The organism is Pseudoalteromonas sp. Z9A4 (genome assembly GCF_011378845.1).
GTDB lineage: Bacteria > Pseudomonadota > Gammaproteobacteria > Enterobacterales > Alteromonadaceae > Pseudoalteromonas > Pseudoalteromonas arctica.
Genome location: NZ_WTLA01000007.1, coordinates 115,344 through 169,382 on the forward strand (window position 1 = coordinate 115,344; position 54,039 = coordinate 169,382).

Genomic DNA, 54,039 nt, shown 5'->3' on the forward strand with positions numbered 1-54,039 from the left:
ACGAAAAACCAGTACCAAAGTCATCAATAGCAACTTCCATTCCGAGTTCTTTTAGCTCGCTTAGCGTACTAATAACCGTTTCCAGCTCATCCATTACTACGCTCTCGGTGATTTCTAATTCTATGTTTTTTGGCTTAACACCATATTTTAACAATGTATTTTTAACAGTTTGCGCATAACCTTTTACTTTAAACTGTGGAACAGACACATTAACTGCAATACAAATTTCTGTGCCCATATTTTCTAGGCGCTTTTGCTGTTGGCAAGCTTGTTCTAATACCCACTGCCCTATATCAACAATTAAGCCCGCATCCTCTGCAAGTGGCACAAACACAGCCGGCGATATATACACGCCATCACTTGCCGGCCAGCGTAATAATGCCTCACATCCAATTAGTGATAAGTCATCTAGTGCAAGTTGAGGTTGGTACCATACCTCTAATTTATTTCGAGCAAAGTCATGACGTAACTGCCTAATAATCCCTATCCGCCAAGCCATCTTATCTTGCATATCAATATTGTAATAAACGCCTTCTTTATGCTTTGCTTTTTTAGCTTGGTCAAGTGCAATATAAGCAACTTTCAGTGTATCAATACCGCTACTTTGAAAGTCTTGTTGTTGGCATAAGCCCACTCTAAAATCGATAGGGAGTAAATGTTCTTCTGCGTAAAATGAAATACCTAATTGCTCATTCAACTTTTTTAAGTCAAATTCGTCTTGGCGAATAATAAAACCAAAAACATCAGCGCCAATACGTGATAGTAATTTAGCTGTTGGGTAATTTTCTTTTAACCTTTGCACAATGCCAATTAATACTTTATTGCCGACCTCTTGCCCTAAGCCGTTATTAATATCTGCAAAATTAACTACATCAAGTAATACAAATACATGATCGTTCACGTGTGGCTTTTGATAACTCACCACACGCTCAATAAAATTAGTACGATTTGAAATACCAGTAAGCACATCTTTATAAGCAGCATCTCTTAACTTTACAAATAACCTTATGTTATCAAGTGCTACACTTACATTAGTTAAGAAAATTTCAGCAAATTGCAGCTGTGCTTGTAAGGGAATGTGGTCGCACTCTATATATAAAGCCGCTTTTCGATGCTTACTTTTTAATATAAATGTTGAACTTGAGTCTATGTGTTGGTGCTTTGACAAACCAAAACACGACTCAACTTGTTCAAATACTTTGCTATCAACATTAATTAATTTTTTGCCAAAATAGCTTTCGTAATGCCCGCAACCACCTAAGACCTGAATAAAGTCATCGCCATCTAACTTACTGCAAACAAGCCCTCTAGGTGAACATTTTAAAATAATACTCATGTGCTTGATGATTTCTTTGCATAATTGCTTAACATCAGTAAGTCCTAAAATAGACTTTGATGCTGAAACAATCGTGTTCATTGCATCACTTTGATATTCAAGCTGACATACCTGCTCGTATGAGCGAATAGCGGTTATAAGCGAAGTTACTAACTTAGAACGAGTCAGCTCTGTTTTCGTTTTATAGTCATTTATGTCGTATTCTCGTATTACTTTTTCTTCTGGTGTAATACCTGCTTGCCCTGTTCTTAAAATAATTCTTACATGTTGATTATTTAATTCGTCACGCACCCTTTTTACAACCTGCAAACCGGCATCGTCAGTTTCCATAACAACGTCTAAAAAAATAACCGAAATATTTTTATTTTTAGCTAGCACTTCTATTGCTTCTGCACCCGAATAAGCATCGTGAAATCGCAAGCTAGCCCCTAAAAACTCAACGCCAGACAAAGCTAATTTTGTTACAGAATGAATCTCAGGTTCGTCATCAACAATTAAAATATCCCAAAACTTAGTCTGCTCAACAACAGCATCGTCTTCAAAATCTTGTTCAAAAAATAAAAAATCGTTTTGATCTGACGACATTCGCTCTCCTAAGTAGCAATCAATAAATTATTTTTGGTTTATAATCTAATTCATACTATAGTCGATTAAGAAAAAGTTGTTGTATTTCAACTTGAAAAACTAATAAAAGGTGTGCTTATTAAACCATTAAAAATATTAATCAAATGCGTACTGTTATTACTATTAGTATTGGCACTGGTAGGGCTAATACTGCCTCAAAGTTATAGTGTAAATAAAACAATCGAAATTAATGCCAATCTTAAAGTAATAAAGCCGCTTATCACCGACTTTAGCCAATGGCAAAAATGGTCTCCATGGGAAAAAGTAGACCCCAGCATACATTTTACTTTGGGCGAACCCAGTTCTGGCCTAGGGGCTCATCAGTCTTGGGAAGGAAAATGGGGGTATGGTGAAATGATCATAACTTCGGTAAGCCAAAATAAAGTCAACTTCAACATACTTTTAAATGCTGAACATATTATTAGAGGCACTTTTAACCTTAGCGAGCAAAACGGTATAGTTACGTTAATATGTAATATTAAAGGTCAAACAACTGCTCCTTTAATATCTGGTTACACTGCAATTTTGAGCGAGTACGTACTCAGTAATACAGTTTCACTGGGTTTAAATAACCTTCAAACTGTTGCACAGCTTAGTGATCCACAAAGGATAATGCATAGTCATGACAGTCAAAACAGCACAGGCGAGAATTAATCTTGCCAACATCATCGAATCCTTACTTGGTTACCCTATAACAAAAGTAGGTAATAACGGTGTACTACCTACTAACGAGCAAAGTTACGATATTAAGGGCAAAATTAAGCCGCTTTATCATATCAACAGTGAAAACTCTGTTTTAGCTCGCGCTCAAAAGCGCCAAGATTTATTACTCATTAAACAACAACAAAATATAGAATCAATTTTAGCAGTGGCTATGGGGGTTTGCCCTGATGTAGCAAGTAGTAAACAGCCCGATGTTGATTGGGTAGAGCATTTTATAGCACTGTGTGAAGATACTTCAAATGCGTCAATGCAAACTTTGTGGGCCAAAATTTTAACGGGAGAAACACTCAATCCTGGTACGTTTTCAATTAAAAGCCTTCAAACTTTAAAACATATGACACAGCGAGAAGCAGACTCTTTGCAAAAATGTGTGTCGCTCTCAGGTTATAACGAAAAAGACGACAGCCACTTTATTCTACTCGGTTTTTACAAGAAACCATCTTTGTTTGATTTACTACGAAAAGGAAACAAAGTGTCTCTAAATTTAGGAAAAACAGGTATTAGCTTTCCTGATATTTTAACGCTCATGGATCTTAATTTACTGTATAGAAAAGAAATTGAATCTGCAGTGCTTAAAGCGGGGCAAGAACTTACCCTTTCATTTTTATCGCAAAAGGTAACATTAAAAGCAAAAAGTAGTGATTTGGTATTGAGCTACTACAAATTTACACAAACAGGTGATGAACTATCTAAACTCATTAATTTCCCTATAAATAAAGTGTATAAGCAGTTGATTAATAATGCGTTGGACGGAGAGTTTGATTTAGCGTGGCACGCTATAAAGTAATATGCCACGCTTTGTTTAATTAGAAGGTACTAATTAAAAATGAACCTGAATACCCGCAAATGGGCCAGATGCATCGATATCAGTAGTAATATCATCCACATCATCAAGTTCTAATATCATAGAGCGGTATCCTGCTTTAACAGCAACATCTACTGCTAGATTGTCGATAAGTTCCCACGCTACACCTACTTGGTAATCTTGTACTTTGCTATCGTCAATAGCCAAAAAGCTCCCCTCAAAAAACACACTTAAACCAGTAAATGGTAAGCCAGCTTCGGCACGGCCGTATGCAAGAGGAACAAAACCAGAGAAGTCTTTGGTTTCGGTAAAGTCAGCTCCACCTTGTTGAGAAGTACCATTTACAACAATATCACCATCAAACTGCTTAACGTTTAAACCCAAATCAATTGAGATTAAATCGTTATCAAAAATCTCATAATAAAAAATGTAATCAATGTGCGTTAAATCACTTACTGTATTTACAGTAGAGCCCACAATATAATCAGAGCCATTAAAACTAAATGTATCTGTAAGCCGCGCAGAACCATTTAACTCAAGCTCTGTATACTTTAATTTAATGTTTGGAACTAGTGGCACTGGGTGCTCAAGCGCTGCGTAGTAACTTACAAATGTTTCATCCTCAAAATCAAAATCTTGAGATGATTTATCTTTATAAGAAAATTGACCATCGTTATCTGACTTCCACCCATCAACACCTACATATAAACCTAGTAGGGTGTCAGCTTGCGCTGCTGGTGCTAAACATGCCATTGAAAGGGCTGCTGCTAAACAATATTTTTTCATTTTTTATCCTTGAGCTAATAGCTCGCTAAGTTCGATTAAAGCCGCATTGGCTCTAGAAATATAATTTGCCATAACTAAAGAGTGGTTAGCAACATAGCCAAAACCATTCCCGTTTAAAATAAGTGGGCTCCATACTGTTTCTTGAGTTGCCTCAAGTTCACGTATGATTTGTTGAACGCTTACACGTGCATTTTTCTTTTCAAGTACATCATTAAAGTCATACTCTATCGCTTGTAAAAAGTGTAGTAACGCCCAAGTAGCACCGCGCGACTCGTAAAATACATCGTCAATTTCTAACCACGGTGTTCTTACTTGCTGCTGCAGTGGAGCAAGAGTTGCTTGTTTATTAGATGAATTACCCGCTAAATCGGTGTTCACTTTTTCTTGGCCTACGCTTGCACTTAAACGCTGGCTTAAGCTACCTAAACGTTTTTCAGCTTCTTTAAGCCAACTACGTAGGTTATCTGCTCGTGCGTAAAATTGGCTATCGCGCTCATGCTCATTGGCAATTTGTCCACGATATACCATTAAGTAGTCAATACCTTTTTGGTATTCACCTTCAGCACTTGGCCATGCCCATGCTTCAGAGCTTATATTAAACTGTGGCTGCGCCTTTTTAAGTGCTTCATGCTCAGTAGACTGTGATTGCGAACGGCTAAAATCTTTTCGCATAGAAAGCGATAAATCACGCACCATTTCTAGCGCGCCATATTCCCACGCCGGCATATCATCCATAATAATACTTGGTGGTATTACATCATTTGATAAGTAGCCACCGGGTTTATCTAGTAAGGTATTTGCTACTGTAATTAATGTAGAAGTGGTTACGTAACCCGTAACTATTTTTTCATTACGAAGCTGCGCTTGCTCTTTGGCGTTTGCAACAACATCAAAGCGTGAAGGCTCAGTGCTCCAGTAAACAGCAATTGCGTAAAATATGATAAGCAGTAAAACAACTATTCCTGCTATTTTTCCTTTGTGTTGCGACATGTGTACTCCTAATGATGAGCGTGTTGAGTAGATGGTTTTGACTGCTTAGCTTGCGCTTCAAGCGACACGACTTGAGCATTAGTAAATAAGCGATTACCGTCACTAAAATATAGTGTGAGTTTGCGCTCTTGTCCTACTTTTAATGACTCTTGTGGTTCAAATGCCATTAAATGATAACCCCCAGGTTGAAAGCTGACACTTTCGTGCGCCTTAATTTCAACCGATTCAACTTGTTGCATTTTCATCATGCCGTCTACATGTGAATGCTCGTGTATTTCAACACGCCCTAAGCCATCAATAGTTGCCTTAGTTAAAGTTGCTGCGGCTCCACTGTGATTTATTAGCGTTAAATAACCTACAGTTGAAGTACTGCCAGGTAAAAACTCTCTAACTTGCGCGTTAGTTACTTCGAGCACAGCCACATCAGAACCATGTTCGTGCCCTGAGTGCGCCGCCAACGATGACGAAAAAAAACTAAATATTAATGCAGAAGCCATCGAAAAACATAGTTTCGTCATCATTCTTATCCTTATGAAAACTTTAAATTACAGGCTAAATTTAACATAGTTAACCTATAATAGTCAGTCAAATTAAGGATTAAGAGGCTACTTTTTTGTTATCGGCAACAAGCCAACACAACACTGCAACAAATAGTAACGGCCATGCAATCATTATAGATCCGAATAAAAGCGCTAAAACAGTCCCTGCTAATGCCACTACACCCGCACCAACTAATCCCATAGTAATTAAAGCCACTACAGCAACTACAGCAACAATTGCGGCCAAAGCACCTACAAGCTCAAGCCCAGCCCAGCTAATATCAGCAATCCATAACGGCAACTGCCAAGAATCAATCTGCACAAACGTTATTAAATCAGTAAACAGTAATAAATAGATAATTACACATACTGCCAAAGCTTTCATAGTAATTCTCCTTATACCAACCGGCTTATATATGAGGTCTATTTAACGATAAGAAAATTGCGCTATAACTAGGCAAGAATTTTTATATCTAGTTGTTCTACATAAAATTTTCAACAACGTTATAGAGTGATTTAATTTGTTAAATTGTTCAAATATTTATGCCTGTTGGTATTAATACTCTTTATTTTCAAGGCAGCAATGCGCTATAAAATAACCAAGTGCAATTGCAAACGGAAAACTCAAAAACAACAAGATAGTAACTACGCGTGTTGCCCATACAGGAAAATCCAATCTACGAGCTAAACCACTACAAACACCCGATATTTTTTTATTTAGAGTATCTTTATACCAACCTCGTTGACGATTAAAGCTGTTCATAGCAATCTCCTAAGCAGTTTGTTTTAAATTAGTATTTAAGTTCGCTTTTAAGCGAGCCAGTTCAGCATCAATTTTTTCATTTTTAACTAACGACTCAATTTGGGCACTCGTAGAGCTTACTGTATCAGTCAGCTCATAAGCCTCTACTTTAGCTTCAATATCTTCAACACGCTGCTCTATTTGTTCAAAACGAGACAACGCATGAGCTACTTTATCGCTTTGTAGTTGCGTACTGATCCGCCCTCTAGCAATAGCAACATTATGACGCTGCATTAATTGAGCTTGCTTAGTTTTAGCCATAGCCATTTTTTGCTGCAGACGCTCACAATCAACCTTAATTTTTGCAATAGACTCTTGCAGTGTTTCTAGTTGAGTTTGCTTATTTTCGATACTTTCGTTAACGCGCTGCTTTTCAAGTAAGGCAGACTTAGCAAGGTCATCACTGCCCTTCTCAACCGCACGTTCTGCTTTAATTTGCCAAGCTGCTAATTCTGTTTTTTTAGTATCAATTTGGCGATTAATTATTTTCTCTTCACACAATAAAGCGGCTGCTGTACTACGGCACTCATTCAACGCATCTTGCATCTCGGTAAGCATCAAGTTTAAAAGTTTTTCTGGGTCTTCAGCTTTATCAAGCATAGCGACAATGTTTGATTGAATTACATCATTTACGCGGTTAAATATTCCCATGGTATTCTCCTGTTGATTTTTAATTAATTTCAACAAGAAGATTCCAAGAGTTGTGCCAAGTTCATCAAAACAAAAATAAAACATTTAAAATCATAGTGATAAACAACAAGCACTCTAGTTTTTAGTGACTTCCAGCTGAACAGCATAGAGTGTAATTGGCCAATAAATTATGCTTTTGACTAATATTTAGGATCAAAAAAGCCACTCGAAAGTGGCTTAAATTTAAAACTTTTAAAGCTTAGCTTTATTCTGGTACAAAGCTTAATGCTTTATCCATTACCGATAAATCAGCTTGCTTACCATGACCACTTTCAGAAAGGTGGCGTCTAAAACCTCGTGCACCAGGCTGCCCCTGAAAAATACCGAGCATGTGACGTGCAATATGCCAAAAATTAGCACCCAAACGCATTTCTTCTTCAATGTAGCTGTACATTGAGCGCACTACGTCGTGGCGTGATTGTGTGTTTGCAGCATCACCATAAATTTTCTCATCAACGTCATTGAGCATAAATGGGTTACTGTAAGCTTCACGCCCAATCATTACACCATCAATATGTTGTAGATGTTCTAGGCTCTGCTCAATTGTTTTAACGCCGCCATTTAGGCTTAAGTCTAGCTGCGGATAATCTTTTTTAAGCTGGTAAACACGTAGGTAATCAAGCGGTGGGACTTCACGATTTTCTTTCGGGCTTAAACCATTAAGCCATGCTTTACGAGCATGAATAATAAAATCATCACACCCTACTTTATGAGACGCTTCAATAAGCGCACATAAAAACTCATACGAATCTTGCTCATCAATACCAATACGCGTTTTAACAGTTACAGGAATACTTACTTCGTTTTTCATTGCTGCAACACACTCTGCAACTAATTGCGGTTCAGCCATTAAGCATGCGCCAAATCGACCATTTTGAACTCGGTCTGACGGGCAACCTACATTTAAATTTATTTCGTCATAGCCACGCTCACCTGCCAGTTTTGCACATTGCGCAAGCGCTTTAGGGTCAGAGCCACCAAGTTGCAGTGCAACTGGGCCTTCGTGTTTATTAAAATGTAAGTAGTCGCCTCGACCAAATAAAATAGCCCCTGTGGTTATCATTTCAGTATAAAGCACGGTATGTTTAGTCATTTTGCGATGAAAAGTACGACAATGGCGATCAGTCCAATCAAGCATTGGAGCCACAGAAAAGCGTCTATTCAAAGTACATTTATTCAAAGCAAACCTCAGGGTATTAAAGTTATTAAGCACAGCCTAAAAGGCGCTGCATTTTACACAAAAGCTTGGCGGGCATCAATGTTAAGAGAACACCTGCAAGCCAAAATAATGGGCTATACCGTTTAAAATATTAGTCACTGCAACTGAACTTAAAATAAGCCCCATTATTCTACTTATTATACTTGCGCCACTGTCACCAATTAATTTATGTACGTGCGTTGCAAGCAGTAACAAAACCAGTACAACTGCTAATACAGCAAGCATCATTGAAGACGTTAGTAACTGCTCAACCCAGGTATACTCTTCATTACGAGTCATTAATACGGCGCCTAACATAGCGCCAGGGCTCGCGATAGACGGAATCGCAAGCGGAAAAATAGCGGTTTCAGTGCTGTCCCGTACACTTTTAATTTCGGCTTCTGGTTTACTTTCACCAAATATCATTGAAAGTGCAAAAATAAGTAATATGATACCGCCGGCTATTTGAAAAGCGGAAAGCGGAATTTCAATTGCGTTAAGTAATTGCTCACCTGCGAGTACAAAAAATAAAAGCACTAATGCAGATACACCTACCGCTTTAAATATAACTTTACGTTTAAATTTCTCATCATCACCACGTGTGACTGCAATAAATACAGGTACAGTGCCAATGGGGTCAATAACCGCAAAAAAGAAAATAAATATAGCCAATAGTTCGTGCATTACTGGGTTTCCTAGGTAAAAAGCGCTTAATAAAAACGCTGCAACTACAACACAGTATGTTAGTATATCACGGTAGCATAAGGATAAGAGTAATGATGAATATAGAATCACTCGTAAGTAAAGCAAAACAAGTTTGTGACAACCGTGGTGCGCGTTTTACGCCTATCCGCGAGAAAGTATTTCGTCTATTAGCCAGTGCACAAGGTGGTGTTGGTGCATACGATTTGCTTGAGCAATTAAAAGTAACTGAAACAGGTGCTAAACCTGCGACAATTTATCGTGCATTAGACTTTTTAGCTGAACTAGGCTTTATTCATAAGATTGAAAGCACAAATGCATTTATGCTGTGCCATCATTTTGATCATATTCACCCAGTACAGTTATTAATTTGTGATACCTGTGGTTTTGTTAAGGAACTACATTCGACTGTTATATCACATGAGCTAAATAGTTTAGCGGCCGAAGGCGGTTTTGTTGTATCAGGGCAAACAATAGAAGCACATGGTAAATGTGAGCCTTGCAGAGCATCATAATCCTCCAAAATCACTTTAGTGGCTATATTCAAATTTCGCACTATATAGCCATTTCACAGTACTAACTTAAGAGTAATCACTATGAATGTAGAGTTCATCAATCCTTTTTTATCTTCTTTAATTAATGTTTTAAGCACTATGGCTCAAACTCAATTAAAACCAGGTAAGCCACGTATTAAAACTGACGAGATAGCCTGTGGTGATGTTTCAGGCCTCATTGGTATGGTTGGGCCGCAAACGCGTGGATCATTTTCAATTACATTCGACGAAGAACTAGCACTCACCATCATGGAGCGCATGCTTGGCGAACGCCCTGACACTATAGATGAAGAAGTTACAGATATGGTTGGCGAAATAACCAACATGGTAACTGGTGGTGCTAAAAACTTACTTGGCGAGAAAGGTTTCGACTTTGATATGGCAACGCCTATTGTGGTGTCGGGTAAAGATCATACAATTACTCATAAAAGCCAAGGTAAAAAAATCATCATGCCATTTAGTTGTGATGCGGGAAATGCAAACATTGAAGTTAGCTTCGATAAACTATGAGTTGGCAGCAAAAGCAAATTACATTAAAACCTCGCCCGCGAGGTTTTCATATAATTGATGGCGAAATATTATCTCAACTTCCTGAACTGGCGAGTTACAAAATAGGCTTGTTACATTTATTTATTCAGCATACCTCAGCGAGCCTTACAATAAACGAAAATGCAGATCCCACTGTTCGTATGGACATGGAAAGCCATTTCAATAAATTCGTTCCTGAGCGTCAATCTTATTATCGCCACGATTATGAAGGTGACGACGACATGCCCGCACATATTAAAACCAGTACGTTAGGCTGCGAGTTAAGTATCCCTATTTCAAATGGTTATTTAGCGCTAGGTACATGGCAAGGCATTTATTTAGGTGAACATCGTGATTCTGGTGGCTCTAGACGAATTATAGCGACTATTCAGGGGGAGCTGTTTTAACAAAAGCTTCAGGTTTCAAAGTATTAACTCTTCCTACCTCACTCATACCTTCAAAGTACAACATCTTTCTTGTAGGCGCAAAGCTTGCTCGCGCGAGAAGCGATAGCTTCTAATAACCAAAACTTCAATGCTGAATGTTACATATAGAATAAAGTAGATAAGAGAGATTTTAAATTATAATTTTATTTATGATTTTTAATACAGAAAATTTTGAAAGGATATAAAAAGATTGGAGCGGTACACGAGGCTCGAACTCGTGACCTCGACCTTGGCAAGGTCGCGCTCTACCAACTGAGCTAGTACCGCATTTTTATTTCTTTAGTTATTTTACGTTGGTGCGCGACAGGTCGCGTTCAACATTCTAGCAACTGAGCTAGTACCGCATTATATTTTCATTCAACACTACAATTTCTTTTGGTTAGAAATTGGAGCGGTACACGAGGCTCGAACTCGTGACCTCGACCTTGGCAAGGTCGCGCTCTACCAACTGAGCTAGTACCGCATTTTCACTTCTTCAGTTATTTTACGTTGGTGCGCGACGGGTCGCGTTCAACATTCTAGCAACTGAGCTAGTACCGCATTTTCACTTCTTCAGTTATTTTACGCTGGTGCGCGACAGGTCGCGTTCAACATTCTAGCAACTGAGCTAGTACCGCATTATACTTTCATTCAACACTACAATTTCTTTTGGTTAGAAATTGGAGCGGTACACGAGGCTCGAACTCGTGACCTCGACCTTGGCAAGGTCGCGCTCTACCAACTGAGCTAGTACCGCATTTTCACTTCTTCAGTTATTTTACGTTGGTGCGCGACAGATCGCGTTCAACATTCTAGCAACTGAGCTAGTACCGCATTTATTGATGGTAATTCAATCACTCAAACACACTAACCCCGCGTGGGTTATCGTCTTGAGCGGGGCAGGATTCTACAATAATACAGTCTGTTTGCAAGTGTTTTTTACAAATTAAAGAAATTTTCTCTATAGACTTTTAATTCCATAATCGAATCTTTAATGTCATCCAAAGCAAGGTGTGAGCCTTTTTTGTTCACTTTTGCAAGCACTTCTGGTTTCCAGCGACGTGCTAATTCTTTAATAGTACTCACATCAAGATTTCTGTAATGAAAGAAGTCTTCAAGCTCGCGCATATATTTATTCATAAAGCGGCGGTCTTGACCAATTGAATTACCACACATTGGCGAAGTGCCTGCTGGTACCCACTGCTTTAAAAACGCTAAAGTTTGCTCTACAGCATAGGCCTCATCAAAGGTACTTGCTTTGCAGCGTGCTGTTAAACCCGACTTACCATGTTGAGTAGTACACCACTCGTCCATGCCATTTAGTAATTTATCACTTTGATGAATAGCTATAGTTGGCCCTTCGGCTAATATATTCAGGTCTGCGTCAGTGACAACCGTCGCAATTTCGAGTATTTTATCGGTCTCTGGTTCGAGCCCTGTCATTTCAAGATCGAGCCAAATTAAATTTGATTTATTAATAGTCATAATTACCTAAGCGGTGCTTTCCTTTAGATCCAACGCATTTCGATATATCATATTAGCATCAACCGTCGAGCTAAAGCTTTTTTTAGGAAAAGCGACATTTAACTAAGGTTATAGGCCTCCAGTGGCAAAACAAAAAAAATTAAGTAAAGGCCAATCGCGTCAGATCAAGGCCAATCACCAAAAGCGCATTAATAGCGCAGACTCAAGACCGGCTAAGAAAGGGGCGCAAGAATGGCAAACCGATAACTTAGGTCAGGTCGAGAGCGCAATTGTGATCAGTCGTTTTGGCCAACACGCCGATGTCGAAACTGAAAATGGCGATGTACTTCGCTGTAATATACGCCGTACTGTGTCTAATTTAGTATGTGGTGATGAAGTATTGTTTCGCCGTGCCAAAGTAAGTGAAGGTGATTTAGCCGGTGTAATTGAAGCCACGCAAGAGCGTCGTTCGCAACTTACCCGCCCTGACTTTTACGACGGTGTTAAAGTTATTGCAGCCAACATTGACCAAATACTCATGGTATCGGCTGTATTACCCGAGTTTACCCCTAGTATTATCGACCGTTATTTAATAGCCTGTGAAGATATGGGCATTGAGCCAATTTTAGTGCTCAATAAAACCGATTTAATTGACGAAGCAGGCCTTAACGAAATACAAAAAGTTCTCGATATCTATCGTAAACTTGATTACCAAGTACTCCTTGTTAGTAATATATCAGGCGATGGTATTGATAAATTAAAAGAAGTACTTGTTGATAAAAATAATATTTTTGTTGGCCAAAGTGGTGTGGGCAAATCAACCCTCGTTAATACTGTATTGCCTAACGCTGAAATATTAACTAAAGAAGTATCTGAAAACAGCGGCTTAGGCCAGCACACAACAACTGTTTCACGCCTTCACCATTTGCCAAGTGGCGGTAACCTAATTGACTCGCCAGGTATTCGTGAGTTTGGTTTGTGGCATTTAGATGTTGAGCGTGTAACGTGGTGTTTTAAAGAATTTAGAGAATTTATAGGCGGGTGCCGCTTTAGAGACTGTAAACATTTAAACGATCCGGGTTGCATCGTTAAAGAAGCAGTAGCCGATGGAAGAATTTCTCAATTGCGCTTTGACAGCTACCACCGAATTTTAGAAACAATGGCCGATGGCCGTGCAGGCGCCCGTGCGCCTCGCGTATAATTTAGGAAAAATACTGTGAGTTTAGACAAATTTAAAATCGCAATGCAGTACGCAATGCCAAAACATTTTATTTCACGCGTAGTCGGCAAATTAGCTGCTGCAAAAGCGGGTGCTTTAACAACCACATTAATTAAACTATTTATTAAGCAATACAAAGTAGATATGAGCGAAGCCCAATACCCAGATCCGGCTCATTATAAAAGCTTTAATGAATTTTTTACTCGCCCTCTAAAAGAAGGCATGCGCCCAATGGTAGATGGTAGCGATATCATCATTCATCCAGTGGATGGCGCAATCAGCCAGCTAGGTGATATTGTTGACGGACAGCTAATACAAGCTAAAGGTCACGATTACAGCTTACAAGCGCTACTAGGCGGCTCACAAGATGATACAACACCATTTTTAGGCGGTAAGTTTGCCACTATTTATTTAGCGCCTAAAGATTACCACCGTATTCATATGCCTATAGATGGCACACTAAGCAAAATGATTTACGTGCCAGGTGATTTATTTTCAGTAAACCCACTTACAGCGCAAAACGTGCCTAACTTGTTTGCACGTAACGAACGGGTAGTAGCAATTTTTGAAACTGAGATTGGTCCGCTTGCTATGGTACTTGTTGGTGCAACAATTGTAGCCAGTATAGAAACTATTTGGGCAGGTACTGTCACGCCACCAGCAGGTAGCGATGTATTTAGTTGGAATTACCCAACCACTGGCGATAACGCTATCACGCTTAAAAAGGGTGAAGAGATGGGTCGCTTTAAATTAGGCTCTACTGTGGTACTAGCATGGGGTGCTGATAAAGCTGAAATACTGGAAGATCAACTACCAGAAGTGGTTACTCGCTTAGGTACTGCGTTTGCAAAAATTAACGATTAAAATAAATCGTTAATTAGAAATAAAAAAACCGCGTCATTTAAACGCGGTTTTTTATTTTTGTAGGCGCAAAGCCTGCTTACGCGAAAAGGGCAGCGCCCTCTTAACCTCTTTGTGAATAAATCACTTAAGATCTTATTGCACAAAGAGAAGCAAAGGAGATGTAAATGAGAAGACACCAAAACATAATAATTACGAGTTTTGCTCGTCACGCCAGCAAGCTGTGCGTATACAAGCTTGGTGTAAGAGTTTTGATGTACTGTAGGCGTGAAGCTTGCTCACGCGAAAAGCGCAGCTTTTAGTTTGTTAACGCCATATGTAATAATAGGAACAGGCTCCTTTCAAACCTATTTTCCACACTCTTTACACTCTGAATCTTTAATCACTTTAAAGTGCTGCTGCTTTAAAGTAAGCGCATCAAACGTTATAAATACACTGCCACTTAAATGACCTAGTAATAAGTTGAGCGTAAGTTGCGCCTGCATAGAGCCTATTACACCAAGTAGCGGGCTAATCACTCCTGCGTTACTGCAATTGATAACGGGTGTAGCTTCGCTTTGTGGAAAAACACAGCCATAACATGGGCTATCACTTTGCCTAAAATCAAAGCCCATTAACTGCCCTTTGGTTGCCAATGCAGCACCCGAAATTAACGGTGTTTTATTAGCAATACAATAACGATTAACGCTATAGCGAGTGCTAAAGTTATCAGAGCAATCAAGTACGATGTCAGCACCTTTTAGCATGTTAACTGCATTATTCTCATCTAACTTTTGGCAATGCGTTACTATGTCTATTTGATTATTAAGACTCGCTAATACTTTACCCGCTGCAACGACCTTGTTTTGCCCTAAGTGGTTTATTTTATAAAGCACTTGGCGCTGTAAATTTGAAAGCTCAACTTCGTCATCGTCAATTAAAATAAGCGTTCCAATGCCCGCCGCAGCTAAATACAAAAGTGCTGGGCTACCCAACCCGCCAGCACCCACAACTGCAACCGTTGAGGATTTAAGCGTTAACTGCCCTTCAAGCCCAACTTTTTCAAGCAATAAATGGCGACTGTAACGCAGGGTTTCTTTATCGCTTAGCTCATTCACGTTTACCGGCCTTGTTAGTATTAATTTGCACTGCTTATGGCTACTTGCAGAGCGCTTATAGCCTCTACGTAATTATCAGCTTCGGTAATAGCACGCACTACAGCAACACTGCCCACGCCAGTTTTCGCTACCTGCTCAGCACGGCTTAAATCAATACCACCTATTGCTACCGTTGGGTAGCTTTGCATAAGTGGTACAAATTTAATGAGCTTTTCAAGGCCTTGTATTTGACCTGTCATGTCTTTTGTTGTGGTTGGGTAAATAGCACCAAATGCCATGTAACTAGGGCGATAATTATGCGCACGCAGCATTTCATAAAAACCATGAGTAGAAAGCCCAAGCCTTAACCCAGCGTCTTTAATTGCTGCCAAATTAGCAATCTCTAAATCCTCTTGTCCTAAATGCACGCCATATGCACCGTGCTTAATAGCTAACTGCCAGTAGTCGTTTATAAATACCTGTGCGTTGTATTGCTTGCCCAGCTCAACAGCTTGCTTAATGAGCGCATCAAGCTCGTCTTGCGTTTTATTTTTAACGCGTAACTGCGCTGTTTTAATGCCTTGTTGTAAGCACTTTTCTAACCAATCGGTGCTATCAACAACCGCATATAAGCCCAGCGATTTACTTTCACAAGCCGCAAAATCTGCCGCCATATTAAAATCAAGCGGCACATCAAAATCTAGTTCATCACCCAGCCAGCTGCCTGGCTCAATTACTTGTGGGTAGTCAGCTAAATTAGTGGGAAACGAGGTCTGAGCAACCGGTCCAATCCCCTCGCCGTATCGAATAGACTGTTTTAGCCCTTGGTTTATATATGCCTTAGCTAAAATAAAGGCATCTTTTAATGGGTAGTCTTTAGCTAAACACGCAGCAATTACCGAAGCCATGCTACACCCGGTGCCGTGGTTATGTGGTGTTTGTATTTTTTGATTTCCTAACCAGTATTCTTCACCATTTTGCGTATTACTATCAATACAATAATCAATGCAGTAGCCACTTGGGTAATCCCAATGTCCGCCTTTAATAACAACGGCTTTTGCACCCCAACTTAATAGCTTATTAGCCGCTTCTTTTATTGCAGCTGGGCCAATTAAATACACACCGGTTAATAACTGTGTTTCGTGGGTGTTTGGGGTTATTACATCCACCAGCGGCAGTAAACATTCTTTTATTGCGCTGACGGTGTCCTCTTCTGTTAGTAAGTCACCGCTTGAGGCAATAGCGACAGGGTCATATACAATAACGGGAGGCACAGGCCACTTAGCTTTATAGTGACTTATATGTTCGCTGATCAACTGAATTTGCTGCACATTGGCTAACATGCCAATTTTTATCACTTTGGCTTTCATGTCTTTTTCAAGCGCTAGTAACTGCGATTCAATAATATCGGTAGACACTGCATTAATAGCCTCTACACCTAAACTATTTTGTGCAGTAAGCGCCGTAATTGCCGTGCAGCCATGTACATCAAAACTTTGCATTGCTTTTATATCAGCTTGAATACCGGCACCGCCGCCAGAATCAGATCCGGCAATTGTCCACACTACGTTATTCATATTCTTTCCTTCACTGCTGATGCCAAAATGGCATACCCATTGTTGGGGTTGATGGGGCTGCAACGTCTTTTTCCGGCATCGCTTTTGCTTTGTATGCAAAGCGCCCTGCTTCTACTGAAGCTTTAAATGCACGGCTCATAGTAATTGGGCAACCCGCCCCTGCAATGGCTGAATTTAATAATACCGCATCATACCCCATTTCGAGTGCTTGGCATGCATGCGATGGCAAACCTAAACCGGCATCTACTATTAATGTGGTATCGGGTAAGCGCTCTCGAATAGTTTTTAAATTATAGCTATTTAACAATCCCTTACCGGTGCCTATTGGTGCCCCCCATGGCATAAGCACCTCACACCCTAGCTCATTTAAACGCTGGCAAAGTACTAAGTCATCGGTGCAATAAGGCAATACTTTAAAGCCATCATCAATCAATATTTTTGTCGCTTCAAGTAGCGCAAAAGGGTCTGGTTGTAAATTGTAATCATCGCCAATCAGTTCTAACTTTATCCAATCGGTAGAAAATACCTCTCGGCACATTTTTGCAAGCGTTATCGCTTCTTTAACACTGTGGCACCCTGCGGTATTAGGGAGTATTTTTAAACCGGTATTTTTTATTAACTGCCAAAAGCCATCACCGGCTGCTGCACTTTGTTGGCGCCTAAGCGAGACGGTTACAATTTCAGCCCCAGAGGCGACTATCGATTGGGTCATAATGTCGGGCGACGGATAAAGCGCAGAGCCTATTAATAAACGACTCTTTATTTGCTCTCCATAAATAGTTAAACAGTCTTTAGTTTGCATGAGCTTTATCCGCCTTGAATGGGTGACAGCAACTCAACACTGTCGCCTTCATTAAGTACATAGTTACCGTGCTGACTTTGCGCAATAAATTCGCCATTAACAGCCACAGCAAAAGGCGCGACTGCACCAAAATGCTGAAGTACCTCAACGAGTGCTTTGCTATTAACATTAAGTAGCTCGCCATTAATTGTAATGTTCATTTTTTCTCATTCTATTCGTGAAACTGCTTGCGCCACTAATGCCGGCGCCAACATATAACCATGGCGATACAAGCCGTTAATACTAATTACATTGCCAACTTGTGATACTTCTGGGCGATTATCGCTAAATGCGGGGCGTAATCCGGTTTGAATACTAAGTAGCCGTGCTTCGGCAAACCCGCTGTGTACGGTATAAGCTGCTGAAAGTAACTCAAGAGTTGAGCGCACTGTTGCCGCGCCGCTGTCTTGCGATTCGATTTCAGTCGCACCAATTACATATTCACTGTTAGGTTTAGGCGCTATATAAATTGGATAACGCGGGTGCATTAAACGCACGGGCCTGATTAAACTTACCTCTGGTGCGTATAACCTTGCTACTTCGCCGCGCACACCTCTAAGCGGTTTATCATCTTGAGTATTTTTAGCACCAAGCCCACGGCAATCAATAATATAATCGAATGGTCGATTGTTTATTTTGTTGTCGCCAATGGTTACGCGCTGATTAAATACAAACTTTACTTTGCGTTTGTTGAGCTGTGCAAAGCTGGCTTTATAAAATGCTTGGTTATCTATTTGCCCCTCGCAGGGTAAAAATAGACCTTGGTTAAAACGCCCTGCAAGTTCAGGTTCAAGCATTGCAATTTGTTGAGCATTTATATGCTCGGCAGTGTGATCAGCTAGCGGTTTTATACGCTGTGCAAAGCTTTGTAAATCGCCTTTGTCCTGCTGGTGCGCAATGATCAAAGTGCCTTGCTGCTGAAAGAAAACTTCACTTTCAAGCTCCGCAATAATGCCCGGCCAACGCTTCATTGAATCAAGACCCATTAAAGCTAAATCAGCCTCGCACAATACTGACTCTGCAAGCGGGGCAAGCATTGCTGCTGCCACTTTACCTGCGCTATTTTGAGTATGCTCGTCATCTGCTTCAAAAACAGTGACATGGTGCTGTTTACTCAGCGTAAGGGCAGCTAACCTGCCCGCTAAACCAAACCCAACCACCGCAATGTTATAAGACATAAAAACCTCCAAAGCAGTTATTAGTAGGTGCGAATTCACTCGCACTTCTTCAATTTTTAAAGAAGCGAGGTATAAAACCTCACCTACGTCTGCATCTAACTTTTAGCGATAATTACTTTATACCGCTTTGTGGTAAATCTCTGAGCCTGTTTGCTTAAACTCAGCTGACTTAGCTTTCATTTCGGCTTCTACATCAATCATTTTTATTTCAATAGCGTCGCCAGCGTTGTTTGGATCAATACCGCGTGATTCTAGATCTTTAGCGTAATCGCGTACCTCTTGGCTAATTTTCATCGAACAAAATTTAGGACCACACATAGAGCAAAAGTGAGCAACTTTACCTGATTCTTGCGGAAGGGTTTCGTCGTGGTATTCGCGAGCTCGGTCTGGATCTAAACCAATATTAAATTGGTCGTACCATCTAAACTCAAAGCGCGCTTTAGACAAGGCGTTGTCACGCTCTTGCGCGCCTGGGTGCCCTTTTGCTAGATCGGCGGCATGTGCAGCTATTTTATAGGTAATTAAGCCTTCTTTAACATCTTCTTTATTTGGCAGACCTAAATGCTCTTTAGGTGTTACATAGCAAAGCATTGCACAGCCGTACCATGCTATTTGAGCGGCACCAATACCAGAAGTAATATGGTCATACCCTGGTGCAATATCGGTCGTTAACGGGCCTAAAGTATAAAATGGCGCTTCGTCGCAATGTTTTAATTGCTCGTCCATATTGGCTTTAATCATGTGCATTGGCACATGTCCAGGGCCTTCAATAAATACTTGAACGTCGTGCTTCCACGCAATTTTAGTCAGTTCACCTAATGTGCGAAGCTCACTAAACTGTGCTTCATCGTTGGCATCAGCAATAGAGCCTGGGCGAAGTCCATCACCGAGTGAAAAACACACATCGTATTGTTTTAAAATTTCGCAAATGTCTTCAAAGTGTGTGTATAAAAAGTTTTCTTTATGATGCGCTAAACACCATTTAGCCATAATTGAGCCACCACGCGACACAATACCGGTTACACGTTTAGCGGTCATTGGTACGTAACGAAGCAGTACACCGGCATGAATAGTAAAGTAATCAACACCCTGCTCGGCTTGTTCAATAAGCGTATCGCGGAAAATTTCCCACGTTAAATCCTCAGCCACACCATTTACTTTTTCAAGTGCTTGATAAATCGGTACTGTGCCAATAGGTACAGGCGAGTTACGTACAACCCATTCACGCGTTTCGTGAATGTAACGTCCCGTTGATAAGTCCATCACGGTGTCTGCGCCCCAGCGGGTAGACCACACCATTTTTTCTACTTCTTCTTCAATCGATGAGCTAACCGATGAGTTACCAATATTGGCGTTAACTTTTACTAAAAAGTTACGCCCTACAATCATAGGTTCTGTTTCTGGATGATTTATATTATTTGGTAAAATAGCGCGACCACGGGCTATTTCATCGCGTACAAATTCTGGGGTAATAAATTCAGGAATACTCGCGCCAAACGACTCGCCTTTATGCTGCGCGGCTAGTAATTCTTTACGAATTTCTGCACGTCCCATATTTTCGCGAACGGCTACGTATTCCATTTCAGGAGTAATAATCCCTTGGCGTGCGTAGTGCATTTGCGTTACGTTTTTACCTGTTTTACCACGGCGAATTTTTGGTAGGTGATCAAAGCGAATATGATCCAACCCTTCGTCTGCCATGCGTTGCTGCGAAAACTGCGACGTAACAGATTCAAGAACTTCGGTGTCACCACGACTTTCAATCCACTGCTCACGAAATTTTGGTAAACCTTTGCGTACATCTAGTTCAAAATTAGGATCGGTATACGGACCCGACGTATCGTAAACACGTAGCGGATCGTTTGACTCATAAACAGGGTTTTCATCTGTGCCACCAATAAACGTATCACTTAATGTGATTTCACGCATACCAACACGCACACCAGGTTGAGTACCTTCAACGTATACTTTATGAGAGTTTGGGAACGGTTGACCCGTTAAGTTATAAATATATTCAGACGCGGCAGCACGAGTTTCTCGGCGTGACGCTTTATTTGTAGTATTTGACATGACTTGCCTCATTGCTTAAGGGTTGTCTTGTCAGATATTCCGAGGAATAGAGAAAGATCGTAAAGTAGCGTACATGCTACTTTGCAGCCTAAAAAATAAATCACTTTATTGTGCGCATAAAAAAAGACGCACAAGCGTCCCATTTTAGGCAGCTTGTTCCCTACGCAGGTATTAACCTGATCAGGTTCACGGATCCCGCTTTCGCGATCTCAGCCAAAAACTAATTACTTAGCTTTGGCACTCCGACAAGTATTGATATATAAATTCTGTTCGTTAATTTGAAGGTGTTATCCATCAAATCTCCGCTGAGTGTACGTCAGTTAAAAACTGCCCGCAAGGGGCTGTTTTTCAAAAACTTAAAATTATTTAGGGATAAACACAAATGTTTGCTCGCCTTGCATGACTAATTGCTGGTCTTGCATTTTAAGCTCGGCACCTTGCTTTAAGGCTTGTAATAACTGCTGCTCAAACTCATCAAGGTCTTCGCCGCACGACTTGCGCGTCATTCCTAATTTACTGATGGTAAGGTTACTTTCTTCAAGCGAGCCTTCACCAAAAAATTTGTTACAGCCAGCAAAGCCGTTTACTTGCAGCGCTTCAATAAAGCTCATTGATGCGTTAAACGAAGGTGGAATTGCTAAACCATCAACACGTGATAATTGCCATTGGGTGTATTTAAGCTGCTCACTGGTAACCGTCCCTGTTGATGCGCAACCAACACATAAACCGACTATAAGCATCGGTATTGCTGCTAATTTCATACTACTACTAACTAATTGTCTAATTAATGTAATTGTAACAATATTTATGCCCTTTATCCGTTAAAAATGCATGTTTTAAATGTAAATTTTTGTTCTATGATAGTTCAAAAGTTATGCGATTAAGTACTAAGTTGTAGTTTTGAATACGTTATCTATTTGCTCTGGTAAAAACGGCCTACCTTTTTCATTAATAGACGTTCCTATAACCAGTGCATTGAGCATTACTTTTTCATCCCTTTTACGTATAACCGTTTGCTTAAACGCAAATTTTAAACGACTAATACGCTGCGGCTCCACAGCCACATAAAATTCATCACCTGGTAATAGTGAATGTTTATAGTCCATTTCGCTGCGCATCACGACTAGGTTAATTTTATCTTTCGCTAATTGAGCAAAATCAATACCGTGTGCGTACAAAAATTCATGGCGAGCATGCTCTAAATAATTAAAATAAACACTGTTATTTACGATACCTTGTAAGTCACATTCGTAATCACGTACTTTGAAGTCAACTTTAAAGGTCATATTAGTAATCCTGATTATTTAACGTATAATTGCCGCGTTTATAGCACATGTGTTTAAATAATTGCTACCATACGAGTCCCTAAAATGGAGTTAAGTAACCCAATGAACTTACGTTTGTCTTTAATTACTGCCGCACTTTTACCGCTGCTTGGTGCACCAATTGCAGCTAACGCTGATGATAGCGACCTAGAAAGAATTGTTGTAACAGGCGATTTTCAGCGCGAAAGCATTCAAACTTTAAGCGCGAGTGCGAGCTTATTCAGCGAAGATGAAATTAATCAACGTGGTGCAAGTTACTTAAACGAAATGTTAGGCAGTGCCGCCAATGTAAATTTTGCATCTGGTGCGTCGCGTGGTCGTTACATCCAAATTCGTGGCGTGGGACTTCGCTCACAATTTGTAGACCCTATTAATCCATCTGTAGGCTTAGTTATTGATGGTATTAACTATTCTGGTCTTGGTGGCAGCTCATTATTATTTGATATAGACCAAGTAGAAATTTATCGTGGCCCACAAGGTACACGCTTTGGCGCAGACGGTATGGCCGGTATGATCCAAATGGGTTCAGCTAAAGCCACAAGCGATCCAAGTTTAAAATTACAAGTAGGTGCTGGCACGTACAACACCCGCGAAGCAGGTATTGCAGCAAGCACTGGTTTAACAGATGACACTAGCGCACGCGTTAGCTACTTTCGCAGAAAGTCAGACGGTTACGTAGATAACTTATACTTAAATGACGAAACACAAAATCAAGACGAACAAGTAGCCCGCTTTAAAATAAACAGTCAGCTTACAAAGCATTTAAATACTGAGTTAAACCTTCACTATATTGACATAAACAATGGTTACGATGCGTTCACACTCGATAACAGCCGCAATAGTGTTGCCGATGAACCAGGCCAAGATAATCAAGAAAGCTACGCAATTGGTCTCGCTAATACCTACACCGGTTTTGACGCTTTTGATTTAAATCTAAACCTATCGGCTATTGATACCGAATTACTTTACAGCTTTGACGAAGACTGGGTATGTAACGATACAAGTGAGCCAAAGTTATGTGCTGCTGGCTTACATCCTGATGGATACAGCTCAACCGATCTTTACAGCCGCGATCGCGATGACCAATCTGTAGATTTACAATTTAATTCTAAAACAGGTAACTGGGTTGCGGGTATTTATTACCAAAACCGTGACGTTGATTTAGAGCGCCAATACACATGGTTAGCAAGCCCGTTTTCTTCAACTTACGAAACGAGTAACGTTGCAGTATATGGTCAAGTAGCGACTCCAATTGGCCCTAAAACAACATTAATTACAGGTTTACGTGTAGAGCAATACCAAGGCGACTACACCGATAGCAATGGCTTTATACAAGACACCGACGACGTAATGGTTGGCGGTAAAATAGCACTTGAATATCAAGTGATTGATCGCACTATGATCTACACCAGCATTACGCGTGGCTACAAAGCTGGCGGTATTAACTCCGAAGCGCTTGCTAAAGCCAAAGATGAAGGCTTAAACCTAAGCGCTGATTTTTTCCAGCAACACACCAGTTTCGACCCTGAATATTTATGGAGTGGCGAGTTTGGTGTTAAAGGCTCATCGCTTGATGACAAATTTACGCTTCGCTTAGCTGCATTTTACATGCACCGCGACGATATTCAGTTAAAAGCATGGCAAGTAGAAGGTCAGCAATTTACCGGTTATGTTGATAACGCAAGTTCTGGTAGCAACTACGGATTAGAAGTTGAAGGTAGTTACCAACTAACTGATAATCTATTTTTAACGGGTAGTGCTGGTTACTTAAACACTGAAATAGATGACTTTGTAACGCAGTCTGGCTTAAACCAAGACGGTCGTGAGCAAGCACAGTCACCTAAATACCAGTATGCGTTTACTGCTCGCTATAACTTTACAAGTGAGCTTTACGGTATGATTGGTGTTGAAGGTAAGGACGACTACTACTTCTCAGATAGTCATAACTCACAGGCACCAAGCAGCAACTTAGTTAACTTAAGCTTTGGCTACGAAGCAGACATGTGGGCAGTTCGCGCATGGGCTCGTAACGTGTTTGACGAGACAGTCCCTACACGTGGTTTTGAGTTTGGTAACGATCCACAAGATGGTTACGCAACGCATACCTACACACAATTAGGTGAGCCTCGTGTTGCAGGTGTTACGTTTACACTTAATCTGTAAAGCACAGCCGTTGGCTTTCAAATGAAAGCTTTCTGCAAGCAAATAAAAACACCGCGTTTAAATTAAACGCGGTGTTTTTATTTGTAAGTGAGGTTTTATACCTCACTTTTTATAAAGTTAAATTACATGAGCGCGAAATAAATTCGCACCTACAGGTATTCCAGCTACGCCTACAAGCCAAGCATTACGCTCTTTGCATATCAGACATAAATAATAATAAAATGTGTTGTGGACGTAGAGCTTGCTCACGTGAGAAGCGAAGCTTCTAATTACTTTAAACTAACCAAATAAAAAGAGCTTAAAGCTTCGCTTTAACGCGTCAGCAAGCTGCACGCCTACAGGTCAAGCATCACGCTCTTTGCATATCAATGAGAGATACAAGACGTCGAGCTTGCTCACGTGAGAAGCGCTGCTTCTAATTACTTTAAACTAAGCATAACCGGCATATAATCGAACAACTTTTTTAAAGCTTCGCTTTAACGCGCCAGCAAGCTGTGCGCCTACAGGCCAAGCATCACGCTCTTTGCACATCAAACGCTATTACGTCTTTAATTTTTTCTTTATTTGTTGCGAGCATTACCAGCCTATCAATCCCCAAAGCAACCCCTGCGCATTGTGGTAATCCATGCTCCAGCGCTTTAATTAAACGCGTATCCATTGGTACTTGCTTTAAACCGTTGTTAGCGCGGTATGTGTTATCTTCATTAAAACGTTTAGCTTGCTCACTAGCATTTGTGAGTTCGTTAAAGCCGTTAGCCAATTCCATATTTTTGTAATAAAGCTCAAAGCGCCCAGCTACGCGTGCATCATGTTCACAAATTTGTGCAAGTGCCGCTTGAGAAGCTGGAAAATGATAAACAAAACACGGTTTATCTTGTCCTATTGTAGGCTCCACTTTCATACAAAATAATAATTGTAGTAAGGTATCTTTATGCGTTTCATTTTGGGCTATATCAGCAAACCCCTGCTCACAAGCAAGCTGCTTTAATTGCTCTATATTTGCTGTTAATGGGTCAAGGCCGAGTGCTTTTTCAAATGCTTGCTGATAGGTAAGTCTAGTTGCAGGCTCGACGCCTAAAACAAGCTGCATTAGCTCATCCATTTCATCCATAAGTGCAAATTCATCAAAGCCTGGGCGATACCATTCCAGCATAGTAAATTCAGGATTATGATGGCTACCCGCTTCTTCATTTCTAAATGCTTTACAAAGCTGAAAAATAGCGCCTGAGCCTGCTGCTAACAAGCGTTTCATGGCAAACTCTGGAGATGTTTGTAAAAATAGAGGAAGCCCACCAGCATGCCCTGGGCCTACAAATGTGGTATTAAAACTGGCTAAGTGCACATCAGTTACACTGGCAGCACTTAAGCTTGGCGTTTCTACTTCTAAAACGTTACGTACATAAAAAAACTCACGGATGCTACGTAATATCGCTGCGCGTTGTTTTAGTGTTTCAATGCTTGCGCTTGGGGCCCAAAGATCTGCTGACATATTTTCTCCAAAAAAAATCCCAGCGTAAGCTGGGATTTTATAAACAATGTTAAAGCTTACTTAACACGGCTTACGTATTCACCGTTACGAGTGTCTACTTTAATTACTTCGCCAATTTGTACGAATAATGGAACTCGTACCACAGCGCCTGTGCTAAGCGTTGCTGGTTTACCACCAGTACCCGCTGTATCGCCTTTAAGGCCAGGATCTGTTTCAGTGATCTCAAGCTCAACAAAGTTAGGTGGTGTAACAGCAATAGGGCTGCCGTTCCATAATGTAATTGTGCATAAATCATTTTCAACTAACCATTTTACTGAATCGCCTAGTGCTTTTTCGTCAGCAGCAATTTGCTCAAATGTTTCGTTGTTCATGAAATGCCAAAATTCGCCGTCTGTGTATAGATACGCTAAATCAGTATCCATTACATCAGCACCTTCAACTGATTCACCCGATTTAAAGGTTTTTTCAAGCACCTTACCAGAGATAAGTTTACGGATACGAACACGGTTAAACGCCTGGCCTTTACCAGGTTTTACCATTTCATTTTCTAAGATACTGCAAGGCTCGCCGTCCATCATAATTTTTAGGCCGCCCTTGAACTCGTTGGTGCTATAATTCGCCATCGTTTCCTCTATTTATATTTTTTCGAGTAATCTACATGCCAATGATACAAAGAAATGAAGCAAATTTGCATAAAAACTGGCAAAAAGAATTAGCAAATGTAGTTACCTGCCCAAAAACCTTGCTTGAAATGGTCGGTTTATCGAGCCAAGTCCATGAAAACGACCTAAAAGCCCGTAGTTTATTTCCGGTACGTGTGCCTATCCCTTTTATAAAAAAAATACGCAAAGGCGATCCAAACGATCCTCTTTTGCTACAAGTTATGCCACGCCATCAAGAATTTTTGACTAAATCGGGTTTTAATAAAGATCCCCTACTTGAGCAAGATAACGACCAACCAGGCCTTTTACATAAGTACAAATCGCGTGTTTTAGTGATGTTTAAAACCGGCTGTGCTGTAAATTGTCGTTACTGCTTTAGAAGGCATTTTCCGTATCAAGAAAACCAACTCAATAAAAAAAGTCTGCTAGAAACACTGAGCTATATAAAATCAGATAGCAATATAAACGAAGTGATTTTAAGTGGTGGCGATCCACTGATGGCCAAAGACGATGCAATAAGCTGGTTTTTGGATGAGCTTGAGCAATTACCACAAATAAAACGAATGCGAATTCATAGCCGTTTGCCAGTAGTTATACCGGCGCGAGTTACCGATGAGTTATGTGAGAGATTAGCAAAATCGCCATTAAAAATTATTTTTATTAATCACATAAACCACGCCAACGAAATAGACGCTGATTTTAAAGCAGCTATGCAAAAGCTTAAACAAGCAAACGTAACGCTTTTAAACCAAGCTGTAATTTTAAAAGATGTGAACGATACGCTCGATGCGCAAATAAATTTAAGCGAAGCGTTATTTGACGCAGACGTATTACCGTATTATTTGTATTTGCTCGATAAAGTTGAAGGGGCCAGCCACTTTGATATTAACGAAGAAGACGCTATAAAAATAATGGCAGAGCTATTAAAAGCTCTGCCTGGATTTTTAGTGCCTAAATTAGTAAGAGAAATCGGTGGTCAAAAAAGCAAAACACCTATCGATCTTAAGCTAATTTAAAACAGTATTTAAACGTATATATTTACGTTGTTACCCAATGATGCTGTTACCGATTTAGCCGGTGTTTGCGCACTTGACGATTGTGCAGCACCTTCAATAAGTGCAAGAGCCGCCGCGCCATCTGCTAACTGCTGCTTTTTAGATAAAGCAGCGCTGTAAAGCTCACTGCCTTGGCCTGAGCCAGAAACAGCGGGTAAACTTGTGCCTGATATATTCATATAACAAACCTGACTTTTAAATGTAATCCAAGTATTATGTCGGCAATGCAGTGCAAAGCTTTAGGAAAACCATGGATTCTATTATTGAACAACTCAATGCCAACTTAAAAATTGTTTACCGTCAGGCACTTGATGCTGACAAAAAACTCGACGAGCTTCAACAGCAAGGTCACGGTAAGTTTAAAGCCTTATTTACTGCCGATTCTGGCTTTAGCTTTGAAGCTAAACGTTTTAAGCCTTACGTACTTGACGTAGCCGCTGATGTTGAAAGCTTATCTAACGATGGTTTTGAAGAAGAAAAACTGAAAACAACCGTTATTAAGTTACAACAAATGCTCACGTTGTTAGCTACTTTTAAGTAAAGCTTAAAAATAAAAATGCCGCTATTTAGCGGCATTTTTATTTTCAGTTAATCTAAACTTGGTAATATTTGTTCACCAAACCACTCTGTTAATAAGCGCTTTTCGTAATAAAATGATTCGTCGCGGCCCATTTTAATTTTATCCATAAAGCCCATATCTTTAAGCTCCACATCAGTATCTTTACTTAGCACTGTACCGTCGTTATCGGTTAACGAATAATTTAACTTAATGCGTGGAAAATAAATTGGTTTTACTACACGAATTTCGTCCATACCACCATAACGCACATCACCTGCTAAATCTAAATCTGTAAACTCTACGTTTAATTTATAGTCTTTTGGCAATTGCTCGGCTAGTTTAGCCATATGCTTTTCGAAACTTGCTGCCACACTTTTGTGATATGAGCTCTTTGTTTGGTTTGACGCTCGCACATCACGATAATCATTAAAGTCATGCCATTTAACAACAGACTCACCAGCATGGGCAAGCGCAGGTAATGCGATATACATTGTTGTTGCTATTTTTTTAACTAAATTCATATCTTTCTCCAAAGAGGTAGACCAATCACAAAAGTGTAGATTGGAGTAAACCTAGCATTAGCTATTACTAGACTCATTTTAGCACTTGTTTATTAACTATAACTTAATCTTACGTATAAAGTGTTACTTGTACTGAGTAAAATGTAATCAAAAGTACTTAATTTACCGTTATTAAAAAAAGATGTTATTTAAACTATAGAAATTACAGATAAAGCATGTAAATCACCTCTATTTATGGTGAAATTAACTCAATTGATAAAAGGTACCCACGGAGCTTTCATGACTATTTTAGTAACCGGTGGCGCTGGCTATATTGGCTCGCACACTGTTTTAGAACTTTTACAGCAAGGTAACGATGTTGTTGTTATTGATAATTTAAGTAACTCATCACAAGAATCACTTGCGCGCGTAAAGAATATTACAGGCAAAGAGGCCACTTTTTACCAAGGCGATATTCTCGATAAATTCTTTTTAGATTCAGTATTTGCAAAACACACAGTTGATAGTGTTATACATTTTGCGGGCTTAAAATCAGTGGGCGAGTCGGTTGCAAAGCCCATTGAGTACTATCAAAACAATGTACAAGGTACGCTTACGCTTGTTGATGCAATGCGCGACGCTGGTGTATTTAAATTAGTATTTAGCTCGTCAGCCACGGTATACGGCGACCCTGCAAGCTTACCAATTAAAGAAGACTTCCCTGTAGGCGGTACTACTAACCCGTACGGCACATCTAAGCTGATGGTTGAGATGATGCTACAAGATATCGCTAAATCAGATGAGCGCTTTGCGTTTGCTATTTTGCGTTACTTTAACCCAGTGGGTGCACATGAGTCGGGCTTAATTGGTGAAGATCCTAATGGTATTCCAAATAACCTTTTACCGTTTATCGCACAAGTAGCGGTAGGTAAATTAAAACAACTCGCTGTATTTGGTGATGACTACGACACAGTTGATGGCACAGGTGTACGCGACTATATACACGTTGTAGATTTAGCTATTGGTCATTTAAAAGCGCTTGATAAAATTGCCAGCAGCACGGGGGCATTAGTTTATAACCTAGGTACTGGTAACGGTTACTCTGTACTACAAATGGTTAATGCATTTATTAAAGCAAGCGATCAGGCTGTACCCTATCAGGTTTCACTTCGCCGCCCTGGTGATATCGCAGCGTGTTATGCAGCGCCAGAAAAAGCACTTAATGAACTTGGCTGGGAAGCAGTGCGCGGTATTGATGAAATGATGCAAGATACATGGCGTTGGCAGTCAAATAACCCTAACGGTTATAAGGGTTAAGTAAAAAGGGCAAGTCAGAAAACATAGAAATTACGAGCTTCGCTCGTCACGCCAGCAAGCTGCGCGTCTACAAGTAATTTAACCACAGCGTTAAGTTTTGGCTGTAGGCGTAGCGCTTGCTCACGCGAAAAGCGCAGCTTTTAATATTTAAAACTGATTGTTACTTAATTTTGGTTTCTCTAAAGCGCAGCGTCCTCCTGGCCTCGTTGTGAATAAATCACTTAAAATCTTATTGCACAAAGAGAAGAAAAAGAGGAGTAAATGAGAAGAGACCAAAACCTAGAAATTACGAGCTTCGCGCGTCACGCCAGCAAGCTGGGCGTCTACAAGTAATTTAACCACAGCGTTAAGTTTTGACTGTAGGCGTAGAGCTTGCTCACGCGAAGAGCGCAGCTTTTAATTACTTATATCTAATATCCAATATTTAATATTTAATAACGAGTATCTTCGTTATGTCTGCGCCCACTGTCTTAGCAAGTTATGATAAACCCCCGTCAATTGAATAATCTCTGGGCTATCTTCTACCTTGCTGCGCAAACTTTGAATCGACATATCTAAATCAAAGAGTAAACCACGTTTTTCGTCGCTGTTAATCATGCTCTGTAACCAAAAAAATGAGGCTAATCTACGCCCACTCGTTACTGGCATTACACGATGTAAACTCGTTGAAGGGTACAACACCATACTGCCTGCTGGCAGCTTTACGCTATGTGAGCCATAAGTGTCTTCAATAACAAGTTCACCGCCCTCATAGTCTTCGGGGTCATTAATAAATAACGTCATTGATACATCTGTACGAATTTTTACTGGCGTACCCGGCACCTGTCTAATCGCATTATCTACATGCACACCAAACGATTGACCACCTTGATAACAGTTAAAAAGCGGAGGAAAAATTTTTGCAGGAAGTGCAGCCGACATAAACAAATTACTACGCGCAAGAGCTGCCATAATAATGTCGCCGAGCTCTTGGCATTCAGGGCTATTTTCAGGTAGCTGTAAGTTATTTTTTGCTTTGGTTGATTGATGCCCTGCGGTAATACTGCCATCGGCCCACTGCGCTTTAAGCAAAACCTCATGACAATAAGCCACTTCTTCTTTCGTTAGTAGCTCTGGAATTTTAACTAGCATGTGCGCCCTCTCACATTTTCATCAAATAATTAAGGGCAGAGTTAACTCTGCCCTTTTATGCCGTACTTATTTTACTCTTAGAAAGAGTAGCTCGCTGTTAAGCTAAACTTACGACCATCACCTGGTACAAAGTGTCCACCACCTAACTGATCAACGTAATCTTTATCACCTAAGTTTTCACCATTAAACTGCAGGCTCAAATCTTTTGATATGTCATACGCAACCATCAGGTCAAAAATAGTATAACCTGGCGCACGAGAGCGTGTTGACGTAGTCCCGTTGTAACGCTCACCTACATATTGCGCACCTAAACCAAACGATAATTTATCCGACATATCGTACGTAGTCCAAACACTCGCGCTATTTTTAGGCGTACGTGCAAGCTCGTTACCAATTTGAGTTGCGTCGTCGCCTAATGCTTTAGTTACTTCGCTATCTTGGTAAGTGTATGAAGCAATTACAGTCCACTCTTTAGTAATTAGTCCAGTTGCTGAAAGCTCTAAACCTTGTACACGCTGTTCACCACCGAGTATTTCGTCACTTGAGCTATCTGCAAATGGGTCATCAGTACGGGCATTGGTTTTTTCAGTACGGAAAAGTGCAGCATTAGTTTGCAGGCGACCATCCATTAGGCTCCATTTAGTTCCTAATTCATAACTGCGGCTTTCTTCTGCGTCTAAATCAGCTGCATTTGAACGCGTAGATACCGTTAGGCTTTCCGCTGATGGATTGAATGAATTACCTGCGCCTAAATATACACTGCCGTTTTCTGTAGGTTTATAAACTACAGCTGCATTCCAGCTAAATAAGTCGTCACTTGTAGAAATTAAAGCGCTTGGGTCATTGTAATCGTTGTGATAATCCGTAGTGAAGCTATCAAAGCGAATTCCGCCTGTAACTTCCCATTGCTTGTTAAGTGTCACTGTATCAAATGCATAAATAGCTTGGTTTTTAGCTTTAGCTTCAATGCTTGTACCGTCACGGCCGTACACACCCGTAAATGCAATTGTTGCATCAGGATTGTATAAGTCGTTGCGTATTCCATCTTCAATTAGGTTATCAGGCGTAGTTGCAACAAAGTTATGGCGTGTAAACGTTTCATTTGCAAGTTCAACACCCACTACAACATCGTGAGTAAAGCCAGCAAATTCATAGTTACCAATTAAATCAACTTGAAGTGCAGCAAGTGAATTTTCTGTATCACGTGTTTTTTCATCTGCAAAGGTAATGTCAGTGTCTGTTGTAACAGAAAAGTAACGCGGTGCAGTTGTTACTGATTCACGTTTTACTTTACCTAAACGACCTTGAACACGTAACGTAGTATTTTGAGAAAAATCATACTCATAACGAGCTGTTGTTGAGTAGGCTTCAATATCTTCGTAATCACGATAAATATTACCGTAAAAGTTATCAAAATCGACAGGAGAAGGTGAGCGCGCGCTATCTGCAAGTTCAGCTACAGGCGTATCGCTGTAAACCCACGGAATGCCGTAATCTGGTAAATTGTCTTGGCGTTGATACTCTAGGTTTAAATCAAAACGGCTGTTTGTACCAAGCCCTGTTGCAAATGCAAGCGCAACAGCATTTGTTTCGTTTTCAACATGGTCACGACCTGCAACATCACCTTTATCAGTAAGAAGATTGATACGTAGTGCGCTTGTGTCGTTTACTTGAATGTTAGTATCAAAACGACCACGGTAATCGTTTTCTGTGCCTAAACGTAGCGAAACGTCGTTAAAGCTGTCTAACTTCGCCTTTTTACTTTCTAAATTAACACTACCACCTGTTGCGCCACGACCAGAAACTGCAGAGCCTGGGCCTTTTGCAACTTCAACGGCTTCAATGTTGTAAATATCACGTGTATAACCTGCAACATCACGAATACCATCTACAAAAATATCATTTGTAGCACTAAAACCACGAATCGACATGCTATCGCCAGTAGGTGAACCACCCTCACCTGCTGCTAAAGAAATACCAGACACATTGCGTAAAGCATCACGTAAGCTATCTACGTTTCTATCTTTCATTACCGCTTGGTTAATTACCGTTACAGTTTTAGCTGTATCAAGTAGCGGTTGAGTGTATTTATGCGACGTTGATTTTTCAACAACATAGCTAGACTCAGTTACCGTTTGTGCTTTTACTACAGCCAGCTCTTGAACATCTTGTGCACTTGCCCAAGTTGAAAGCGTTGCTGTAACAACCGCTGCAATTGGCTTCACGTAGGTATTTACTTTATTCGATGGCTTACTCATGGTTACTCCGTAGTTTTTATTAAGCACTTAACTATTGTTAATTTAAGGTACATATTTAATTTCGGCGAAATCCTACCACTCAAACAACGCAATGTAAACGATAACTGTTATCAATTGCATTGTTATGTGAATTCCTATATTGTATACACACTCAAAAATTAACAGTAATTACGTCCCTGTAATTGCTTGTCGTAACTTTCAGGATTGTTGTTAAGTAATGCGAAGCTTAATTAAACCAATTAGCGTAGTTATCGCGCTTTGTAGCACCATGGCAGTAAAAGCCGACACTGTTAGTGAGCTAGAACAACTCGTTAATAAATGGCTACAAATAGAAAATCAAAACACAGAATTAAATACTCATTGGCTTGAACAAAAAAGCAGTATGGAGCAAACCTTAACGCTTCTTAATGCCGAGCAGCAGCAACTTAGCGAGCTTAATCAGCGTAGAAAAAAAAGCACCAGTGAGCTTGCCCAAAAACGCGAACAGCTTGTAACTCAGCAATCAGAACTTGAAAATGATCAACAGCAATTAAATGATCAACTAGCACGTATTTCTCAGCAATTACTTTCATTACAAGTGCAATTACCTCCGCCACTATTAAACAGTTGGAAAAATGCAGGTGATTTAAGCGATTCAAAACTCAGTACAACTGACAGATTACAAACAGCGCTCAAAATGCTGACTCTACTTAATGATTTTCAACAGCGTATTTCTATTCACGAAATGGCTATTAAACACCCTGACGGGCAAGAAGTGTGGGTAAAGCAGCTTTACTTAGGTGCAACTCAAGCATGGTTTGTAAGCGAAGATTTAAGTTATGTAGGTATTGGTTTTCCAAGTGACTTAGGTTGGCAGTGGGAATTTGACCCTAGCATTAATGCAGAACAAGTTGCACTGGGTATTACTGTACAGCAAAAAAAGCGCGCTGCTGATTGGGTAACACTCCCAATATTAAGTTATGTAAATAAAAACCAGCAAGGGGCTAAATAATGGCTACTAACAGCATAATTGCAGTATTTAGCGCCACAGTGTTACTTTTTAGCGCAAACATTTCTTTTGCAGCCAGCAGTGATGATGCTAAACAAAGTATTTTAAGTGATATTAAAACAGCGCAACGCACTCTAAATAAAACTCAAAATAGTATTTCAAAAGAGCAAGCTACTCTTGCAAAGCAAATTTTTACCAAGCAGCAATCGCTCAGTAAATTGCGCGAACAAGCAGCCGTTAATCGCCGCCTAGCTGACGAAAACACATTAAGCCTTGATCAGTTACAAACCCGATTAGACACTTGGCAACAACAACAGCAATATCAATTAAACTTACTTAGCCGTTTTGTGCGCCAAAATACCAGCAATAGTGCTAGCAGTAACGAGTCGACTAATAACCAAAACGAGTTATTAAGCCGCGTTATATCGCAAATTAATAATCAAGAACAGGCACTTTATCCACAGTTTAAAAAACAATCGGTTGTGCTAAGTAATGGCGAATTAAGCCAAGCTAATACCCTACAAGTAGGGCCTGTTGGATGGTTTAGTACGCAAACACCTAAACTTATGGGTTTATTAAATTTGGATGATGAATCTAATGCATTAAAAGTAGCGTTAGTACAATCAGCAAGTGACGATAACCCACTCGATAATACTTTAAAGCAAAGCGGTGTAGGCTCAACATTACTTACTTTCGATCCTAGTTTAACGCACTTAGTAACTAGCCAAGCCCAACAAGAAAGTCCGCTTGAACACCTAGAAAAAGGCGGTTTATGGGCTATCCCTATTATTTTATTTGCCTGCTTTGCACTAACCATTGCGCTATTAAAAGCCTCGCAACTACTGCGTTTAAGTAAAATTAAAATGCACTCTCAAATGCAATTACAGCAATTTTTTAAAGCTGAAAATAGCAGTGAATTTGCAGGTATGCAGCAGCAGTTATTTAACTTAACGCTGCAAAGCGAAAAAGGCCAAGTACGAGACGATCAATTATTTAATCAGTTAATTCACGATAAGCATAAACTCGACAACTTTATTGGTGCTATTGCCGTTACAGCTGCAGTAGCTCCACTACTTGGCTTGTTAGGTACTGTTAGCGGCATGATCGAAACATTTAAAATGATGACCTTGTTTGGCTCAGGCGACCCAGAAGTTGTATCGGGCGGTATTGCACAAGCACTTATAACCACCGAACTGGGTTTAGTCGTGGCCATACCTGCATTGGTATTAAATGCACTGTTATCGCGTAAAGCAAAAGCGTACTACAGCCAACTAGAAGGCTTTGCATTACAGCTAAGTCAACTAGAAAAAGGAGAAACCAATGTTTGAGAAAATCGTTAGTAACCCTATTTGCTGGTGTATTCTTTTACTCGCTTTATTTGTATACCAGCTGATTTTTCATGACTTACTGCACCTTAAACAATACCAAGCGCAGCGCAAAGGTTACTGGCAAGAGGTTAGCTCTATTTTAACTGCCGCTCTTCCGCTACTTGGTTTATTAGGCACCATTGTTGGTTTGCTTGATACATTTAAAGTAATGGCGCTGGGCCATAACGAGTTAATGAGTGACGCCATTGGTGATGCATTACTAACAACTCAATTGGGCCTTGTGTGCGCTATTCCCGCGTGGTTAATGCAAGCGTATTTAGCGTATTCACAACGTAATCCTAAATTACATACGTTAAGTAAGCAGTTAGGGTAACACTATGCAATCACGTTTAAAGCACAAGCTAGAGCAAGAAGCGGGGCAACATATCGATATGTCGCCGCTACTTGATGTAGTATTTATATTGCTAATATTTTTTATTGTTACAACCGTATTTGTACGCGAAAGCGGAGTTGAGGTTGATAAACCACAAGCCGTATCGGCCAGCCGCCTTGAGCAGCAAGTTATATTTTTAGCAATAACCGACTCTCAACAAGTATTTTTTGATGGCAGCCAAATTGGTGTTGCTGGCGTGCGTAGTAGTGTCGAGCAAATGTTAAAACAGCAACAACGCCCTGTGGTTATTCAAGCTGATAAAACAGTACCTACTGAGTTACTTGTTCAAGTAATTGACGAAGCAAAGCTGGCAGGCGCGGCGCAAGTTAACTTAGCTACGAAGCAATAATATGCACACGATTGAGTCGTCTCAAAAAACAAAAAACAATCGCCATCCACTTTTTGCATTTGGCCTTAGCCTCATTGTGCTTAGTGCTGCATTACTGCTTTTATGGCTTGGGCAACTTGCCGAACACCATATACAAGACAAAGTGGTTGTACGTGAGATTGCCATGGTGGCACTGCCACCTCCTCCTCCGCCATCAATATCGCAACAGCAAACAATTGAGCCAATGCAAAGCTTAGCGGTAGAAGGTGCAGGCGCGTCAATTCAAGCAGTAAAAATTAAGATCAACAGCAATTTAAGTATTGTAAAACCCGATACACCTAGCGTAAAAGTAAGCGCGCCACAATGGCAATCAATGAGTGTAAATTGGGATGCATTTAGCTTAAATCAACTCGATGGTCTCCCAACTTTGCTTACTCCCGTCAAGGCCGTTTTACCAAAAAGCTTAACCCGCCGAGGTGTTGACGTATTTACTGTAAAACTCGATGTATTTATTGATGAAAGTGGCAAGGTAAGTTTAATTGAGGTAGTACAAAATCCATACCCTGAACTTAAACCAGCTATCGACAAAATTATTAAACAAAGCCGCTTTAGTGCACCTAAAAAAGAAGGTGAAACCGTACGCGCTCGCTTTATTTGGCCAATCGAATTTAAACCTTAAGCCTATTAAAATGAAAAATATGAATATATTTAAAACGCTAAAACCATTAACTCGCGCAGTTATCACTACTTTAATGTGCTCATTCCCTTTATTAGGTGTAACTAGCGTGCATGCTAGCGCCATAAGTACGCCACTAAAAGTAACGTTATCGCCTAGCGATCCAACATGGCAATTAGCTATAAATAATAAATTACTGGGTCCTACAGAAGTTCTTATTGAACCGACCGAGCGCGGTTTTGCTCGCCAAGCACAACCACTATTGCAAGCTGGTAATTACAGTGAAGTCGCTGCGCTATTTAAAGGCCGTGATATAAGCGAAGATAGCACTGCTTTAAACTTATTACGTGCACAAGTACTGCTTTCAACAAAAGACTTTAATAACGCTGAACTAGCTTACTTAGCGTGTTTAAAAACCTCACCTGATTTAGTAAAAGCACACCAAGGTTTGAGCCTTTTATACATGCAACAAGCAAAGTATGATAAAGCGCAAACACACTTAGTTCATAGTATTGAGCTTGGCCAAGCTGACGCACAAAGTTATGCGCAACTTGCTTATATACACGTGCAGCACAGCCAGCCTTGGAGCGCAGTAGCGGCGTACCGCCAGGCGCTCATGCTAGCGCCAGAAACAAGCCAATATCAACAAGGGCTATTGTTTGCGTTAATTGAATCGGGTGATTTAAGCCAGGCAAATGCATTATTAAAAGAGTTACTCAATAAAACCCCTAATAAAGCTGAACTTTGGCTGCAACGTGCACAAATAGCGTTACAACTTGATCAAAAAAAGCAAGCGCTTGCTGCTATTGAAGTGGCCTTAAAACTCAACCCTAAAGATACCAGCAACCAGCTTTTAGCCGCTCAGTTGCACTTAAGTGAAGGTAGCAGTGAACGCGCTGTTAGTTTATTAAAGCAAGGTTTAAAACACGCCACTAAACAGCAGCAAGTTGAGGTTATTAATACCACGATGCAAACTTTAGGCTGGCTTGTATCTCAACAAAAATGGGATTCAGCTAAAGATCTAATAGGCAGCGCAAAAAAATTAACTAAGCAACTACCCCGTGATGAACAAGCCCAGTTTTCTGTATACAGCGCACAAATTGCTATGCAGCAAGGTAATACTAAACGTGCTCTTAAAAGCTTAAATAACGCACTTAAAATAAACCCGAATTTAGGTGATGCCCTACTTAGTTTGGCAAGTATATATCGCAGTAAAAGCCAAATTACCCAAGCAAAACTTATGTACGTTCGTGCACAAGCCCTTCCTAATTACCAACTATCTGCATGGCTTGGATTATCGCAAATAGCGATTGATTCTAAAGACTACCCGAGTGCGCTAAAGCATCTTAGAAAGGCATTACAAGCTAACCCACAACGCCAGGATTTAATTACTAATATTCGCGCTCTTGAGAATATAGTGCGCCAAGAAGGGTAAGTTTAACGCCGTGGTAAAACTCACTTGTAGCCCCGCAGCTTGCTGGCGTGTAGAAACGCAGTTTTTAAAATGGCTTGATAATTAGAAGCTGCGCTTCTCACATGAGCAAGCTCGTCTACAATATATATCAACCAAAGCGTTACCAATTTTGCATTTCGACTATGCGTGATTGCGTTCGTGCGTATTCAAAGCTCAACTTTTTACCTTTATACAAATGCTCAATGTCGGTCTCTGCATTTATTACCAGCAATTTATGGCAATCGTAAAACTCGTCTACTAAAGCAATAAAGCGACGTGCTTCGTCGTCAAAGGTATGCTCATCAAGCGTTTGTTTTTCGCGTTGGTAGCTATCTTCTATACCGTGAACAATAACTTTACCCGTTGCTTTAACACCCATTTGCGGTACGTTCGATACATATAACACATCAAATTGCGTTGCCAAAAACATATAATCGTTAGCACTGCGAGGGCCTGAGCATAGCGCCATAAAATCAATCATCAAGGCGTTATCTGCTTTTAATAAATAAGGTAAATCGCGGCCATGCACGCTAATTGTATTACTGCATGTTACAGCCGGATACGAAGCTAAAAACTTATTTTTAAAATCGTGATTTGATAAATTAATAAAATAGTGACGACTGTTTTTACCATATCTAAAGCGGTGATCGTCCTCCCCTGCCACGTTAATTATATGGCAATGGTTATTAATTAAATCAATAGTAGGTAAAAATCGCGCCCGTTGCAGGCCGTTGTAATAAAGCTGCTCTGGCTTTGCGTTCGATGTGGCCACCAGCACAACACCTTGTTCAAACAACGCATTGAACAATCTGGCCATAATCATGGCATCGCCAATGTCGCTCACAAAAAACTCGTCAAAACACAATACACGAATATTTTTAGCCCACTGTTTTGCAATTAGGATTAGTGGATTTTTTTGACCTTGTAGCTGCGAAAGCTGGGCATGCACTTGTGCTATAAAATGATGAAAATGCAGCCGCTGCTTTTGCTCAATAGGTAGGTTTTTATAAAATAAATCCATTAACATGGATTTACCACGCCCTACGGGTCCGTATAAATAAACACCTTTTATTAAAGTCGCTTTTTGCCACCACGATGTGTGAGCTTGAAGTTGCTCGCTTAGCGTATTTAAAGCTTCCACTGCATTTTGCTGCGCAGCATCAAAACACAGTTCACCTGTGTCTATTTTTGCTTGGTAAAGGCTTAAAATTTGTGTGCTGTGCACTGTCATGGTATTTCACTATCGGCTATAATCGCGCCCATTGTAGCCGACTAAAAATGTGAACCAAAATGAAATTCCCTTGCCGCTTAGATAAATTTATTAGCCACTTAGCTGAAATACCGCGTACCCAAGCTCGCGCGAGTATTAAGCGAAAAGAAGTAAGCGTTAATGGCGAAGTAATCACATCACATAATTTTCAGCTAGCTCAGCAAGATGAAGTACTGTACCAAGGTACACCTTTGGTATTTTTAGGTAAGCGCTATTACATGCTAAATAAACCTGTTGGCTATGTATGTGCTAACAGTGACGAGCTACATAAAACTGTTTTTGACTTACTTGATGAGCCAAATATGAGCGACTTTCATGTGGCAGGTCGCCTTGATATAGATACCACCGGGTTAGTTATTATTACTAATGATGGCGATTGGTCACATAAAATTACGGCACCTAAAAGCAATAAATTTAAAACCTACCTCGTCGAAACCCAAGAGCCTATTACCGATGAAGCCCTTGAGCAATTACGAACAGGTGTCATGCTGCATAACGAAAAAGATTTAACCCGCCCAGCTATTGCCGAACGACTTGCTAATTACGGCCTGCGTTTATCAATAAGTGAAGGTAAGTATCATCAAGTTAAGCGTATGCTTTACGCGGTAGATAACAAAGTAGTTGAGCTGCATCGTGAGCAAATTGCGGAAATTACCCTAGATGAAAACTTGGCTAGTGGTGAATATCGACTATTAACAGCGCAAGAAATTAAGCTATAAAAGCGCTTCAAAGGAGCCTAAGGCTTGGATTATTAGTTAAAACAATATAGCCAAACTTTTACTTGAGCCTGTTGGCTTGCTCTACTAAAATAGCGACCTTCAAAATTACTAAGGTCGGCCGTGTTAGTTAACTACAATCCCCCTATGAGTCCGTATTTAACAATACTTTTTCAGGATGACGACTTACTTATAGTTAATAAGCCAAGTGAGTTATTAACTGTCCCAGGTAAAGATCCTAAACATGCCGACAGCTTAATTAATCGCGTTAATCGTGTTTTTCCAACAGCAAGAATAGTGCACCGCTTAGATATGGCGACTTCTGGCATACTGTGCCTTGCCATGAATAAAGCAGCGCACAGACATTTAAGTATGCAGTTTCAAGAGCGCGAAACAGCCAAACGTTACATAGCACGTATATACGGACAGCTTGAAGCTGAAACAGGATCAGTAGATTTACCCCTTATTTGTGATTGGCCTAATCGCCCTAAACAAATGGTTGATCACGACAGAGGTAAACCTTCGCTTACGCATTTCAAAATACTTGAGCGTGAAGAAAATGCAACCCGTGTAGAGCTAACCCCCATCACTGGTCGCTCACATCAACTACGTGTGCATATGTTAAGCCTTGGTCATCCTATTTTAGGTGATAGACTTTACGCCCATAAAGAGGCACTTGCTGCTGCTCCTCGCTTACAATTACATGCTCAAATGCTTCAATTAAAGCACCCCGTAACTGAGCAAGTACTTACTTTTGAAGCTGAATTGGAGTTTTAATCAGCTCTAATTAATTCGTCCTAAACTTTTAGCTAACGTTGCCGATACCTAATTAATAGTCATTAGTTAGGTTTATTATGGTGTTTACACGGTTTTTAAAAGGCGCTTTTTTTTACATACAACTTTGTAGCCTGTTAATTTTAGCTAACTCTGTCAGTGCAGCTGAACATATTGCTCCACCTACTTTATCAAGTATTGAAAATAGCGACATTGAGCACCTACTCCCAAGCGACGAAATAAAAACAATACTCGCTGGCGAAACAGAGTTTGTAAGCCTTTATAGTGAATATATGAGTAGCGACTTCAGAGGGATCGTTTTACTTATACCGGACTGGAATTCTAAACCTACTAACAACTCTGGTATGAGCTTTCTGCGTAAAGAGCTTAATAACTTAGGTTATACAACTTACGCGATGACGGTACCCGACATTGATTGGCAAGCAAGTAAAATAAACGAAGTAATCCCTAGCGAAAGTGAAGTAACTCCTAGTAGCACTGAAAAACCAGCATCACCCGACACCACAACAGACGCGCAACCGCAGCCTGAAAAAATAAAAGATGAGCCTCATTACGTTAATGCAATAGAAAAAGTGTCTGATGACGTACTTGATAACTACAAAATAAACCTAACCTCTCGCTTTAATGCGCTGTATCAAATCGCAATCAAAGACTCTAGTAATATAGTTGTTATTGCACAAGGAACTAGCGCTGGAGTGTTGTTAGAGCACTATGCAGATTTTCCTGTTCAGAGAGTAAATGCGTTTATCAGTTTAAGTAGTTACTTACCTAACACCAAGCGTAACAAGGGGTTAAACCAAACAACGTCACTTGTTGCACCTGCCCTGCTTGATATTTACTATGCTAATGACAGCACAGACATTTTAATGAACCTTAAAAACCGTCAGCGCTGGGTTAACCGAAATGCAAAGTTTGATTACCGTCAACGCCAATTGTTTGGCCTGCGCAATCAACCAGATCAACACGCACGCCTAACAAAAGAAATAGACGGCTTTTTACGCCGACTTTTTTAAGTACTCATAAGCAGCTTGAATATCTTGGCTCTTTTTAACAGCCAATTCCATCATGTGCTTTGGTAAACCTTGCGACACTAATTTATCTGGGTGGTGTTGCGACATAAGTTTACGGTACGCTACTTTTATATCACGCTGCGACGCATCGCTATTTAAACCTAATAATGCCAATGCTTGCGCCCTATCCATATTGTTATTTGGCGGCACATGATGGCCTGAGCCCTCACGGTAACTGCTACTTTGGCCTTGGCTTTGCTGCTGATTAAAACGCTGTTGTTGTTTTCTAAAGTTAAACTCTGCCTGGTAACGTTTTAATACAAATGCAAAGTGTGCTTTAGAAATACCTAGTTGTTTACTTACTTCTGCTAATAATTGCTTTTCTTGCTCGGCTAGCACTCCGTCAGAAAATGCCATTTGGATTTGTATTTCTAAAAACAACTGCATTAAGTCATTTCGTTTTGCAAAGCGCTCTTTAAAGTCATGTACGGTTTCTTTAAGTGAAAAATCGCTCTCTTTCCCCGACTGAAATGCATGCTGAGCTTCTCGGCGTTCTTCACCTTTTAAACCCATTTCGTCCATAAACAAATTAGCTGCTTTTATATGTATTTCGCTAATTCGACCGTTCGATTTAGCAATATGCCCCATTACAGCAAAGCAACTTGAAAAGAACAAAGCTTGGCGCTCATTCACATCGTCACCACTAAATAAGCTAGAAAAGCCGCCCGCTTTATCAAAGTTATTTTTTAAGCTTTTATCAAACAAATGACCTAGGTATAAACCTAAAATAGCACCAAAAAATCTGCCAAACATAAAGCCAAAACAAAAACCGAGAATTTTTCCCCACATTTATAATACTGCCTTCTTAAAAATTTAGTTATTACGCCTCAAGACGCTTGTTTAATTGATTTAAACGCTCTGGTGTACCAATGTCATCCCACTGACCAATGTAGAGCTCAGTAGAGACTAAATGTTCACTTAGCTTTTCACGTAAAATAGGCCCAAGAGGGCGAATACCTTGCGTTAATCCTTTAAAAAAATCAGCCTGATACCGGCTAATCCCCGAAAATGTGTATTTTTGACTATCAGGCGATAAGTGGCTCAATGCAAAGTCGCCGTTCGGATTATGTGGCGGGTTTTCTATAAGCACTATGTGCGCCTCACCAGGTTGTAAGTGTAACTGCATAAGCGCACTTACATCATAGTCGGTGTATACATCGCCATTAACTACAATAAACGTGTCACCCAACAGGGGTAACGCTTGAATAATACCGCCGGCCGTTTCAAGGCCACCTTCAACTTCTTGGCTATAAAGTATATTGACACCAAATTGGCTGCCATCGTTAAAGTAGTCTTTTATTTTATCACCTTGCCACGCAAGGTTTATTACAATATCGGTAATCCCGGCAGCTTTAAGGCTATTTATATGATGCTCAATAAGTGGTTTTTCTGCCACTTTTAACATAGGCTTTGGCGTATTCTGCGTGAGCGGCATCATCCTCTGTCCGCGCCCTGCAGCTAAAATCATCGCTTTCATGAGCGCTCCTTTGCTAACTTTTCAGTCACTTTTGGCACTATGGTATTTTTTGTCCACTCACTCAATGCTTTAAGCTCTGAATAATTTGCTGCTACTTCAGCAATGTAATCAAGAGTCGGTAAAATATTATCTAAATAACCTGTTTTACCATCGCGTAAATATAATCGACAAAATATACCTGCAGCCTTCAAGTGGCGCTGTAATCCTGTTAAATCAAACCAATATTTAAACTCATCAAACGAAGTATTTACTAGTAAATTTTGATCTGTAAATTCTTGATAAGCAAAATAAAGCAAGCTTGTTAACTCTTCTTGAGGCAATTTAAAATAGCAATCGCGTAGTAGCGATACTAAATCGTAACAAAGCGGCCCACGTACCGCATCTTGATAATCTATAATTGCCCACTGGCCGTTACTATTCATAATGTTACGGCTATGGTAATCGCGATGAACGGTAACGGTTGGTTGCTCAAGCATGGCCTGTATTAATAGCTCTGAACTTGTTTGCCACATTATTTTTTGTTCTGCGCTTAGTGGCTCATTAATAAAATCGCTTACTAACCACTGGCTAAATATATCAAGTTCAACTTTTATAAAATCTTCATTATACGCTTGCATAGCAGAAGCTGCCGGCGTTTTAGCCCACTGAGCACTTAAACTAATTAATGCTTGATAGTGCTCGGTGCGGTTTGCATCATCAAGCATGTCAGCTAAGTGCGTACTGCCTAAATCACTAAGAACAAAAAAGCCTTGTTTCTCATCACTTGCAATAATAGTAGGAAGTAAAAAGCCTTGCTCAACAAACACCTGGTTTAGCGAAATATAAGGCTCGTTATTCACTTTTTTTGGATCTGAGTCCATCACTATTAAATGCTTATTATCGTGACTTAAACGGTAATAACGGCGAAAGCTAGCATCACCCGTGATCGCATTTAAAGTATGCAACTTGGCATTAAGGTGTGTGTTTATAAATTGTTGTAAATTATCAAAGCGTGTCATTTTATAATGATATCTATTTTTATAGGTCAATTACTGTAATTGCCATTATTTTCCTTTATTATGTGTATATTATATTAAACACACAGTATTAAGGTCGATAAATGAGCAAAACCTGGGGCATATTGATGCTAAGCGTAGTTAGCGCACCATCGCTTGCCGAAACTGAACTGGCACACAACCTTTGTGGCATTTCAATGCAAACCAGAGCTTGGCAACCACTTGAAGGCCTTAACCTTGGTGAAGTTGATATCCGAGCTGATGATGTTGAGCTGCTTGGCACTCAAAGCGCTGAATTTACCGGCAATGTTGATATTAACACCCTTAAGATGAGTTTGTCCGCACAAACTGCGTTGATAGACAAACAGCGTGGTTTATTAAATGCAACAGGGCCAATTACTTATCAAGATTACGTGAGTAAAGTAAATAGCACCGGACTAAATGCCGATTTAAATAATTCAGAAGTTAGTTTGTTAGGCGCCGACTACAGCCTAACCGAGCAACAAGGCAAAGGCGGCGCTGAAAAACTCACTATTAATCAGTCTGGCCTATTACTCATGAATGCAAGCTTTACTACTTGCCCAAGTGACACCCCAGTATGGGAAATTGAAGCCGACAAAATAAACCTTTCACGCGAAGAAGGCTGGGGCGAAACATACAACGCGGTATTACGTATTCTCGATACACCTGTTTTATATTTACCTTATTTTACATTTCCGCTGGATGAACGCCGTAAATCGGGATTACTAACTCCGACTATTTCAAGCTCTGACAAGTACGGCCTTGAAACGATTACGCCGTACTATTTAAATATTGCACCTAATTTTGATGCCACGATTACTCCTCGTTATATGTCTAACAAAGGACTGCAGTTACAAACAGAATTTAGATACCTAACAGAGCAACACGAAGGCTTAGTGGGGATTGAATATTTAGATAGTGATGATTCTGAGCCAGATTTAAATGAACGCTACATGTTTCATTGGCAACAGCAGAGCTACCTGGGTGAAAATTGGCGTGCAAACGTTGATGTAACGAATGTGAGCGATGATAACTATATCACTGACTTAACTTCAAACTACGCGAGTAAAACAGATACTCAGCTGTATCGAACTGGTTCACTGACTCATTTGGGTGAAACATGGCGCACCGATATTAAAGTGCAAAATTTTGAAGTACTGGGCGATCACTTAGAGTCATATACTGCAATACCACAAGTTAATTTTACGCAAACCGCACCGTGGCGTTTTGATAATTTTGACTTTAGTGTGTCTGGCGAGATGAGTCATTTTACTAATGACTCATCAGAAGTAGCCATAGATAGCGCAACTCGTGTACACGTAGAGCCAAAAGCACGATATAACTATGCCACTCATGCATGGTCTTTTTTATCTGAAGTGAGCTTATTGCAAACTAATTATAAACAAAGCGGAAACTTAACCGGCACGCAATACAGCGATACCGTATCGCGTACTATTCCTAAAGTACGCTTGTACTCTCAGCTTAATTTTGAGCGTGACACGTCTTATTTTATTGAAGATGGTATACAAACTTTAGAGCCGCAAATTCAATATTTATATACACCTAATAAAGACCAGTCAGACATTGGCTTGTTTGATACAACTAAGCTACAAGACGATTATTATGGTTTATTTAGAGACGTGCGCTTTTCGGGTGTTGACCGAATAGCAGCCGCGAATCAGTTTACTATAGGTGCTACAACGCGCTTATTTGATAAAAAGCAAGAAGAAGTATTTAACTTTAGCGCGGGACAAATCTTTTATTTAAGTGATGATGCAAAGCCAACAGAGCAAGGCTTAGACTCAGACACTAATTATAATGCACTATTTGCAGCTCAAACCATGTTACATTGGCATCGCCGTTGGTACCTCGCTGGAGGTATTCAATACGATACAGATGGCAAGCAAATGGTACAGTCAAATGTAACGCTAGATTATAAAGGTGATAATAATCAGCTAGTACAATTGAACCATCGCTATGCAGATGATGTCTCAGGAAATACAATCGAGCAAGTAGGTGTATTTACAAGTATTCCTATTAGCGACGAATGGCAATTTATTGCGAGCTATCATCGAGATCTTGAAAATAACAGAAGTACCGAAATATTGAGCGGATTACAGTATGAATCATGCTGTTGGGCTATCCAAATTACTGGCCACCGCCAAATTGAGACTGATTTAAATCAGTCAATAGGCCAAGAACAAGCAACTTTTGATTCAGGTATTAGTTTGAATTTTGTATTAAAAGGACTTGGCAGTAAAAGCCGTTATGATGCACAAAAATTATTACAACAAGGTATTTTTGGCTATCGTAGACCGTATTTTCTTAGTAACTAGAGTACTATCAGCAAGAGTAGTAAAAAGAATATGAATTTAAAAAAATTATTAACATCAGCAGTTTTAAGTGTCAGCCTTTGTCAAAGTGCAATAGCTGCCCCAGTAGAAATAGATAAAGTGATTGGTATTGTAAATGAAGGCGTAATTTTAAAAAGCGAAGTAGACACCATTATTAATCGTGTTAAAAAGCAAGCGCAAGAACAAAGCCAAGAGCTACCAAAAGATGAAACACTTCGTGTGCAAGCTATAGAGCGTTTAGTAAGTCAAACGCTTATGATGCAAATGGCTGAGCGTATGGGATTGCAAATCTCAGACAGCCAACTAGATCAAACTCTTGCAAGCATGGCAAAAGATCAAGGCGGAACAATTGCCGATTTACGCCGTACTATTGAAGGCTCAGGTGAAAACTTTCAAGCCTACCGTGAAGAAATTCGTAAAGAAATTACTACGCAGCAAGTAACACGTGCCAATGTTGATCGTCGTATTTATATTAGCGAGCAAGAAGTTGATAACCTTTTAAAAATTATGGAAACTCAAGGTCAAAGTGCTGAAGAGTATGATATTGGCCACGTTTTAATAGACATTCCTAATGATGCAACGGCCGAAGAAATAGCAAGTGCAAAAACACGTGCAGACAAAGTAATTGAGCTATTAAACGATGGCCAAGAATTTAAGCGTATTGCTATTTCTTCATCAAGTGGCTCTAAAGCACTTGAAGGCGGTCAACTTGGTTGGATGGGTATTAACGAAATGCCATCGCTTTTTGCCGAGGCTGTTAAAAGTAAAAAGAAAGGCGCAATAGTAGGCCCTCTTCGCTCTGGTGCTGGTTTTCATATCATTAAAGTACAAGATGTTCGTGGTCTGCAAATTGTAGAAACGACTGAAGTGCGTTCACGCCATATACTTATTAAACCTTCAATTATTTTAAGTGAAGAAAAAGCACGCTCTATGCTTGCTGGCTTTGCTAAAGACTTACGCGCAGGAACAGCTGACTTTGGGAAACTAGCAAAAGAATACTCAGAAGATCCAGGCTCTGCACTCAAAGGTGGTGAGTACGATTGGACAGACCCTACAACGTACGTACCTGCGTTTAAAGATACATTGCTTTCTCTTAAGCAAGATGAAATAAGCGAGCCGTTTAGAACACAGTTTGGTTGGCATATTGTTCAGCTACTTGGTAAACGTGTAGCTGACAAAACTGAGTTAGCTAAGCGTAACCGTGCTCACGGTATGTTGTTTAACCGTAAATTTAAGGAAGAAAGTTTTAACTGGCAGCAAGAAATGCGCGAGCAAGCTCACGTTGAAATTTTCCCTACAGACCAATAAATATGATCCTAAGAATTGCTATTACACCGGGTGAACCTGCCGGTATTGGCCCAGATTTGCTACTCACGCTTGCCCAGCAAGCGTGGGATGCTCAACTTGTAGCAATTGCCGATGGCAAACTATTAAAAGAGCGCGCAAAACATTTAGGCTTAACAATAAACTTAATTGAATTTGATGATAATGCCCCAGCTGTCGCAGCACCTGCTGGCAGCTTGTACATTCATCAGGTTGATTTAGCGGTTGATGTAGAACTTGGCGTACTAAACGACGGTAACGGACAATATGTGTTAGATACCTTGCGTATAGCAAGTGAAAAAAACATGAACGGTACGTTCGATGCGATTGTTACGGGCCCTGTTCACAAAGGCATAATTAACAAAGCAGGCATTTCATTTAGTGGGCACACTGAGTATTTTGCGCAGCAATCAAATACTGCTGATGTAGTTATGCTGCTTGCAACAGAGGGCTTACGAGTTGCACTTGTAACCACTCATATTCCACTTGCGTATGTATCGCGTGCTATTACTCCTGAGCGTTTAACTAAAGTAGCTGGTATTTTAAATCACGACTTACAAACTAAGTTTGGTATAGAAAAGCCACGTATTTTAGTGTGTGGCTTAAATCCACATGCCGGTGAAGATGGCCATTTAGGCCGTGAAGAAATTGAAACAATCACACCAACGCTTGAAATACTCAGAAGCGAAGGTATGAATTTAATTGGCCCACTACCGGCCGATACCTTATTTCAAGATAAATACCTATCTGAGGCAGATGCAGTACTTGCTATGTATCACGATCAGGGATTACCTGTGCTAAAATACAAAGGATTTGGTAAATCGGTAAATATTACCCTTGGTTTACCATTTATCCGCACCTCAGTTGACCATGGTACTGCACTCGATTTAGCAGGGACTGGTACAGCTGAGGTTGGCAGTTTTGAATTAGCGATCCGCGAAGCAATTAAGCTCGCCCAAGAAAAAGCACAAAATCAATGACCGATAAAGTACATTTAGGACACCGCGCTCGTAAGCGTTTTGGGCAAAACTTTTTATTTGATGAATCTATCATCGATAAGATAGTCTCTGCGATCGATCCTAAACCAGAAGACAACTTAGTAGAAATTGGCCCCGGCCTTGGCGCAATCACTGAGCCAGTAGCCGAATTAAGCGGCCACTTAACGGTTGTTGAATTAGATAAAGATTTAGCCCAGCGATTAATCGAACACCCATTTTTGGGTCCTAAATTAACCGTTAACCAAGGCGATGCAATGACGTTTGACTTTGCAAGCTTGGTTCGCGATGACAAAAAATTAAAAGTGTTTGGTAACTTACCTTACAACATTTCGACACCGTTATTGTTTCATCTTTTTGAATTTTCAGATCATATTGAGCACATGCACTTTATGCTTCAAAAAGAAGTAGTAAAACGCATGGTCGCAGTCCCAGGTAGTAAAACATTTGGCCGATTAAGCGTAATGACTCAATACTACTGTAATGCAATGCCGGTTGTTGAAGTACCACCTGAGTGCTTTAAACCAGCGCCAAAAGTTGACTCTGCGGTTATACGTTTAATACCTAAGAAGCCAGAGCAACGTACAGCAAAAAGCGTTAAAATATTAAACACTGTGTGTTTAGAAGCCTTTAATCAACGCCGTAAAACACTGCGTAACAGTTTAGGTAATTTACTAACTGCAGAAGAGCTTACTAGCATTGGCATTGATATAACGCTGCGTGCTGAGCGCTTATCTTTACAACAATTTATTGATATAGCTAACTGGATTTATGACAACAAGCAGTAATATTGGATCGCCTGTAAAGGTGTCTGTAGAAACATTTTACGTAGAAGGTCAATCTCAACCTGAGCTTGAAAAATACGTATTTGCTTACTCAGTAACGATTAAAAACCATAGTTTATGTAGTGCAAAATTACTGAGCCGCTACTGGTTAATTACCGATGCAAATGGGAAAGAAGTAGTAGTAGAAGGTGAAGGCGTTGTTGGCGAAATGCCTGACATTGGCCCAGGCGAAAGCTATAAATACACCAGCGGTGCAATTTTAGATACACCTGTAGGCACAATGCAAGGCCACTACACGTTACGCAACGAATTTGGCTCTGAGTTTCAGGCGCCTATTAATGTGTTTCGTTTGGCTTGCCCTAACATTTTGCATTAAGCACTTAAATGGCAGATTATGCGATAGGTGATTTACAAGGGTGTTTTAGTGAATTTAACACCCTTTTGCAACGAGTTGATTTTAATCCAAGCAAAGATCACCTTTATTTAGTTGGCGACATAGTTGCCCGCGGGCCAGACTCCCTAGCCTGCTTAGACTATATTTACCAACATCAAAATAGCATGACCATCACTTTAGGCAATCACGACCTTCACATGGTTGCCTGCTACTTCCTTAACAAACCCACAAACCCAAAAGATAAACTAAACCCAATATTTGAAAGCCCCAAATTAGCGCACTACATCGCTTTTTTACAAAACCAACCATTGGCTTTAGAGCTTATAAAACATAACTGTTTTATATCTCATGCAGGATTAAATCCCGATTGGTTAATTGAATATGCGCTAAAACAAGCACAATTTGCACAAAGCTGTTATCAGTCACACAATGCTAAAGCGTTTTTTGAACACATGTATCAGCCTCACCCAGCAACATGGTCAAGCACTCTTGATGATTTTGCAAAGTTTAGATATATAGTTAACTACTTTACCCGTATGCGTTTTTTAACAACTAATAATAAACTTGAACTTAATGCAAAGGGTGCAATAAAGGATAACCAAACATTAACACCATGGTTTAACCACCCTAATATAGCTAAAACTAAACACGATATTATTTTTGGCCACTGGGCTGCTCTTGAAGGGAAAACAGGCCAGCCACAAGTTCACGCCCTAGATACCGGTTGCGTGTGGGGTAATAGCATGACGTTAATGGAACTTCGCAGTAAAAAAATAATTACAGAAAAATCCTACCTTTCGTCTAAATAAACTGAAAAAAGCTAATACTTCTGTTAGATTTATAAATTAATAGTTAAAATTAATTAAAGTAATTGATTTTAATTACTTAACTTATTAGTGAAAGCGCCGATAAGTTTTAACTGAAGTATCTTTGAGTGGAAATTTTATGAACCTGACAGTAAGCCAACGTATTTGGGGTGGTTTTATATTTATTACGTTATTATTACTAATAATTGGTAGTAATTCCTTAATAAAAATAGCAAACATTGATCGCTCAACTCAAAAAGTGAACCAACTATCACTTCCTGCATTAAATAAAAGCTCTGAATTACAAGCCGAATTTATTTTAATGAGTAAAGCGGCTCAAGCTAGTTTTTACACTTCATCAGCAAGTGAACTAGCACCAATTAAAAAACAAGTTATCGAACAAAAACAATTATTTAACACTCTTCATCGTGAACTTCAAGACGTAGTAAAAAACGATACTACACTTAATCAAAGTAGCAAAGATGTAGAAAAAACCTATTTAAGCTTCTTAAGTACCGTAGAAAGTTTGTTAGACGATAAAAGTAAACAACTTGCACTAAATAAAACATTAACTGCACAATTAGAAAATATAGAACTAACTGCAGAAGATGCTAACTCAATCGTACTAGATATTATCGACATTGCTGGGTTTGAGGAAAATCATCCAGAAGCCTATCAAGCAGCAAATAACCTAGAAAATAACTTTATGTCGGTTGTAAGTAACAGTACCGACATGTTAACTGTTAAAACATATAATACACTCGACATTATTAAAAACGAGCAAACGTATTATTTAGAACAAGTGGTACGTACGGTTGCACTTATTAAACCCGCTATAGAGAAAACACATAGCACTTTGTTCTCAAATCTAAAAGAATACGTTGATACTTTAGAAAGCAATATAAAAGGTAATAACAGCTTAGCTGCAAACAAAAAACAACTGATAGATTCAATCACGCTCACACAATCTGAGCTTGCACAGTCAGAGCAAGCCACCAAAATGGCACTTAATCAAATTGATGAGTTAGTTACTCAAGCAAGTAACGTTGCATTCAAATTACAACAAGGCGTGCGCAGCGATGTAGATTCAGCTAATTTATGGACTTGGGTTGGTATGATCATAGCCACTCTTTTAGCTATAGCGATTGCTATTATTACAGTTAGCCGTATAACAAAACCACTTGCTGAAGTTAACCGCATACTAGATATTGTTGCCAGCGGCGACATGACTCAGCGTTTAGATGACAGCGCTAAAGACGAATTTGGTGAACTATCTAAAAGTTGTAATACGTTAATTGATAGCCTACGCAGCTTAATTAAGGGCATTATTTCACGTTCTACTCAGCTTGCAGCAGCGTCGGAGCAAACATCGGCAATTACAGCAGAATCTAGCCAAGCAATTCGTAATCAGCAAGCACAAGTTGAACAAGCAGCTACGGCTACTACCGAAATGAGCAGTACATCGCAAACGGTTAGCAACAGTGCGCAACAAGCGCTTAGCGAAATCAAAAATGCCGATAAAGAAGCTGAACGTGTTAAAGGTATTTCGAATAACAACAAAGCAACTATTGAACAGCTAGCGCGTGAAGTAGACGATGCATCACAGGTGATTAATAAGCTACACCAAGATAGTGCATCAATTGGTAGTATTTTAGATGTAATACGCGGCATTGCAGACCAAACTAACTTACTTGCACTAAATGCGGCGATTGAAGCTGCGCGTGCAGGTGAATATGGCCGAGGCTTTGCGGTTGTAGCCGATGAAGTACGCTCTCTAGCGAGTAAAACTCAAGAGTCTACGCAAGAGATTCGTTCAATGATTGAATCTCTTCAAACAGGCGCTGAGGCTGCTGTAACAGCAATGAGTAAAGGTAAACAGCGTGCGGTATCGTGTGTTGAGCAAACTGACTTAGCAAGTAGCGCTCTTGATTCAATTACATTTGCCGTTTCGCAAGCTCACGATGTAAGTGAAGAGATTTCGAACGCTGCACTGGAGCAACAACAAGTAGCACAAGAAATTAGCGAACGCCTTGAGTCAATTGTTGCAATAGCCGAACAAACCGCCGAAGGTGCAAACCAGACTAATATCTCAAGTTCAGAAGTCGCAAAACTAGCTGAAGAACTTCGTTTATCGGTAGACGCTTTTAAAGTTTAACTCCCTTAAACGATTAAAAGCCCCGATGATACCATGTACCATCGGGGTATTTTTTTGTCTGTATTTTAGAACTAAGATATAAAACCCACCCCGTAGGCGGGAGTTTACCTCGCGCAGCTCTACAAATATCCCCCCCCGTAGGCTAACACCATTCAGTTAAGCATGCTTTGACTTAATGGTGTACCGAGTTTTTGAAATTCGAACGGTCCTACTTTTGGGCCGTTTTCTTT

General features: G+C 40.1%; 55 protein-coding genes, 3 tRNA genes and 1 riboswitch (1 of these 59 cut by a window edge). Of the genes, 27 read left to right on the forward strand and 31 right to left on the reverse strand.

What is annotated here, in order from left to right; all coding sequences use genetic code 11:
• Positions 1 to 1,921, reverse strand: partial view of an EAL domain-containing protein gene (locus GQR54_RS07770; RefSeq protein ID WP_166377053.1) — the 5' portion only. 269 nt of this gene lie to the left of the window's left edge; only the first 1,921 of its 2,190 coding nucleotides appear in the window; its start codon is at positions 1,919 to 1,921; its stop codon lies beyond the left edge, outside the window.
• 111 nt (positions 1,922 to 2,032) lie between these two features.
• On the opposite strand from GQR54_RS07770, the gene GQR54_RS07775 reads away from it, so the two are divergent.
• Together GQR54_RS07775 and GQR54_RS07780 are read left to right on the forward strand one after the other, a co-directional pair.
• Entirely contained in the window at positions 2,033 to 2,614 is a 582-nt protein-coding gene (locus GQR54_RS07775; RefSeq protein ID WP_166377054.1) for an SRPBCC family protein, read from the forward strand.
• A complete protein-coding gene (locus GQR54_RS07780) occupies positions 2,583 to 3,470 on the forward strand; it encodes a TIGR03899 family protein (RefSeq protein WP_166377055.1) in 888 nt (295 codons plus the stop codon). The genes GQR54_RS07775 and GQR54_RS07780 overlap by 32 nt, the downstream gene beginning before the upstream one ends.
• Positions 3,471 to 3,503: 33 nt before the next feature.
• Here GQR54_RS07780 and GQR54_RS07785 read toward each other — a convergent pair whose 3' ends face one another.
• The 8 genes from GQR54_RS07785 to GQR54_RS07820 all read right to left on the reverse strand — a co-directional run bounded on the left by GQR54_RS07785 (position 3,504) and on the right by GQR54_RS07820 (position 9,177).
• Positions 3,504 to 4,274: a TIGR04219 family outer membrane beta-barrel protein gene (locus GQR54_RS07785; protein ID WP_166377056.1), complete on the reverse strand. Its 771-nt coding sequence runs from the start codon at positions 4,272 to 4,274 to the stop codon at positions 3,504 to 3,506.
• Between the two features lie 3 nt (positions 4,275 to 4,277).
• Positions 4,278 to 5,264 (reverse strand): DUF2333 family protein, encoded by a 987-nt coding sequence (locus tag GQR54_RS07790; protein ID WP_010554262.1) that lies wholly within the window; start codon positions 5,262 to 5,264, stop codon positions 4,278 to 4,280.
• Between the two features lie 8 nt (positions 5,265 to 5,272).
• Positions 5,273 to 5,785 carry a copper chaperone PCu(A)C gene (locus tag GQR54_RS07795; protein WP_166377057.1) on the reverse strand — a complete coding sequence of 171 codons (513 nt, stop codon included), beginning with the start codon at positions 5,783 to 5,785 and terminating at the stop codon, positions 5,273 to 5,275.
• A gap of 76 nt (positions 5,786 to 5,861) precedes the next feature.
• Positions 5,862 to 6,188 carry a hypothetical protein gene (locus GQR54_RS07800; RefSeq protein ID WP_010554260.1) on the reverse strand — a complete coding sequence of 109 codons (327 nt, stop codon included), beginning with the start codon at positions 6,186 to 6,188 and terminating at the stop codon, positions 5,862 to 5,864.
• Between the two features lie 171 nt (positions 6,189 to 6,359).
• Positions 6,360 to 6,566, reverse strand: coding sequence for a PspC domain-containing protein (locus GQR54_RS07805; RefSeq protein WP_010554259.1), 207 nt, complete (start codon positions 6,564 to 6,566; stop codon positions 6,360 to 6,362).
• A 9-nt stretch (positions 6,567 to 6,575) separates the two neighbouring features.
• Complete coding sequence (locus tag GQR54_RS07810; RefSeq protein WP_166377058.1) at positions 6,576 to 7,256, reverse strand: PspA/IM30 family protein; 681 nt, start codon at positions 7,254 to 7,256, stop codon at positions 6,576 to 6,578.
• Positions 7,257 to 7,500: 244 nt separating this feature from the next.
• On the reverse strand, positions 7,501 to 8,433 hold the full coding sequence (gene dusA / locus GQR54_RS07815) for a tRNA dihydrouridine(20/20a) synthase DusA (protein ID WP_231609293.1): 933 nt from the start codon (positions 8,431 to 8,433) through the stop codon (positions 7,501 to 7,503).
• Between the two features lie 123 nt (positions 8,434 to 8,556).
• On the reverse strand, positions 8,557 to 9,177 hold the full coding sequence (locus GQR54_RS07820) for a MarC family protein (protein WP_024589771.1): 621 nt from the start codon (positions 9,175 to 9,177) through the stop codon (positions 8,557 to 8,559).
• A gap of 95 nt (positions 9,178 to 9,272) precedes the next feature.
• Here GQR54_RS07820 and GQR54_RS07825 point away from each other — a divergent pair, with 95 nt between their 5' ends.
• The 3 genes from GQR54_RS07825 (at position 9,273) to GQR54_RS07835 (ending at position 10,684) form a co-directional block, all read left to right on the forward strand.
• On the forward strand, positions 9,273 to 9,710 hold the full coding sequence (locus tag GQR54_RS07825) for a transcriptional repressor (protein WP_166377093.1): 438 nt from the start codon (positions 9,273 to 9,275) through the stop codon (positions 9,708 to 9,710).
• A gap of 81 nt (positions 9,711 to 9,791) precedes the next feature.
• A complete protein-coding gene (locus tag GQR54_RS07830; RefSeq protein WP_166377060.1) occupies positions 9,792 to 10,259 on the forward strand; it encodes a chemotaxis protein CheX in 468 nt (155 codons plus the stop codon).
• Positions 10,256 to 10,684, forward strand: a complete 429-nt coding sequence (locus tag GQR54_RS07835) for a secondary thiamine-phosphate synthase enzyme YjbQ (protein ID WP_166377061.1) — start codon at positions 10,256 to 10,258, stop codon at positions 10,682 to 10,684. Before GQR54_RS07830 ends, GQR54_RS07835 begins: the two co-directional genes overlap by 4 nt.
• 230 nt (positions 10,685 to 10,914) lie before the next feature.
• Here the strand turns inward: GQR54_RS07835 and GQR54_RS07840 are convergent.
• The 4 genes from GQR54_RS07840 to orn all read right to left on the reverse strand — a co-directional run bounded on the left by GQR54_RS07840 (position 10,915) and on the right by orn (position 12,187).
• A tRNA-Gly gene (locus GQR54_RS07840) sits at positions 10,915 to 10,990 on the reverse strand.
• Positions 10,991 to 11,110: 120 nt separating this feature from the next.
• Positions 11,111 to 11,186, reverse strand: a tRNA-Gly gene (locus tag GQR54_RS07845).
• A gap of 197 nt (positions 11,187 to 11,383) precedes the next feature.
• Positions 11,384 to 11,459: transfer RNA gene (locus GQR54_RS07850), tRNA-Gly, on the reverse strand.
• A gap of 182 nt (positions 11,460 to 11,641) precedes the next feature.
• A complete protein-coding gene (gene orn, locus GQR54_RS07855; RefSeq protein WP_166377062.1) occupies positions 11,642 to 12,187 on the reverse strand; it encodes an oligoribonuclease in 546 nt (181 codons plus the stop codon).
• A gap of 121 nt (positions 12,188 to 12,308) precedes the next feature.
• Between orn and rsgA the strand changes: the two genes are divergently transcribed.
• Both rsgA and asd read left to right on the forward strand, forming a co-directional pair.
• Positions 12,309 to 13,367, forward strand: coding sequence for a small ribosomal subunit biogenesis GTPase RsgA (rsgA, locus tag GQR54_RS07860; RefSeq protein ID WP_010554253.1), 1,059 nt, complete (start codon positions 12,309 to 12,311; stop codon positions 13,365 to 13,367).
• Between the two features lie 15 nt (positions 13,368 to 13,382).
• Entirely contained in the window at positions 13,383 to 14,249 is an 867-nt protein-coding gene (asd, locus tag GQR54_RS07865) for an archaetidylserine decarboxylase (protein ID WP_197192482.1), read from the forward strand.
• A gap of 344 nt (positions 14,250 to 14,593) precedes the next feature.
• Here the strand turns inward: asd and GQR54_RS07870 are convergent, their stop codons facing one another.
• From GQR54_RS07870 to GQR54_RS07905, 8 genes are all read right to left on the reverse strand, one after another.
• Positions 14,594 to 15,343: a HesA/MoeB/ThiF family protein gene (locus GQR54_RS07870; RefSeq protein WP_166377063.1), complete on the reverse strand. Its 750-nt coding sequence runs from the start codon at positions 15,341 to 15,343 to the stop codon at positions 14,594 to 14,596.
• A 20-nt stretch (positions 15,344 to 15,363) separates the two neighbouring features.
• Positions 15,364 to 16,899 carry a thiamine phosphate synthase gene (gene thiE / locus GQR54_RS07875; RefSeq protein WP_166377064.1) on the reverse strand — a complete coding sequence of 512 codons (1,536 nt, stop codon included), beginning with the start codon at positions 16,897 to 16,899 and terminating at the stop codon, positions 15,364 to 15,366.
• Between the two features lie 10 nt (positions 16,900 to 16,909).
• Positions 16,910 to 17,701: a thiazole synthase gene (locus GQR54_RS07880; protein ID WP_166377065.1), complete on the reverse strand. Its 792-nt coding sequence runs from the start codon at positions 17,699 to 17,701 to the stop codon at positions 16,910 to 16,912.
• Positions 17,702 to 17,706: 5 nt separating this feature from the next.
• Positions 17,707 to 17,901 carry a sulfur carrier protein ThiS gene (thiS, locus tag GQR54_RS07885; RefSeq protein WP_166377066.1) on the reverse strand — a complete coding sequence of 65 codons (195 nt, stop codon included), beginning with the start codon at positions 17,899 to 17,901 and terminating at the stop codon, positions 17,707 to 17,709.
• Positions 17,902 to 17,907: 6 nt separating this feature from the next.
• The gene (locus GQR54_RS07890) at positions 17,908 to 18,918 is read right to left on the reverse strand and encodes an FAD-dependent oxidoreductase (RefSeq protein ID WP_166377067.1); all 1,011 of its coding nucleotides are present in this window, start codon (positions 18,916 to 18,918) and stop codon (positions 17,908 to 17,910) included.
• 117 nt (positions 18,919 to 19,035) lie between these two features.
• Positions 19,036 to 20,988, reverse strand: coding sequence for a phosphomethylpyrimidine synthase ThiC (gene thiC, locus GQR54_RS07895; RefSeq protein ID WP_166377068.1), 1,953 nt, complete (start codon positions 20,986 to 20,988; stop codon positions 19,036 to 19,038).
• A gap of 140 nt (positions 20,989 to 21,128) precedes the next feature.
• Positions 21,129 to 21,243: riboswitch (TPP riboswitch) on the reverse strand.
• A 107-nt stretch (positions 21,244 to 21,350) separates the two neighbouring features.
• Entirely contained in the window at positions 21,351 to 21,749 is a 399-nt protein-coding gene (locus tag GQR54_RS07900) for an META domain-containing protein (RefSeq protein ID WP_282569959.1), read from the reverse strand.
• A gap of 126 nt (positions 21,750 to 21,875) precedes the next feature.
• Positions 21,876 to 22,274: an acyl-CoA thioesterase gene (locus GQR54_RS07905; RefSeq protein WP_166377069.1), complete on the reverse strand. Its 399-nt coding sequence runs from the start codon at positions 22,272 to 22,274 to the stop codon at positions 21,876 to 21,878.
• 84 nt (positions 22,275 to 22,358) lie between these two features.
• Between GQR54_RS07905 and GQR54_RS07910 the strand changes: the two genes are divergently transcribed.
• A complete protein-coding gene (locus GQR54_RS07910; RefSeq protein ID WP_197192485.1) occupies positions 22,359 to 24,476 on the forward strand; it encodes a TonB-dependent receptor in 2,118 nt (705 codons plus the stop codon).
• A gap of 514 nt (positions 24,477 to 24,990) precedes the next feature.
• On the opposite strand, the gene epmA is transcribed toward GQR54_RS07910, so the two are convergent.
• Both epmA and efp read right to left on the reverse strand, forming a co-directional pair.
• Positions 24,991 to 25,965 carry an elongation factor P--(R)-beta-lysine ligase gene (gene epmA / locus GQR54_RS07915; RefSeq protein ID WP_166377070.1) on the reverse strand — a complete coding sequence of 325 codons (975 nt, stop codon included), beginning with the start codon at positions 25,963 to 25,965 and terminating at the stop codon, positions 24,991 to 24,993.
• Positions 25,966 to 26,021: 56 nt separating this feature from the next.
• Complete coding sequence (efp, locus tag GQR54_RS07920; RefSeq protein ID WP_010555265.1) at positions 26,022 to 26,588, reverse strand: elongation factor P; 567 nt, start codon at positions 26,586 to 26,588, stop codon at positions 26,022 to 26,024.
• A 41-nt stretch (positions 26,589 to 26,629) separates the two neighbouring features.
• Here efp and epmB point away from each other — a divergent pair, with 41 nt between their 5' ends.
• Positions 26,630 to 27,643, forward strand: a complete 1,014-nt coding sequence (gene epmB / locus GQR54_RS07925; protein WP_033026995.1) for an EF-P beta-lysylation protein EpmB — start codon at positions 26,630 to 26,632, stop codon at positions 27,641 to 27,643.
• Positions 27,644 to 27,651: 8 nt separating this feature from the next.
• Here epmB and GQR54_RS07930 read toward each other — a convergent pair whose 3' ends face one another.
• A complete protein-coding gene (locus tag GQR54_RS07930) occupies positions 27,652 to 27,861 on the reverse strand; it encodes a hypothetical protein (protein ID WP_002960797.1) in 210 nt (69 codons plus the stop codon).
• A gap of 71 nt (positions 27,862 to 27,932) precedes the next feature.
• Between GQR54_RS07930 and GQR54_RS07935 the strand changes: the two genes are divergently transcribed.
• Positions 27,933 to 28,223, forward strand: a complete 291-nt coding sequence (locus GQR54_RS07935) for a prephenate dehydrogenase (protein WP_166377071.1) — start codon at positions 27,933 to 27,935, stop codon at positions 28,221 to 28,223.
• Positions 28,224 to 28,270: 47 nt separating this feature from the next.
• Here the strand turns inward: GQR54_RS07935 and GQR54_RS07940 are convergent, their stop codons facing one another.
• Complete coding sequence (locus GQR54_RS07940; protein ID WP_166377072.1) at positions 28,271 to 28,762, reverse strand: DUF3016 domain-containing protein; 492 nt, start codon at positions 28,760 to 28,762, stop codon at positions 28,271 to 28,273.
• Positions 28,763 to 29,041: 279 nt separating this feature from the next.
• Between GQR54_RS07940 and galE the strand changes: the two genes are divergently transcribed.
• Positions 29,042 to 30,058 carry a UDP-glucose 4-epimerase GalE gene (gene galE, locus GQR54_RS07945; protein ID WP_166377073.1) on the forward strand — a complete coding sequence of 339 codons (1,017 nt, stop codon included), beginning with the start codon at positions 29,042 to 29,044 and terminating at the stop codon, positions 30,056 to 30,058.
• 450 nt (positions 30,059 to 30,508) lie between these two features.
• On the opposite strand, the gene GQR54_RS07950 is transcribed toward galE, so the two are convergent.
• Positions 30,509 to 31,189, reverse strand: coding sequence for a Fe2+-dependent dioxygenase (locus tag GQR54_RS07950; protein ID WP_165729231.1), 681 nt, complete (start codon positions 31,187 to 31,189; stop codon positions 30,509 to 30,511).
• A 77-nt stretch (positions 31,190 to 31,266) separates the two neighbouring features.
• Complete coding sequence (locus tag GQR54_RS07955) at positions 31,267 to 33,447, reverse strand: TonB-dependent siderophore receptor (RefSeq protein WP_166377074.1); 2,181 nt, start codon at positions 33,445 to 33,447, stop codon at positions 31,267 to 31,269.
• 217 nt (positions 33,448 to 33,664) lie between these two features.
• On the opposite strand from GQR54_RS07955, the gene GQR54_RS07960 reads away from it, so the two are divergent.
• From GQR54_RS07960 to GQR54_RS07985, 6 genes are read left to right on the forward strand one after another with little or no spacing between them, the layout of a single operon-like run.
• Positions 33,665 to 34,438, forward strand: a complete 774-nt coding sequence (locus GQR54_RS07960; RefSeq protein ID WP_166377075.1) for a DUF3450 family protein — start codon at positions 33,665 to 33,667, stop codon at positions 34,436 to 34,438.
• Positions 34,438 to 35,763 carry a MotA/TolQ/ExbB proton channel family protein gene (locus GQR54_RS07965; protein WP_166377076.1) on the forward strand — a complete coding sequence of 442 codons (1,326 nt, stop codon included), beginning with the start codon at positions 34,438 to 34,440 and terminating at the stop codon, positions 35,761 to 35,763. Before GQR54_RS07960 ends, GQR54_RS07965 begins: the two co-directional genes overlap by 1 nt.
• Positions 35,756 to 36,136 carry a MotA/TolQ/ExbB proton channel family protein gene (locus tag GQR54_RS07970; protein ID WP_002960812.1) on the forward strand — a complete coding sequence of 127 codons (381 nt, stop codon included), beginning with the start codon at positions 35,756 to 35,758 and terminating at the stop codon, positions 36,134 to 36,136. Before GQR54_RS07965 ends, GQR54_RS07970 begins: the two co-directional genes overlap by 8 nt.
• Positions 36,137 to 36,140: 4 nt before the next feature.
• Positions 36,141 to 36,545 carry a biopolymer transporter ExbD gene (locus GQR54_RS07975; protein WP_010555259.1) on the forward strand — a complete coding sequence of 135 codons (405 nt, stop codon included), beginning with the start codon at positions 36,141 to 36,143 and terminating at the stop codon, positions 36,543 to 36,545.
• Position 36,546: 1 nt separating this feature from the next.
• A complete protein-coding gene (locus tag GQR54_RS07980; RefSeq protein WP_166377077.1) occupies positions 36,547 to 37,203 on the forward strand; it encodes an energy transducer TonB in 657 nt (218 codons plus the stop codon).
• A 19-nt stretch (positions 37,204 to 37,222) separates the two neighbouring features.
• On the forward strand, positions 37,223 to 38,635 hold the full coding sequence (locus GQR54_RS07985; protein ID WP_166377078.1) for a tetratricopeptide repeat protein: 1,413 nt from the start codon (positions 37,223 to 37,225) through the stop codon (positions 38,633 to 38,635).
• Between the two features lie 139 nt (positions 38,636 to 38,774).
• Here GQR54_RS07985 and zapE read toward each other — a convergent pair whose 3' ends face one another.
• Positions 38,775 to 39,884, reverse strand: a complete 1,110-nt coding sequence (zapE, locus tag GQR54_RS07990; protein WP_166377079.1) for a cell division protein ZapE — start codon at positions 39,882 to 39,884, stop codon at positions 38,775 to 38,777.
• A 59-nt stretch (positions 39,885 to 39,943) separates the two neighbouring features.
• On the opposite strand from zapE, the gene rsuA reads away from it, so the two are divergent.
• The 3 genes from rsuA (at position 39,944) to GQR54_RS08005 (ending at position 42,447) form a co-directional block, all read left to right on the forward strand.
• Complete coding sequence (rsuA, locus tag GQR54_RS07995; RefSeq protein WP_166377080.1) at positions 39,944 to 40,642, forward strand: 16S rRNA pseudouridine(516) synthase RsuA; 699 nt, start codon at positions 39,944 to 39,946, stop codon at positions 40,640 to 40,642.
• Positions 40,643 to 40,762: 120 nt separating this feature from the next.
• Positions 40,763 to 41,416 (forward strand): bifunctional tRNA pseudouridine(32) synthase/23S rRNA pseudouridine(746) synthase RluA, encoded by a 654-nt coding sequence (gene rluA, locus GQR54_RS08000; RefSeq protein ID WP_166377081.1) that lies wholly within the window; start codon positions 40,763 to 40,765, stop codon positions 41,414 to 41,416.
• Positions 41,417 to 41,493: 77 nt separating this feature from the next.
• The gene (locus GQR54_RS08005) at positions 41,494 to 42,447 is read left to right on the forward strand and encodes a DUF3530 family protein (RefSeq protein ID WP_166377082.1); all 954 of its coding nucleotides are present in this window, start codon (positions 41,494 to 41,496) and stop codon (positions 42,445 to 42,447) included.
• Here the strand turns inward: GQR54_RS08005 and djlA are convergent.
• Genes djlA through GQR54_RS08020 form a run of 3 tightly spaced genes read right to left on the reverse strand, consistent with a single transcriptional unit; the run spans position 42,430 to position 44,979 of the window.
• Entirely contained in the window at positions 42,430 to 43,293 is an 864-nt protein-coding gene (gene djlA, locus GQR54_RS08010) for a co-chaperone DjlA (protein ID WP_166377083.1), read from the reverse strand. The two genes, GQR54_RS08005 and djlA, sit on opposite strands and share 18 nt — an antisense overlap.
• Before the next feature lie 31 nt (positions 43,294 to 43,324).
• A complete protein-coding gene (gene murU, locus GQR54_RS08015; RefSeq protein ID WP_166377084.1) occupies positions 43,325 to 43,981 on the reverse strand; it encodes an N-acetylmuramate alpha-1-phosphate uridylyltransferase MurU in 657 nt (218 codons plus the stop codon).
• Entirely contained in the window at positions 43,978 to 44,979 is a 1,002-nt protein-coding gene (locus GQR54_RS08020; protein WP_166377085.1) for a phosphotransferase, read from the reverse strand. The genes murU and GQR54_RS08020 overlap by 4 nt, the downstream gene beginning before the upstream one ends.
• 101 nt (positions 44,980 to 45,080) lie before the next feature.
• On the opposite strand from GQR54_RS08020, the gene lptD reads away from it, so the two are divergent.
• The 7 genes from lptD (at position 45,081) to GQR54_RS08055 (ending at position 53,809) form a co-directional block, all read left to right on the forward strand.
• Positions 45,081 to 47,333: an LPS assembly protein LptD gene (gene lptD / locus GQR54_RS08025; protein WP_166377086.1), complete on the forward strand. Its 2,253-nt coding sequence runs from the start codon at positions 45,081 to 45,083 to the stop codon at positions 47,331 to 47,333.
• Positions 47,334 to 47,363: 30 nt separating this feature from the next.
• On the forward strand, positions 47,364 to 48,659 hold the full coding sequence (gene surA / locus GQR54_RS08030) for a peptidylprolyl isomerase SurA (RefSeq protein WP_166377087.1): 1,296 nt from the start codon (positions 47,364 to 47,366) through the stop codon (positions 48,657 to 48,659).
• Between the two features lie 2 nt (positions 48,660 to 48,661).
• Positions 48,662 to 49,654: a 4-hydroxythreonine-4-phosphate dehydrogenase PdxA gene (pdxA, locus tag GQR54_RS08035; RefSeq protein WP_166377088.1), complete on the forward strand. Its 993-nt coding sequence runs from the start codon at positions 48,662 to 48,664 to the stop codon at positions 49,652 to 49,654.
• Positions 49,651 to 50,457 carry a 16S rRNA (adenine(1518)-N(6)/adenine(1519)-N(6))-dimethyltransferase RsmA gene (rsmA, locus tag GQR54_RS08040; RefSeq protein ID WP_166377089.1) on the forward strand — a complete coding sequence of 269 codons (807 nt, stop codon included), beginning with the start codon at positions 49,651 to 49,653 and terminating at the stop codon, positions 50,455 to 50,457. Before pdxA ends, rsmA begins: the two co-directional genes overlap by 4 nt.
• Complete coding sequence (apaG, locus tag GQR54_RS08045) at positions 50,441 to 50,830, forward strand: Co2+/Mg2+ efflux protein ApaG (RefSeq protein ID WP_007585091.1); 390 nt, start codon at positions 50,441 to 50,443, stop codon at positions 50,828 to 50,830. The genes rsmA and apaG overlap by 17 nt, the downstream gene beginning before the upstream one ends.
• 8 nt (positions 50,831 to 50,838) lie before the next feature.
• Positions 50,839 to 51,657 (forward strand): symmetrical bis(5'-nucleosyl)-tetraphosphatase, encoded by an 819-nt coding sequence (locus GQR54_RS08050; protein WP_166377090.1) that lies wholly within the window; start codon positions 50,839 to 50,841, stop codon positions 51,655 to 51,657.
• A 136-nt stretch (positions 51,658 to 51,793) separates the two neighbouring features.
• The gene (locus tag GQR54_RS08055; RefSeq protein ID WP_166377091.1) at positions 51,794 to 53,809 is read left to right on the forward strand and encodes a methyl-accepting chemotaxis protein; all 2,016 of its coding nucleotides are present in this window, start codon (positions 51,794 to 51,796) and stop codon (positions 53,807 to 53,809) included.
• Positions 53,810 to 54,039: the final 230 nt, after the last annotated feature.

Coding starts and splice junctions, on each gene's coding strand:
- GQR54_RS07780 (WP_166377055.1), top strand. CDS start 2,583: ATGACAGTCAAAACAGCACAGGCGAGAATTAATCTTGCCAACATCATC.
- GQR54_RS07785 (WP_166377056.1), bottom strand. CDS start 4,274: ATGAAAAAATATTGTTTAGCAGCAGCCCTTTCAATGGCATGTTTAGCA.
- GQR54_RS07790 (WP_010554262.1), bottom strand. CDS start 5,264: ATGTCGCAACACAAAGGAAAAATAGCAGGAATAGTTGTTTTACTGCTT.
- GQR54_RS07795 (WP_166377057.1), bottom strand. CDS start 5,785: ATGATGACGAAACTATGTTTTTCGATGGCTTCTGCATTAATATTTAGT.
- GQR54_RS07800 (WP_010554260.1), bottom strand. CDS start 6,188: ATGAAAGCTTTGGCAGTATGTGTAATTATCTATTTATTACTGTTTACT.
- GQR54_RS07805 (WP_010554259.1), bottom strand. CDS start 6,566: ATGAACAGCTTTAATCGTCAACGAGGTTGGTATAAAGATACTCTAAAT.
- GQR54_RS07810 (WP_166377058.1), bottom strand. CDS start 7,256: ATGGGAATATTTAACCGCGTAAATGATGTAATTCAATCAAACATTGTC.
- dusA (WP_231609293.1), bottom strand. CDS start 8,433: ATGCTTGATTGGACTGATCGCCATTGTCGTACTTTTCATCGCAAAATG.
- GQR54_RS07820 (WP_024589771.1), bottom strand. CDS start 9,177: ATGCACGAACTATTGGCTATATTTATTTTCTTTTTTGCGGTTATTGAC.
- GQR54_RS07825 (WP_166377093.1), top strand. CDS start 9,273: ATGAATATAGAATCACTCGTAAGTAAAGCAAAACAAGTTTGTGACAAC.
- GQR54_RS07830 (WP_166377060.1), top strand. CDS start 9,792: ATGAATGTAGAGTTCATCAATCCTTTTTTATCTTCTTTAATTAATGTT.
- GQR54_RS07835 (WP_166377061.1), top strand. CDS start 10,256: ATGAGTTGGCAGCAAAAGCAAATTACATTAAAACCTCGCCCGCGAGGT.
- orn (WP_166377062.1), bottom strand. CDS start 12,187: ATGACTATTAATAAATCAAATTTAATTTGGCTCGATCTTGAAATGACA.
- thiE (WP_166377064.1), bottom strand. CDS start 16,899: ATGAATAACGTAGTGTGGACAATTGCCGGATCTGATTCTGGCGGCGGT.
- GQR54_RS07880 (WP_166377065.1), bottom strand. CDS start 17,701: ATGCAAACTAAAGACTGTTTAACTATTTATGGAGAGCAAATAAAGAGT.
- thiS (WP_166377066.1), bottom strand. CDS start 17,901: ATGAACATTACAATTAATGGCGAGCTACTTAATGTTAATAGCAAAGCA.
- GQR54_RS07890 (WP_166377067.1), bottom strand. CDS start 18,918: ATGTCTTATAACATTGCGGTGGTTGGGTTTGGTTTAGCGGGCAGGTTA.
- thiC (WP_166377068.1), bottom strand. CDS start 20,988: ATGTCAAATACTACAAATAAAGCGTCACGCCGAGAAACTCGTGCTGCC.
- GQR54_RS07900 (WP_282569959.1), bottom strand. CDS start 21,749: ATGAAATTAGCAGCAATACCGATGCTTATAGTCGGTTTATGTGTTGGT.
- GQR54_RS07905 (WP_166377069.1), bottom strand. CDS start 22,274: ATGACCTTTAAAGTTGACTTCAAAGTACGTGATTACGAATGTGACTTA.
- GQR54_RS07910 (WP_197192485.1), top strand. CDS start 22,359: ATGGAGTTAAGTAACCCAATGAACTTACGTTTGTCTTTAATTACTGCC.
- epmA (WP_166377070.1), bottom strand. CDS start 25,965: ATGTCAGCAGATCTTTGGGCCCCAAGCGCAAGCATTGAAACACTAAAA.
- efp (WP_010555265.1), bottom strand. CDS start 26,588: ATGGCGAATTATAGCACCAACGAGTTCAAGGGCGGCCTAAAAATTATG.
- epmB (WP_033026995.1), top strand. CDS start 26,630: ATGATACAAAGAAATGAAGCAAATTTGCATAAAAACTGGCAAAAAGAA.
- GQR54_RS07930 (WP_002960797.1), bottom strand. CDS start 27,861: ATGAATATATCAGGCACAAGTTTACCCGCTGTTTCTGGCTCAGGCCAA.
- GQR54_RS07935 (WP_166377071.1), top strand. CDS start 27,933: ATGGATTCTATTATTGAACAACTCAATGCCAACTTAAAAATTGTTTAC.
- GQR54_RS07940 (WP_166377072.1), bottom strand. CDS start 28,762: ATGAATTTAGTTAAAAAAATAGCAACAACAATGTATATCGCATTACCT.
- galE (WP_166377073.1), top strand. CDS start 29,042: ATGACTATTTTAGTAACCGGTGGCGCTGGCTATATTGGCTCGCACACT.
- GQR54_RS07950 (WP_165729231.1), bottom strand. CDS start 31,189: ATGCTAGTTAAAATTCCAGAGCTACTAACGAAAGAAGAAGTGGCTTAT.
- GQR54_RS07955 (WP_166377074.1), bottom strand. CDS start 33,447: ATGAGTAAGCCATCGAATAAAGTAAATACCTACGTGAAGCCAATTGCA.
- GQR54_RS07960 (WP_166377075.1), top strand. CDS start 33,665: ATGCGAAGCTTAATTAAACCAATTAGCGTAGTTATCGCGCTTTGTAGC.
- GQR54_RS07965 (WP_166377076.1), top strand. CDS start 34,438: ATGGCTACTAACAGCATAATTGCAGTATTTAGCGCCACAGTGTTACTT.
- GQR54_RS07970 (WP_002960812.1), top strand. CDS start 35,756: ATGTTTGAGAAAATCGTTAGTAACCCTATTTGCTGGTGTATTCTTTTA.
- GQR54_RS07975 (WP_010555259.1), top strand. CDS start 36,141: ATGCAATCACGTTTAAAGCACAAGCTAGAGCAAGAAGCGGGGCAACAT.
- GQR54_RS07980 (WP_166377077.1), top strand. CDS start 36,547: ATGCACACGATTGAGTCGTCTCAAAAAACAAAAAACAATCGCCATCCA.
- GQR54_RS07985 (WP_166377078.1), top strand. CDS start 37,223: ATGAATATATTTAAAACGCTAAAACCATTAACTCGCGCAGTTATCACT.
- zapE (WP_166377079.1), bottom strand. CDS start 39,884: ATGACAGTGCACAGCACACAAATTTTAAGCCTTTACCAAGCAAAAATA.
- rsuA (WP_166377080.1), top strand. CDS start 39,944: ATGAAATTCCCTTGCCGCTTAGATAAATTTATTAGCCACTTAGCTGAA.
- GQR54_RS08005 (WP_166377082.1), top strand. CDS start 41,494: ATGGTGTTTACACGGTTTTTAAAAGGCGCTTTTTTTTACATACAACTT.
- djlA (WP_166377083.1), bottom strand. CDS start 43,293: ATGTGGGGAAAAATTCTCGGTTTTTGTTTTGGCTTTATGTTTGGCAGA.
- murU (WP_166377084.1), bottom strand. CDS start 43,981: ATGAAAGCGATGATTTTAGCTGCAGGGCGCGGACAGAGGATGATGCCG.
- GQR54_RS08020 (WP_166377085.1), bottom strand. CDS start 44,979: ATGACACGCTTTGATAATTTACAACAATTTATAAACACACACCTTAAT.
- lptD (WP_166377086.1), top strand. CDS start 45,081: ATGAGCAAAACCTGGGGCATATTGATGCTAAGCGTAGTTAGCGCACCA.
- surA (WP_166377087.1), top strand. CDS start 47,364: ATGAATTTAAAAAAATTATTAACATCAGCAGTTTTAAGTGTCAGCCTT.
- pdxA (WP_166377088.1), top strand. CDS start 48,662: ATGATCCTAAGAATTGCTATTACACCGGGTGAACCTGCCGGTATTGGC.
- rsmA (WP_166377089.1), top strand. CDS start 49,651: ATGACCGATAAAGTACATTTAGGACACCGCGCTCGTAAGCGTTTTGGG.
- apaG (WP_007585091.1), top strand. CDS start 50,441: ATGACAACAAGCAGTAATATTGGATCGCCTGTAAAGGTGTCTGTAGAA.
- GQR54_RS08050 (WP_166377090.1), top strand. CDS start 50,839: ATGGCAGATTATGCGATAGGTGATTTACAAGGGTGTTTTAGTGAATTT.
- GQR54_RS08055 (WP_166377091.1), top strand. CDS start 51,794: ATGAACCTGACAGTAAGCCAACGTATTTGGGGTGGTTTTATATTTATT.